The following is a 40,797-nucleotide window of genomic DNA, read 5'->3' on the forward strand; positions in this document are numbered from 1 at the left end:
TGCAATGTTTGTGCTGCTGTTGCGCTTAACTGTTCCATTCCTGCAAACCCCTTCCTTCTATATAAAATTCAATTGACTGCTGAACGATACAATCATTAGCTTGGGTCAGACAGTGCGAACATGATCTCGCCTTCAGCTACCACTTTGTCGCCTACTTTGGCTGTAGCTTTGCCTTTACCGATTGAACCTTTGAGGCGCGTAATCTCCACTTCCAGCATCAACGTATCTCCAGGCACAACTTGTCCACGGAATCGGAAATTGTCCAGTCCCGCCAAAAAGCCAATTTTGCCTTTGTTGCCTTCCAAATTCAGAATGGCTACTGCACCAACCTGTGCCAGTGCTTCTGTAATCAACACACCCGGCATTACCGGATACTCTGGAAAATGACCAATGAAGAAAGGTTCATTAATGGTTACATTTTTCAAACCAACGGCACGTTTGCCATCCTCAATCTCTAAAATCTTGTCCACCAGCAGAAATGGGGGACGGTGTGGGATAATCTCTTGAATCTGTTTGATATCGAGCACAGTATAATCTCCTCTCGGGATGTTTATATGAGAATCCTCCATCATAAAGTTCTCATGTGCGCACAGGTGGCCGTTACGGTTACGGATCGTTCTTTCGATCGCTGTTGTTTCCGAATGTTTCTGAACTATTTTCAAATGGATAACATTCGGAAACAAAGGCGAACGCTTCGCTTCTTTCAAACGATTCCGTTCCCTCCACTGACTTTAGTGCGGACATGGGAAATCTGATTATGATCAAGTCGGGCCTCATATAAAAGGTTTTTAATTTTAATGTTGTATGGAAAGCATATTTTCGGTTAACACTAGTTATATCCTTCATGACTGCAGTAGTGAAGGTTGAGATAAGGGGTCTCTCTTCGCGATGACGAATGTCTTTCGCAGGGGAGGCCTCTTTTGACGTCAAACGTCATCCATCATTATACTGTTTTCAACACCAAAAAGAAAACTCCTGCCTGCGCAGGAGTTTTGCATATATCGTTCATCTACGGAGCGAACACCAAATCATATACATGTTCCCATGTACTCCACTGCAATACGGAACCGATATCCTGTTTGCCCAGTACCACGTAGCCAGCTACCAATCCGCCAGCGAGGGCAAGAACAAGCAGGACCGGAACCAGAAACCATCTTGCGATGCGCCATCCACTCTTTTTCTTGACATTCGTCTTATCCGGCTTGCTGTTCTGCTGCTGTGTGTCTGTCATCACATTCACCTTTTATGCTCTCATATTGTTGGCAAGACCCGCCATGGAATCACTGGATGTGAGCGCACGTGCCGCCAGTTGGTAAGTACGCTGTCCTTGCATCAGCAAAGACATTTCTTGTGTCAAATCCACGTTGGATTGTTCAATGTAGCCTGCACGGATCATGGCTGTCGCTTCACGTGTAGCTGCATTGGCTCCAAATACATCATCCTCGGTCAGACCCGCATCCAGACCAAACAGGTTATCTGCATACTGCACAAGCCCTTCCGGGCGCTCGATATCAACGAGTTGCAATTGAGCTCCAATCGTTGCATTGGCTTCATTGCCACGACTGATCAACAGATTGCCTTTTTCATCAAATGCAACCTTGCTGTTATTCGGTGCCGTAATGCGATTACCTTGACGATCCAATGCAAAGTGGCCTTCGCCATTGACCAATACCATCATGTCTGGCGCATTGGGATTCGTTTTGGGTCTTGTATCAGGGACAAAATGGAATGCACCCTGACGCGTCCACATTTTCTCACCATTCGCTTCAACGGCAAACATCGCATTGCCTTCAATCGCCAGATCGGTAGGACTACCTGTCTCATTGAGCGTACCCTGACTCATATCCTTTGTCACATCAGCCAAACGTACACCAAACCCGAGGTTGTATCCCATCGGGGTCGAGCGTCCATCCAGCTTGTACTTGTCCGGTTGCTGCTGCACACGTGTCAGTACATCTTCGAAGGCTGCTTGCTTACTCTTATAGCCTGCCGTATTCACGTTGGCAATATTATCGGAAATGACATCCAGACGCTGCTGTATTCCGGTCATGGAGACCATTGCACTAATCATGGAATTATTCATTCGGTGGTTACCCTCCCTGGTTCTACCCTCCCAAACCCTCCCTGGTAGGGAGGGCCCCAGATGGCGCTGCCCTCTGGACTCCCGAAAACAGGCGGAGTGGGTGCGTGGGGTACGATCTTGCTAAGTGACGGTGGTGTGTGTGCGCCGCGACTGCCGGGCTATGATTCCCGCCATAGTTTCACATGGCTGAATCATAGCCCGGCACGCTCTTTATGCGGCGTGTAGCTCCGCGTGGTCTCTCCTTGCTTTGCTTCGCAAAGGACTGTCGAGACCATCGCTGCGCTTAGCTTACTGCTACGCATTCCTCGCATAGGCTCGGCTGCGGTTAGGCTTTTGCGCTCCGCGTGCTCTCTCCCTGCTTTGCTCCGCAAAGGACTGTCGAGACCGCCGCTGCGCTTAGCTTACTGCTGCGCAATCCTCGCATAGGCTCGGCTGCGTTTGGGCTTTTGCGCTCCGCGTGGTCTCTCCCTGCTTTGCTTCGCAAAGGACTATCGAGACCGTCGCTGCGCTCAGCTTAATGCTGCGCAATCCTCACATAGGCTCGGCTGCGGTTAGGCTTGCGCTTCGCGTGAGCCTCTCTGCTTTGCTGCGCAAAGGGCGTTTGGCTCTCCGCTACGCGGCTATATTATACGTTGGCGTTATACACGCCCAACTTCATTGACGGCTTTATCCAGACTGCGGTCGTAGAATTGTACGACCTTCTGGTTCGCTTCATATGCACGGAATGCTGCGTTCATATCTACAGTTGCCTGTGACGCATCCACATTCGAACCTTCCAGGTAGCCTTGACGGATCTGCACATTATCACCGACAGCCATCATCCGAGCCGTTGCTCCATTCTGATCATTCAGGCTGAAATTACCATCACCTTGACGTACCAGTTGGTTCGGTTGATCGATGACGCTGATTCCCAATGTAACACCTGTGGGTGCACCCGTCTCTGCATTAACAAGACGACCTTGCTCATCCACTTTAAATTGGTCTACCGAGCCTGTCAACACAACAGGTTGTCCATTATTATCCAGAACTTGTGAACCTGTTGAGCTGAGCAGCTGTCCAGTTCCGGTAACCTCGAAGTGACCATCACGTGTATATCTTGTGTTACCGTCTGCATCCCGTACTGTAAAATACGCCTGAGGTTGGTAAGTTACCGTGCCATCAGCTCGTACAAATTTGCCTGAACCGTCAAACGAGACAGGTTGTCCTGTCTGTGGATCATTCACGGCCAGATTGGACGAAATGGCAAAATCACTCTTTTGCCCACTTTCCATAATGGCTCCCTGCAAATTCATGGACAAACTTTCTTCCGCGAACACACCTGTGTTCAGCTTGCCCAGCCGCTTTGTCGGAAGATTGGCATCTCCGCCTACCAAAGTAATGAGCATTTCCGGGAAAGAACGGCTTACGCTGTTCACTTGTTTATATCCCGTTGTGTTCATATTTACGATGTTCTGCGTTGCGGTGTCATGGCGGCGTTGTTGCGTAATCATTCCCGCGGTAGCGGTGTACAGACCTCTTAACATGTATTAACCCCTCTCCTCAAGCGCTTGTCCTGCATCGTAGGATAGCTGCTTGTCCGTTCTGCTTCCCGAGCTTGGGCGAACCTTTGCTTTTTATATCGGCAGATTAGAACTTTTTCTTAACGACTTGATCCAAATTATTCAACATAATGCCAGTCCCCTTCACGACACAATGCATCGGATCCTCTGCAACCCATACCGGTACATGCAATTCATTGGACAACAGTTCGTCCAGTCCGTTCAGCAAAGCGCCTCCACCTGTCAACACGACACCTCGGTCAATAATGTCTGCCGCTAATTCTGGTGGCGTCCGCTCCAATACCGACTTGGCTGCCACGATGATGGATTGCACGGAATCCCATAGCGCCTCCTGCACTTCATTTCCCGACACCGTTACGGTAACAGGCAAACCGGATACCATATCCCGACCGCGAATGTCCATCTCCGTTTGACGACCACCCGGATGTACGGAACCAATCGCAATCTTGAGATCTTCGGCTGTACGTTCACCGATCATGAGTTTGTATTTGGCTTTGATAAACTTGGTAATCGCTTCGTCGAACTTGTCCCCTGCGACTTTAATAGAAGAGGCGGTGACTACGTCGCCCATAGACAGGACTGCAACGTCAGTCGTTCCGCCGCCGATATCCACGACCATATTGCCGCTCGGCTGAAAAATATCCATCCCCGCACCGATCGCTGCCGCTTTCGGCTCTTCTTCCAGAAATACTTCTTTGGCACCGCTGCGCTCAGCAGCTTCACGGATAGCCTTCTGCTCCACGGAAGTAATGTTGGTTGGTGCACAGATCAGAATGCGCGGGTGGCTGTACCAGCTTCTTGCTCCCACACGATTAATGAAATGTCTAAGCATTGCTTCCGTAATCTCGAAGTCCGCAATAACACCGTCACGCAGCGGTCTAATGGCAACAATGTTACCTGGAGTACGCCCCACCATACGACGCGCTTCTTCCCCAACAGCAAGGACCCGCTTCGTATCGCTTTCAATGGTCACGACGGAAGGTTCATCGAGGACAACCCCACTTCCTTTCACGTGAATAAGCACGTTCGCCGTGCCAAGATCAATACCGATATCCTTGCTAAACATAAAAGAGCCCCCAAAGTGATATTATTTGGTCAGCGTATCCTGTGAAAAAGAGTCCCTTATCACGTCACCGCTTGTTCGACAAAGTGCAACATATATATGTAAAAATCGGGCTGATAAGATGTCATAATTCGATCCTGTACCAGCTTTTAACATATCATACTTCAGGGGAGGGATTCAATGCATGTGTGAGCTTTTTGGCCTACGTCTTTCCGCAGGTCCCTAAGTTTTAGCGGAAGCCAGCACCTCGCGTTTTTTACCGCTTGTTTTTTTGTATTTAATTTTGGTCGCTTCACCGCCCCGCAAATGACGGATGGACTTGTGATACTCCAGAATGTGTTTCACCTGGTCAGCAAGATCAGGGTTAATTTCCGGCAGACGCTCCGTCAGATCCTTATGCACAGTACTCTTTGACACGCCGAATTCCTTGGCTATGGTACGGACCGTATTCCTCGTCTCAACAATGCAGCGACCAATTTTGATGGTCCGTTCCTTGATGTAATCGTGCACGCTCCCGCCTCCCTACTGTGTGGATAGTTTGGTACATTATATGAGGAGCATGCCTATATATTCGCGGTTTAAAGGTGTGACAAGCTTCGAAGGTCCCATTATTTTCTGAAAAGCACAAAAAGAGCAGAGGAGAATTCCCTCTGCCCGTCATGTTGCTGCGGTAAAAATCATTTTATTTTTCCGGAAGATATCCTTGCGGGTTAACCGGTTGTCCGTCTTCGTAAACTTCAAAGTGAAGGTGGTTGCCCAGCGTTTTTTCCAGTTCATTAACGCCAGCCGATGCAATTGCATCTCCTTGCTTCACTTCATCATCCTGTTTCACTTTGACGTCAGCCAGGCTTTGGTATACGGTTTTGAGGTTATCACTGTGTGTGATTTCCACAACTTGACCTGTCAGCGGGTTTTGTTCAACCCGGGTAACTTTTCCGCCGAGTGCTGCTTTGACTTCAAACGTTTTGTTATCCCCACGTGCCAGATCTACACCCGTGTTCGGAATAAATGTGTCATTGTACTGCACCATCGCTGCTTCATGTTCCTCACTTGAAGCTTCGTTGTCATAGAAAGGTTTGACTACCGAAATTTCGGACGGAACCGCTACTGGCCACACAAAATTCTCCGACTTTGCAACAACTTCCACACTTTCCTGTTCTCCGTTAACCGCTGTTCCTTCTGTACCCGCCGATGCGCCTGTTTCTACTACCCCACTTGCAGGGTCCGAGTTCAGCGTTTTGTCGCCTGTGCCCTGATAGACCCACACTAAGGTTAGTATAATGCCTGCTGCTGCGATGTAGGCTGCCGGGAAGACCCAACGTTTGGACATTGCTCTTTTCCATGAAGAGGGCTGGCTAGCCGGTACTCCTTGAGTTGTTTTAGGAGTTTCTTCTTGGACTGTTTTTTTGTTTTGTTCATTCATCTTGATCACCTCAGTAACAAGTGTTACCGGGTGCAACTCTTTTATACACGCGCGACTCTAATTATTTTCACAGAACTTTCAAAGAGTGCTATATAAGGCGAAAAAGGGGGCTACACTGGACCACTCCGCGCGCAGAAAAATCTTTCGGCCGCTGTTACTCCCAGATTTCTTTCTATCACCTTCTTCAAAGGTGAAATCCGGGAGTAAAGGCGGACGCTCCGCTCCTACAGCTTTTTTCTGCTCTCTCCGTTCCGGTGTAACTATTAATTGCAACTGATATAGCCAAGTTTTGAAAGCTCAGGAAGGGGTTGCTGGTAGAGAAGCCTGGATTGCTGTAATAGCCAATCCTTCTAAGAAGTGAGTTCATTAGCTGAAAGCAACATGATATAGGCTGTGATTCGTTAATACCGATTTAAGGAGCCATAGGTTCGTTAAAGTGAGATGAGAGATTAGCGAGGCCGCGGCACTAATGACTGTTCCATCTAACATCATGCTTAGTTAATGAAATATTTCTAACGAACTCAGGTGGCCTTATTGATGGAAAAGTCGCAACCTGGAGATTCTAGCGAACCTTAGGCACGCTAATTACTCTTTTTGGCGCTTTATCGGCTCCATTTCGTGATATGTCATGATATAGCGCTTCTGAGATTCGTTAGCTTCTCAAACGTACACCGAGAGTAGGAAAACTGCACAGTTCCACTTCACTGTTAAACTGTTGTTAATCTGTTCGTCGTTTTACATCTGTTAATAATCTATTGCTCTATCCTTATCCAACCGTATTCATCTTTCCTACTTTGAGGCCAGCATCTTGGATGCCTGTCCGAAGGAGATGCCTGTGTAGTAGTGTTTGAGAATCTGGGTCGCGGTGTGACCCTCTTGTGCCATGCCGTTGGCCCCCCACTGGCTCATGCCGACTCCATGACCGTATCCATACGTTGTAATCTGAACCTCGTCTCCATCGGTCTTCCAGCTGAACTGGCTGGATCGGAGCCCAAGCAGCTTTCGAACCTCCGGCCCACTAAACGTTTTACCTGCAATCTGCATCTCCTTGATCCGATGGCCTTCCGTTGTAGACAATACTTCCATCCAGCCACCGCTCTGCTGCGCGCTCACAGGGATGGTATTTGCACCCAGATTCAACTTTTGGAGAATCTCGCTGCGCTTCATCGTGATGGTTTCCTCAAAGCCTGGAGCCAGGTTTTTATCCCACGGACTCGCTACACTTTGCAAATAAGGTACAGGGTTGCCCCATACATCCTCAGCATTTTCTGTATACCCATTACTTGTAGAGAAAAAGGATGCGGTAATCGCCTTGCCTTGATATGTCATGACGGAATCCTTGCTTTCCCGGACAGCCTGCTGCAGCTTCTCCCATTCCTTCGCTTTCCCCAGACGTGTCCAGTCCGCTTTTACTTGTTCTGGTGGTATAAACACCTGATGACTCACAGTATCCGTTACATCAGCTTCTCCTGAGGGTACACCGCTTGTATCGTTGGCTGCCAGCCTTCTCACGATAAATGTCCTTGCAGCAATAGCCTGTGCCTTTAATGCCTCCAATCTGAACTCGGCTGGCATCTCGGCAGCGACGACTCCGGTAACATAATCTTCAAGCGGAAGATTCATCGTTGTACCGGTTGCGGACAGGTACACCCTTACTTGCGGTTCAGGGTAGGTAACGGGTACAGCTGGAGAAGGTGCTGGAGTCGTTACACTGCCTGTACCTGGTGGGACAGGGATCGGCTTAACCGGATCATCCGTCCGCGGCCAAACCAGAATAGCTGGGATCAACAGCGCAAGCGCCAGTACTGCCGATACAGCTGCTGCGGGCTGCCAGCGAGTATTGTTTTTGCCCCATCTGCGGCCTCGGCCGAACGTACGCATTCGGCGGCGCTTCACACGACGAAACTGTTCTAATTCAATGACAGGCATGTGTATACGTGCCGCAGGCTGTTGAGCTGGCTCCTGTTTGGAGCCAGGCGGTCTAGGAGCTGTTGTTGCGGTCTCATCTGGAACCGTTCTGATGTTCGTTGAAGCAAGCTTGTCTTTTTCCACACCGAAACCAGCAATCTCTTCTGGCTCCTTCACTAGTGGACGAGGGACAAGAGGTACCTTAACCTGCACACGGGCTTCTTTCATTTTGATATAACCCTCCGTTGTCCATGGCCGGTCAAGCGCCGGTCCTTTTGTTCAAATCCATAGTTTAGGGTATGAGCTGGCTGGATCTGATAGAACCTGATTTAAGAGAAACGAAGGCATTCCATATGTGGAGATTTCTGACTCATTCCTGCTATGTATTTTTAAAAAACGTTGATCTGTCGCGGAATCCCGTTCCGCAAAGTACCAACCATTCTTCAAAAAGCATGCTCTTTCATTCCGTTCAGAATTGGTACAGAATATGATGTTATGCTATATAAGTTAGGACCAGCTATTAATAGAATCAGGTACTAGGTACTGATCCATTTGAACGTTGAACACAAAAAAAGCCAAGCCAGATGGCTTAGCTTTTGATCTGAATTTTAATGACAGTACGCAGCTCTCGTGTCCGCAATTTCCAATGATGTGTGATTCATACTAGAGAGCAACGCCTATTGTCCAATTCGATGTTATGCCCAGGTCGGTTGTACTTTGAAAAGCGGTACTTCTTCCCCGACTTTTTCATTCGATGCTTTAACTGCATCCAGCTTAGGCTCTTCAACCGAAATACGATAAATATCGGCTCCAAGTCCATTAAGCTTCTCAGCGAGATGTACGTAGCCACGGTCGATGTGATGAACACCGCCCACTTCCGTTGTACCTTCAGCAACAAGACCCGCGATAATAAGTGCGGCACCCGCACGCAAATCGGTAGCTGTTACTTTGGCACCCTTCAGCTTGGCATTGCCCGTGATGATGGACGAACGTCCTTCAACTTTGATCTCCGCATTCATCAATTGGAATTCATCCACATGCATGAAGCGATTTTCAAAAACAGTCTCTGTTACAACAGAGGTTCCTTCAGATGCAAGCAAGAGTGCCATCATTTGGGATTGCATATCAGTAGGGAAGCCTGGGTATGGTAATGTTTTCACATCCACAGCCTTGAGCGGACGATCCGCAATAACGCGAACGCCATTCTCGTCAGGATGAATGGTTACACCCATCTCTTCCAGCTTCGCAATAACAGAACCCAAGTGGTCTGAAATCGCACCTTCGATATACACATCACCACCAGAAATTGCAGCAGCAGCCATATAGGTACCTGCTTCAACCCGGTCAGGAATGACGGTATGCTTCACACCAGACAGTTTCTCCACACCTTCGATGCGGATGACTCCTGTTCCAGCACCTCGTACTTTGGCACCCATTCCATTCAGGAAGTTGGCAAGATCCACGATTTCCGGTTCTTTTGCCGCGTTCTCCAGAACAGTTACACCTTCAGCCAATGTTGCAGCCATCATAATATTTTGAGTGGCACCTACGGAAGCCACATCTAGATAAATTTTCGCGCCACGCAACCTTCCTTGGCTGCGAGCTTCTATATAGCCTTGGCCCAAGCTGATCTCAGCGCCCATGGCTTCAAAACCTTTCAAATGCTGATCAATAGGTCGTGTACCGATGGCACATCCACCAGGAAGCGAAATTCTTGTATGACCCATACGCGTCAACAATGGTCCCATGACCAGAAAAGACGCCCGCATTTTACTTACCCATTCATACGGTGCCTCACAGGAAGTAAGTTTCTCCGCATTTACGGTAATCACTTCGTCCCGGTATGTAACACCCGCTCCCAGCGATTCCAACACCTTGTTAATCGTCATCACATCGTCTAGAGGAGGAGCGTCAATAATAACGCTTTGTCCTTCTTCCCCTAAGAGAGAGGCAGCGATGATCGGAAGAACAGAATTTTTAGCGCCGCTAACTTTGACACTTCCGGTCAACCTTTTGCCACCGCGGACGATAAATTTGCTCATCATGGTTCCCTCCGCGCTTTTATTCCCTTTTCTTCATTCCGGAATACGTGAGCCCTTCTGTAATAGAAAAGACTGTTGCTGTGTGTGGAATTTCGACATAACCTGGCAAATAATGCCCTTGATGTCTATTCAGAAAAGAATTGGTTTATAATCCATATCGATGATACCACGTGCGTTGCATGATGCCCTCCGACTTGTAAATGTAACGCCTTACAGGCCAGCAAACATCTGAACAGACAGATTGGGATGATTATTAGCCGGATTCAACCGGATATCCCGTTTATAACCACAAAATAAGTGAACAATTGTGAATTCCCTAACTTCCATCATAACATTGTTGAATTGTACGATACAAGCATTTTTACATAAAACATCTCAAATTCATCCATTTTGACGTCACACTTTTTTCTTAATTCCTTTGCCGACAACTCATACTCTAATTGTTAACACAATTAATCGATGTTATTCGACATTGTACTGCTTGAAGAACCTAACAGATGATTAACCAACCATCTCAACATTAAAACAAATGGCGCAACATTTGTGTCCATGACAAATAGTCAATGACAAAGCCTGAAACAGCATGCCCAAGTATAATGGCCAACAGTAAATGTAACAGTCTTCCTTGTGCTCCTCGTGGCTGCCTGATGATTAAATCCAGCTTGAGATTCTGCAAAGCCCACCACGACAACGCTATACATAAAAGAGAGACGATAATCGAAACTAAGCCATTCGTACTTAATGTCTGGTTCAACTGATTCGTCAGGTCAGTATCCATATATTCATTACCTCCACATTTGTTGCAGCGATCAGCATAATTATGCCTGGCATCCATAACTTGTTAGAACAATGGAATGACTTGAACACAACGTACTGAGCCTACTGTCAGACTTACTTACTCCTGCTATGCAGGAAATCTGGATGCCCAATCACGGAGCAGCAACAATCTGGCTGTGAATGACTATGGAATTCATCAACGCAGCTTCCTGCATCTGCTGACTCTATGGAATATAGGCTCTTTCATCATACATTGTCAATTACATTGATTTCCACTTAGATAATATTTTAAATTCAAAATGCCGGGATTTTGTGACTAAAACGACATAAAAGAGCGTTATTTCGATATCGATCCTGTCATTTCCTCGGAAATAATTTGGATTTCCGTCGTTAAAAATGGTTCCAACCGTGATCATTATCGCCACGACTTTAGTCCTACATTCTATTCACCTGCCCACAAACGGTGAATACATTTAACTTTATTTGCCGTAAAATCAACTACTTCAACCGAAGTAAATGTCCATATATTGGACTGTAACTGGAAAAGATAACGCTCCGAAAACTCAAAAAAGCCCGGCAGACTAAGCCGCCAGGCTCCAATGAACAGTTTATTTGCCGTATACGTTGATCCGGTTAACCGCTTTTTGCAGAGCAATCTCTGCCCGGCGGTGATCAAAATGGTCCTGATTGCTTTGGCTGCTGAGACGGCGTTCTGCCCGCTCTTTCGCCGCACGCGCACGGTCCACATCGATACTTTCCGGGAATTCGGCACTTTCTGCGAGGACAACAACCTTATCTTTACGGACTTCGATAAACCCGCCGCCAATAGCGACCTGCTTGTTCTGTTTTCCGTTTTTGATAATGATCGGTGCGATCTGCAATGGTGTAACCATAGGGATGTGACCTGGCATAATACCCAGTTCCCCTTCAACACCACGAACGATGATACTATCTACTTGCTCTGTAAATACCAAACGCTCGGGCGTTACAATTTCCAACAAAAAGGTGCTCAATTCCATCCCTCCTGAAACTATCCGATAGCTCGCTTCATAAGGACAATCTTGGATTCAGATTATACCAGTGTTTTGGCTTTCTCCACTGCCTCTTCAATTGTACCCACGAAGAGGAAAGCTGCTTCCGGAAGATCGTCATGCTTGCCTTCGAGAATTTCTTTAAAGCTGCGCACCGTTTCTTTAACCGGAACGTATTTACCCGGAATACCGTTAAATGCTTCAGCAACGTGGAATGGCTGGGACAAGAAACGTTGAATTTTACGAGCACGGTAAACGAGCGCTCTGTCTTCCTCACTCAGCTCGTCCATACCCAGAATCGCAATAATATCCTGCAATTCATTATAACGCGCCAAGATGCGTTTAACGCCTTGAGCTACGTTGTAATGCTCTTCGCCTACAACTTCAGGGGACAAGATCCGGGAGCTGGATGCCAACGGATCTACCGCAGGGTAGATACCCATCTCGGAAATTTTACGTTCCAGGTTCGTCGTTGCATCCAAGTGGGCAAACGTCGTTGCTGGAGCCGGGTCAGTATAGTCATCCGCAGGCACGTAGATGGCCTGGATGGATGTTACGGAACCTTTTTTAGTCGAAGTGATACGTTCTTGCAGTTGACCCATTTCCGTTGCCAGGGTTGGTTGATAACCTACCGCGGAAGGCATACGTCCGAGCAAGGCAGATACTTCTGAACCTGCTTGGGTGAAACGGAAGATGTTATCGATAAAGAGCAACACGTCACGGCCTTCTTCATCACGGAAGTATTCCGCCATAGTCAGACCAGTGAGGGCTACACGAAGACGTGCGCCTGGAGGCTCGTTCATTTGTCCGAAGACCATTGCTGTTTTGTTGATAACGCCGGAATCACTCATCTCGTGATACAAGTCATTACCTTCACGTGTACGCTCACCAACACCCGCGAATACGGAGATACCACCGTGTTCTTGTGCGATGTTGTTGATCAATTCCTGAATCGTTACGGTTTTACCTACACCGGCACCACCGAAGAGACCGATTTTACCACCTTTGGCGTAAGGAGCCAACAAGTCGATAACTTTGATTCCTGTCTCCAGCATTTCAGCCTGGGTAGTCAGTTCATCAAATGCAGGAGCCGAGCGGTGAATCGGATTTTTATGTGCAGCAGCTACCGTGCCGCCAGTATCAATGGCTTCGCCGAGTACGTTAAATACACGACCCAGTGTCGCTTCCCCAACAGGTACAGAGATTGGAGCTCCTGTATCTACGGCTTCCATACCACGAACGAGTCCGTCCGTGGAGGACATCGCGATACAACGTACCCGGTTGTCACCCAGATGTTTCGAAGCCTCGAGTGTCAGATTAACACTTACGCCAGCTTCGCTTACTGTAGTGATCGTAATGGCATTGAGGATTTCCGGCAGACCGCCGCGATCAAACTCGACGTCAACAACCGGACCCATGATGCTCACAACGCGTCCTTTGTTCATCTTAACGTTCCCCTCCTACAAGCCTGCTACTTTTGCAAAAATAATGTACCGTTCGTTTATCTTTGCTCTGCAAGCCTTCATTAATAAAAAACGGTTAGCCTTGTGCTGCGTTGGCACCTGCCACAATTTCCGTAATCTCCTGCGTAATCGCCGCTTGACGGGCACGGTTATAGGTCAATGACAAGTCATTGATGAGTTTGGATGCATTTTTGGTTGCATTACCCATGGCCGTCATTTTCGCGCCCAGCTCACTCGCTTTACCGTTCAGAAGTGCACCATAGATCAGCGTTTCCGCATAACGCGGAAGCAAAACCTCCAGTACAGCTTCAGGAGACGGCTCATACTCGTAGCTTGCAGTCGGTCCTTCTGCAGCAGTTACCTCAGGTGTTTCCATCGGAAGAAGACGTTCTACCGTAGGAATCTGGGTCAACGCATTTACAAAGCGGTTATAACAGATGTACAATTCATCAAATTTACCCAACTCAAACCCTTTAACAGCTTCGTGTGCGATGGATTTGATATCTGCAAATGATGGCGAATCGGAAAGATCCGTTGTAGTGGATGTCATCGCCATTTCACGCCGTTTGAAATAATCGCGTCCCTTACGTCCAATGACGAACAATTCGTAGTCATTCTGAGAGTTGTGCTTTTCTTTGAGTGTCAGGTTAACCTGACGCAAAATATTCGCATTGTAACCACCCGCAAGACCGCGGTCCGATGTAATAACCAGATAAGCTGTCTTTTTGACCGGACGGCTCTCTAGCATTGGATGCTGAACCCCTTGCGTGCTTTTTGCAATACTTGCCACAACTTCCTTCAGCTTCTCCGAATAAGGACGAGCTGCTTCCGCTTTCTCCTGCGCTTTACGCAGTTTTGCGGCAGCTACCATCTCCATTGCTTTGGTGATCTGCTTGGTGCTTTGTACGCTTTTAATTTGCCGCTTTATTTCGCGCATGCCTTTTGCCATGATTTCACCACCTTCAAGTTTTGACGTAGTCAAAACTACTTCGTAAGCCCAAACTTAAACTTTGGCGAGCCAAAGTTACTTCGTAAGCATTCACTAGTTTTGACAGAGTCAAAACTACTTCGTAAGCATATTGAAACTTTGATAGATCAAAGTTTTACATGCAGACATGCGGAATCGGTTGAACAACTCCGCACCTGCATATCATCTATTTAGACAGAGACAGCAAAGCTCTTTCTGAATTTCTCAATAGCATCTTTCAGAGCGGATTCATTGTCTGCAGTCAATTCTTTTGTATCACGGATGGACCCAAGAATTTCCGGATGGCTGCTCTCCATGAACGCGAGGAACTCACCCTCGAAACGAGTAACATCACCTGTAGGAATCTCATCCAGGAATCCTTTAACCGCTGTGTACAAGCTGACTACCTGTTGTTCTACAGGCAGAGGCTGGTTTACACCTTGCTTCAGGATTTCCATCATACGAGCACCACGATTCAGGCGGGCCTGAGTCGCTTTATCCAGATCGGAACCGAACTGGGAGAACGCTTGAAGCTCACGATATTGAGCGAGGTCGAGACGCAGGGAACCTGCAACCTTTTTCATCGCTTTGATCTGAGCAGAACCACCAACACGGGATACGGAGATACCTACGTTGATCGCCGGGCGTTGTCCAGCATTGAACAAGTCAGCTTCCAAGAAGATTTGTCCGTCCGTAATGGAGATTACGTTCGTCGGAATGTATGCAGATACGTCGGAAGCTTGTGTTTCAATGAACGGCAGTGCGGTTAAAGAACCACCACCAAGCTCATCATTCAGCTTCGCTGCACGCTCCAGCAAACGGGAGTGCAGGTAGAAGACGTCACCCGGATAAGCCTCACGGCCCGGTGGACGGCGAAGCAGCAAGGAAAGCTCACGGTATGCGGAAGCTTGTTTGGTCAAATCATCGTAGATGACCAAAACGTGCTCACCTTTGTACATAAAGTACTCACCCATCGAACAACCGGAATACGGTGCGATGTACAACAATGGTGATGGGTCAGATGCTGCTGCAGTTACAACAATCGTGTACTCCATTGCGCCTTTACGACGAAGAGTTTCTACGACTTGTGCAACTGTAGATTGTTTTTGACCGATAGCAACATAGATACATTTCATGCCGCTGCCTTTTTGGTTCAGGATGGCATCAATCGCGATTGATGTTTTACCTGTTTGACGGTCACCGATGATCAACTCACGTTGTCCGCGACCGATTGGAACCATTGCGTCAATGGCTTTAATCCCTGTTTGCATCGGCTCATGAACCGATTTACGATCCATTACGCCTGGTGCTTTACCTTCAACCGGACGGAATTCCGTTGTAGCGATTGGCCCTTTGCCATCCACTGGAATACCGAGCGGGTTAACAACGCGTCCAATCAATGCTTCGCCAACAGGTACTTGCATGATTTGACCGGTACGTTTTACTTGGTCGCCTTCACGAATATCATAGTAAGGTCCCAGGATAACGATACCGACGTTGCTCTCTTCCACGTTCATGGCGAGACCCATAACACCGCTTGGGAATTCAACCAACTCGTTGGACATGACATTCTCAAGTCCGTAGACACGAGCGATACCATCACCAACCTCAATAACCGTACCGACTTCGACTACATCGATATCGTTCTTGTATTGTTCGATCTGGCTCTTAATTAATGTACTGATTTCTTCTGGTTTGATACTCAAGTGTCCTCACCCCAATCTACTGTACTCGTCTGTTAAAAGACTGCTCAAGACGTTCGAGCTTGCCAGCCAAGCTGCCGTCATAGATCGTATCGCCAATGGCAACTTTCAATCCGCCCAGCAAAGTCGGATCGACAATGTTCTCGATACGGATCTTTTTATTCACACGGTTACCGAATTCACGGGCTACCGCTTCTTGTTCTTCATCATTCAAGGCATAAGTCGAGTACACGCGTGCATCGGCTATGCCGAGCGATTCGCCCTCGATCTTCACATAATCATTCAGCAGAGCTTCCAGCAGTTCAACGCGTCCACGCTCAATCAAAAGCAAGACGGTTTTCAGAACAGGTTCAGACACCTTGCCGTCAAGACTTGTGCGAAGTACATTCTGTTTTGCCTCTTCAGAGATGTTGGGTGACTCGATAAATTTACCGATTTCCGCATCGCCAGTGATGGCAATTACAACAGTACGCAGCTCTTGTTCGACTTCAAGCACCTTCTGCTGTTCGAGAGCAACTTCAAACAATGCTTTCGCATAACGCTTAGCAACAATCGTATCGCGGCTCATTGTCGGCCTCCTACCTCATTGAGGTATTGGTTCACAAGCTCCTCTTGTGCAGGACCGTTCTCAACTTCTTTTTTGATCAGCTTGGAAGCGATTTGAACGGAAGCTGTACCCAGTTCGCTGCGAAGCGCTGCAACCGCTTTGTTCTTCTCGCTCTCAATCTCACGCACAGCATCGTCTTTCAGGCGATTCGCTTCTGCTTTTGCATCCGCCAGAATCGTTTCAGCCTGTTTGCCGCCTGTTTGTTTGGATTGTTCAATGATGTCATAAGCATCTTTACGCGCTTTTTCAAGAGCCTGCTTCTGTTCCTCAACATAGGCAATAGCCTGATCCCGCGTTTGGGCAGCCTCATTCATTTGCGCCAATACGAGCTCACGACGTTTTTCCATAATGGAGAAAAGTGGACCAAATGCATAACGGCTAAGCAGCCAATATAAGATACCAAATGCTATAATCGCCAGAACTGTATTTTCCCATACGAAATTCAATCTGTTCACTCCTTCCTGAAGGTATCCTCAGGCCGCAACTCCGCGTTTACGGACGCTACCTAAAAAGAAGGCGCGGATGGCTGTGGCCTTCCCCGCCAAACCTGCACTGATTTTATTAAGCCGCTCCGTAGAACATGAACGCGAGTACTACACCGATGATCGGCAATACCTCGATCAAACCTACACCGATAAACATCGTTGTTTGAAGAGTGGATTTTGCTTCAGGTTGACGTGCAATACCTTCCACCGTTTTGCTGATTACCAAACCGTTACCGATACCTGCGCCAAGTGCGCCCAATCCTGCAACAATTCCTGCTGCCACTAATGCCATTGCTCCCATTTGTATATCCTCCTTAGAATGTTCGTTCAAATTTTATAGTTCAGCCCTACAGGTTTAACCGTATTGGACCTGAATCTTAATGTTCCTCGTGCGATTCGACGGTTTGTGATATGTATACCATCATCAAAACCGTAAATACGAATGCCTGTATGGCACCGATGAAAATACTGAACCCCTGCCACGCCGTCAACAGCGGAATTGCTGCAATTGCGCCAATCCATTTGAATGCTGTAAGCTTCATAATCGTGGAGATCAGAACCTCACCTGCAAAGATATTGGCGAACAAACGCATACCGTGTGTCAACAACTTGGATGCCGTCTCCACAATGTTGATTGGGAAGAACAGCCAGTGTGGTTGGAAATAATGCTTGAGATACGCTTTGGTGTTACGGAAAAGTCCCAATCCATGCGCGATAGCAAATGCGATCAACGCTAGACCCATGGTTACCGAAAGGTCAGCCGTAGGTGATTTCCACCAGGCAACTTCGATATGTGGATGAGCTTCAGGATTCTTCTCATGAGCTTCATGGAACGCTTCTTGGACCGAGACAATTGGCTTGCCAAAGATTTCAGCTTGGCTTGCATCCGTAGCCCCAGTTACAAAGCCCAAAGGGAGACCCAACATGTTTCCCACAAAGATAAACATAATCATTGTGGTTGCCAAGGTAAGGAAATGCTGCCCCTTCTTCATGTCCATCGTGCTCGAGATCAGGTTACGTACAAACTCAATCGCCCACTCCAGGAAGTTTTGCATTTTGCCCGGATTTTCCACTGACAAGTTCCGCGTAGCCAGTTTTGCAACAATAAATACAATGGCGGATGTTACGATCAGCATCAGCAGAACAGACAAATCCAGATGGAACCCACCCAGGTTAATTATCGGAGATTCATGCATATTTTTCTCACCCCTTTCTCATTCGAAAGCTTGCAGCACCTCTATGAGTCTGCTTTGCGGGACAACAATATCCCTATAAATAGTAAGGAAAATTGCGCTATGACCAAGCCAACTACAACCGCATATAAATTGAAGTATTGCGGATACTGCATCGCCACGAAAACAGCGAGTACTGCGAGAGCTGCTCTAGTCAAAAATCCCAGGTTCACACGCTTAAGGTTTCCTTCCGCTGCACCATCCAACATTCTCCTGACTTTGCGACCCAGATAAGACGCGTTGATCCAACTGATCACCGTTCCTAGGGCCAGTCCCAAAGCTATTGTTTCCACACGGGGCAGAAAGGCCGCTGCTAGAAAACAAATCATAAGAAAGTACATGATGAAAACAGTCATCCATCTGCGGTATCTGGTTAGTTCACTCATCACTTTCCCCCATGAATTTTTTCGCGATAAAGTAGATGCTTACGCCGCCTGCTGCCAAAAAAAAGAGAACGCTTACGGCGATCCATATTCCGCTACCCCCGATGGTCTTGTCCAACCAGGAGCCAACGTAATATCCGGCAATAGCGAGAATGGCAATCTCGATTCCAAAAGCTGTCACGAGCCCCATCGCTTTCCATACATTATCGTCATGGTTACGGGATGAATTTGGTTTGTTCGAATCGGCCATTTTCCACGCCACCCTTGCAATCCCAGTTAATTTTACTGAATGATGAGAGCCTTTGTCAATTGAATGATTTTAGCGTTTTAAAGGGGAAAACGACGGGATTACAGGCCCTCAGAGCCCATAAACCCGCGTAAACCGTACAGTTTAACTGTATGCTGTACCCTTTAATAATCCGTCAGAAAAAATGAATTATTTTTTGAATTTTCTGTGAAATGATTCCGGACGTTCACTATTCACACCAAAATGATGCAAAATCGCATTGACAATTCTTTCCGAAGCATGTCCATCACCATAAGGATTGGCAGCCTGACTCATGCTTGCATACAGTGTTTCGTCTGTAAGCAGAGCTTTGGTCCGCTCATATACACGTTCCTCTTCGGTACCCACCAGCTCCAGTGTTCCAGCCTCGATTCCCTCCGGACGCTCCGTAGTATCCCGAAGGACGAGAACAGGCACACCGAACGAAGGCGCTTCTTCCTGCAAACCACCTGAATCTGTCAAAATCAAGTGAGTATGCGGGTAAAAGTTATGCAAATCCACCACGTCTAGTGGATCAATAAGTTGAATACGGGGGTGATTCCCCAAAATCGCGTGAGCCGGCTCCTTCACAGCAGGACTTAGATGTACCGGATACACGATGGCAATATCCTCAAACTCGTCGGCAATCCGTTTGACGGCCTGGAAAATGTTACGGTGAGGCTCGCCTTGGGATTCACGGCGGTGAGCTGTCATCAACACAAGACGCTTGCCCTGTGCCCAATCTAGTACTGGATGTGTGTAATCCTGCCGTACTGTATATTGAAACACATCTGTTACCGTGTTGCCTGTGACATACGTACTAGACTCCGATTTATTTTCTTTGGCAAGATTGGAAGACGACCAGTCCGTAGGCGCAAAATGCAAGTCAGCAAGCACTCCGGTTAACTGACGGTTCATTTCTTCCGGGTATGGAGAGAGCTTGTTCCACGTACGAAGACCTGCTTCCACATGACCCACCTGAATCTGCTGCAGGAACGCAGCATAGCTGGCTACAAACGTTGTCAGCGTATCACCGTGAACCAGCACAATATCCGGCTTTGCTTCACGCAAAACCGGCTCCAGGCCTCCCAGCACACGAATCGTAATCTCATTCAGCGTCTGGCGATCTTTCATCACATCCAGATCGTAGTCTGGATGAATATCGAATACTTCAAGAACCTGATCCAGCATCTGACGATGCTGTGCAGTAACGCAAACGATCGATTCAATAGAGTCGGGATGTTTCTGCAGTTCCAAAATAAGCGGAGCCATCTTGATGGCTTCCGGGCGCACCCCGAATATCGTCATGACTTTAATTTTCTTGGACATTGAAGCAAAGCCCCTTTTCTATAAGTTCATGTTCAAAAAGTCCGGTTTTCAGTACCAAGAATATGGAATGAAGGTAGAAATGGAGTAGCGGAGCGTAGGGAAAACTACGTGAGCAACGGACATTTCGGCTGAATTTCATATTCGATGTCGATGATGCCCTTGGGCATCCTTCGTAATCAAAATTGGACTTTTTGAACAACCTCTTACAAAGCATGCGATATGCTTATTTAGTGCCGTATAGACGGTCTCCTGCATCTCCCAGTCCGGGAACGATATAGCCGTGATCATCCAGACGATCGTCCAGTGCAGCAACGTAGATGTCTACATCCGGATGCGCATCCTGAACAGCTTTTACTCCTTCAGGAGCTGCAACAAGGTTCATCATTTTAATTTGCGTGCAGCCGCGTTTTTTGAGCACGTCAATAGCAGCAATGGCAGAACCGCCAGTTGCCAGCATCGGGTCGATGACAATCAACTGACGCTCTGTCACGTCCGTAGGCAGCTTGGTGTAGTATTCAACAGGTTGCAGGGTTTCCGGGTCACGGAACAAACCTACATGTCCAACTTTTGCCGCCGGCAGCAATTTGACAACACCATCCAGCATCCCAAGGCCCGCACGCAAAATCGGCACCAGCCCAAGCATACGTCCGGAAATGACTTTACCTTGTGTTTCAGCTACGGGTGTCTGTACATCAATAGTTTCCAGCTCAACATCTCTTGTAATCTCATAAGCCATCAGTGTAGCCACTTCATCCACCAATTCACGAAAATCTTTCGTATTCGTACGCATGTCGCGTATAAACGTCAGTTTGTGTTGAATCAAAGGGTGATCACATATTACTAATTTTCCCATCTAATTTGTCCCTCCGGTATGTTCTTCATGTTCAGCATTACCAAATATGCCTAATCATCATTCATAGGCCCGATAAATCCTGTATATTATATCATCACCTACACCGAATTACACCATCAAAGGGCACTTAATCATTACAGAAAACCGAATCCTATAAAAATAGGACCGGAAAAATGAGTCTTCCGGTCCTTTTTGCTCTCGCTGTTATGTCAGTTGAATGTTAAAAAATGTGTTAATACTTATGAAGCTCCGCAAACCGAATGACCTTCTGATCGCTGTTATCCCCAGAATTCTTTTGATCCATTAATAAATGGTGGAATTCCGGTGATAGCATATGCTTCCGAAGCAGCTTTCTTTCAGAAAGCTTTCAGGCGAGCGCTACGCTTCTTCAGGTTCTTTCGGTTTGCTCCGTCTGCATGTTTACATGAAGAACATCTCAAACACAAACACCATGAGCAAGTTTTTTAGTATTTAAGATCTGTGTACAGTGGGAATTGGTCCGTAAGTGCCGTTACTTCAGCACGGGCTTCGTCCAATTTAGCTGTATCTTTAGGGTTTTTCAATGTTTTGGCAATGATCTTACCAATAGCTACCATCGCTTCTTCGTTCATACCACGGGAAGTAGCTGCAGGTGTACCGATACGGATACCGCTCGTTACAAACGGGCTAGTTGGGTCAAACGGAATTGCATTTTTGTTCACGGTAATACCGATGGAATCAAGTACATGCTCGGCTTCTTTACCTGTGATATTCACGCTGCGTGTGTCGATCAGCATCAAGTGGTTGTCTGTACCGCCGGATACGATGTTCAATCCTTCAGCAATCAGCGTTTCAGCCAATACTTGTGCATTTTTTACCACGTTTTGTGCATACGTTTTGAACGAAGGTTGCAGTGCTTCACCGAATGCTACCGCTTTGGAAGCAATCACGTGCATCAGAGGTCCACCTTGGGAACCAGGGAATACCGCTTTATCAATCGCTGCTGCCCAAGCTTTGCGGCACAAAATCATACCACCACGAGGTCCACGCAGCGTTTTGTGAGTTGTTGTCGTTACGAAATGCGCATGTGGAACCGGGCTTGGATGCAAGCCTGCAGCTACCAGTCCTGCAATGTGAGCCATATCCACCATGAACAAAGCACCTACATCATTAGCGATGGAAGCAAGCTTTTCAAAATCAATGATACGCGGATATGCACTTGCACCTGCAACGATCATACGAGGGCGATGTTTAAATGCCGCTTTGCGCACTTCATCATAATCAATCAGGAATGTATCTTCTTGTACACCGTAAGCCACGAAATTGTACAACAATCCGGAAGCGTTAACCGGGCTACCATGTGTGAGGTGTCCGCCATGCGCCAGGTTCATACCCAGAACGGTATCACCTGGTTTCAGAGCCGCAAGGTATACTGCCATGTTCGCTTGTGCACCGGAGTGAGGTTGCACATTCACATGTTCTGCTCCAAACAATTCTTTGGCACGATCACGCGCGATATCTTCAACGATATCCACATGCTCACAACCACCGTAGTAACGTTTGCCTGGATATCCTTCAGCGTACTTGTTGGTAAGTACAGATCCCAATGCCTCGATAACCGCTTCGCTTACGATGTTCTCAGACGCGATCAGCTCAATGTTGTTTTGTTGACGTTTCAGTTCAAGATTCATCGCTTCCAGTACTGCCGGGTCATTCTTACGCAATTGTTCCATGATTAAATTCCTCCCAGTTATAAGTGAAGTTATAAAGCGAAACTACAGTGGTTACACTCCTGACTTCGATTGCATCACCATCTTCCGATCGCTGTTATCCCCAGATTTTTCTGAACTCCCTTATAATAAGGGGGAAATCCGGGGATAAAGGCGAACGCTTTGCTTCTTCAGATTGGTGTTGCACTCTCCGTTTTCGTGTAAAGTCTAATTTGGCTTTAAATAGGTTGAAGATATCAGTCACAAAATGTCGAATCTGGTTGCTCTTCCATACGATACACTGCGCGCTCGCCGCCTATCAACTTCGGACGGGTCAATGCTGTCGTTACACGGGCATCACCGATGTAGCGGAGTGCTGTTCTGAAAGGTACTGCCACATGCCGCAAATGCATGCCAATCATCGTCTCCCCAATATCCAGTCCCGCATGGGCCTGCACATGTTCAGCCAGGCATGGATCGGTCAGCGAGCGATACGCTGCGGCTGCCATGGAACCGCCTGCTTTGGGCACAGGTACTGCACCCACTTCAGTCAATCCAAGACGTGTAAGCAGTGAACGCTCCATAACCAGTGCACGGTTCAGGTGCTCACAGCATTGGAATACAACATCAAAACCGAACTCCTGCTGCACCTCGCGTATACCCGCAAGAAGCTGCTGCGCTACTTCAACCGCACCGCTTGTACCAATCCGTTTGCCTGCAACTTCACTTGTACTTGTACCGATTACAACGATCTGTCCAGGTCCAAGCTGTCCGGCAAGCGCCAGTTCACGCAGAATGGATGCAGTCTGTTCATGCAATCCGGGTTGTTCCGAATCTAACTCAATAGTCATCCTATCGCCTCCCGATAAAATCATGCCCGGCTTCCTCTTGGCTGCCCTTAGTATTCTTGCATGGCATTTCAGGTACTATTATAGCGAATAATCAGATGAAAGACGAAAAAAAGAGCAGTCTGCGGGTAACGCAGAATTGCTCTTTTGCCCAGGCGACCGGCCGTTTGTTCCGGTGCTCCATCGTGGTTATGCCCACTTCGTCGCCAGTTACACCGGATCCCTGTTTTCCCATTCATCATAAAACAACCTGCGTTTAAAATCAACGGGTAATTTACATCCCGTGTACGTTTTTTATATGGAAATCCATCGGTACCTGGGAATGATTAAACGAATCCAATTAATCCAGCTTGTCCAAAAGTCTGTCGAGCGCGGTCCGAATCTCTGCCGCAGCGATATTGTAATCGTCGCGACTGCCGCCAAACGGGTCCGAAATATCAAAGCTCGGAATGCGTTGTCTGATCTCAATCGCCCGCTCACGTTCAGATGCCAAAATCTCCTGACCTAGCGCACGTTTCATTTCCAATGTCGCAAACAGGCTGTCCAGTTCCTGAAGATCGTTCAGAACTTGCTCCTCATTTTCCACATACTCTTTCAAGGTATACGTCTTGTGTACCGAGTCAGGAAAAACCTGCATGACATGCTGTTTATGACTGCGTGTCAACGTGAGAATCAGGTCGGCCCAGCCGACTAGGTTGGAGCTAAGAAGCGTCGAATGAGGGGGTCCCTCCACGTTGTGATCCCTTAATACGGCCTCCGCATGACGGGAAATCGGCATGCCCGTCGTTGCGGCTACACCTGCGGAACGAACGTCCACTTGAATGCCCCGCTCAGACGCCAGTTTACGTAAAAGTCCCTCCGCCATGGGGCTGCGACATGTATTCCCTGTACATACAAACAAAATATGTTTCATTGTGGTTAGCCTCCCCATTTTGCAAATGTTGTCGAATCATGTTTGAAACTGAATCTGAACCAATGAAACTCATAACTATATATTGAAGACTGCACTAGGCTGTAATCATGATTAACGGTGTATTTTAAAATATAAACAAAAGTCCAAAAGCGAGCAAGATCGCTCCGCCGACCGCTTCCCCGTAATCCCCCATGTTTTGACTCACACGCCGTCCCAACAGCAGACCCATAACAGACATTGCTCCACCGCAGACACCGAAAGCGAGCACCGTTAACACCAAATCACTGCTGAACATGCCGAGCGAGACCCCAACGGAAAACGAATCCACGCTGACACTCAGTGAGAACAGAATCACACCGAGCAGAGATCGATGATCTACCAGTTTGGTATCTCCCTCCCTGAAAGCGTTCAAGATCATATGGGCGCCGAGCAGAACCAGCAGGCCACCAGCGGCATACGTCGTAATATCACCGAGCAGCGAGCTGACGTATTTGCCCGTATACATGCCGATGAGCGGCATGATGATGTGAAACAGGGCCGTTACGGTACTGATCCGCAATATGTCTCTTAGACGAATGCCCTTCATGCCAATCCCGATGCCAAGTGAGAACGCGTCGAGTCCGAGAGCGACGGCCATAATCAAAATGGTTACCAACTGCCCTACATGGGCAGACACATCCCACATCCCCATACCCCCAAGTCACGTAAAGGTTCTTGTACACCATATGCGGACAAGGACATAAACATGACCTGAGGATTGTCATTAGAGCACGATAAAATATATCCCTAATAGTCGATTCAAAAACTGAATTATTAATTGCTAAGATACCTGCTTACTCAACCCACTTAATGGCCAGTTCTTCCCTAGGTTCTTCAAAATCTTCAAAACCCTTAATCTTCTTAATAGGGTTTTGTAGTGTCGACTTCGAAGCTAGATCATTAAAGTTCTCAAAAGCAGCATGATAAGCGTTAATATTTTCAAATGAATCTTCCAAATTGTCGCTCATCCAATAAAAATCATTTAAACTTATAGCATTGGTCTTCTTCGCAATTTCCCAAGCATCATACTTGGACAAACCCAGCGATTCAAGTATTTGATTAGCTCCTTGACGTTCTTTCGGGAAAACACGATCACTTAACCAGAGTTTAATATCTTCATGGCTTGGCTGTTTATCCCTGTCAATATAGAGTTCACCCGAACGGGTGTGAATGAGTTTATATAGTCCAAAGGGATACCCGGCATCCCCTAATTTTCCTGCCTCAACGGTTGGCGTGTATTTTTTCCCATCCAATGAAAATTCTCCAATAACAACATTTTTATATCTAAGAAAATAAACCTTGGACATGTTTATACCTCCTATCGATAAACCGCTTAATAAATTCTGCTCTGTCCATTGACATCAATGGAGCATATTTGTCAATCACAGCAATAACCTCTTCAATCGAAATATGAAGATTAATACCCTGAAGGCTATCTTTATCCACTAAATCCAAAGCTCCACTCAAATTGGTAAAGGGCTTACCTATTGAAAATCCCAAAATTTCTTGACCATCGTTAACAATATCAGAGCTACTAAACTCCGAACAGAAAGCAAGACCATGATCAAACAACGGGGCAAAAGGAAATTTACCTGCTTTCCTATCCACTATGAATCCAAAATTTTTCTTATGCCGATCTGTGTTATGAATAATGTAATCAAATACAATCATCTGATCTATATTTTTCTTACCACCATCCAACCCTTCTGCCGTTAGTTCTCTATATAACTCTTTTCCCTTTTTGTCCGTAATCACATCACAGCTAGCAAATTCCTGGTGAGGGAGCTTGAAGGACTGACTAACACTTACCAGAACTTTGTGATGATCCGCCAGAAGTCTTTCAAAAGAATTCCCCTGATATTGTCCTTTTTGTCTTTCAGATAACTGCTCGACCTCTTCTTCAGAGAGAAACAAATGTATATCTACAATCCAAAGTTTATAATGAACCACATTAAAACCTAATAATTCACCTATTTCACACGCTATCTTTTCTGATATAGGTTGATCTATAGAGAAGAAAGCGCCTCTGCTGTATCCCGATTTTACGTACAGAAGCCCTGATTTATCATGATGTATATTAAATTTTCTTAGTACGCCTAATGAAGACGGTGTTGAGGCTTGTATTTGTGTCGTCCTGGACTGCGGTATAGTAACATCAGCAATATGAAAATCGTCTAGCATGTATTCCCCATATTCTTTTATCCCCGAGCTCACTATAGAATCCACACAAATCCCCCTTCACCTTTGGATTACGAATGCGTAGAACAGTCCTTTCCAAACCTTCATAAGGGAAAAGAGTGACTACGTTTTATAAATGAGAAGCAATCCCTAGGTTAGGAATCAGTGTTATTGGTTTAGTCAACCGACCTGAATGAGTCGGTGACCTGCCGCCTTGAGCAGCCGGTTCATGACGGCTGCTCCCAGCCCTTCGCGCGAGCAGGCTTCAGCCACAATATATGTGGCGCCCTGCTCATCGCAGCTGCGCAGCGCGGCGTACAGCCGGCGCGCTGCTTCCTCCAGCTCGCTGGCTTCGCCCAGTGAGAACACGGCATCGGCGCGGTACTGCTCCGCGTGCTCGGCGAACGCCAGCACTGCGGTGCACTCCCCGCGCTGCGCCGCCTCTGCGAGGGCGGCGCTGATCCAGGCCGCCACCGCTGCGGGCGGCCCCTCCACCACGCACAGCGCACCTGCGGGCGCGTAGTGCGTGTACTTCATGCCCGGCGAGCGCGGCGCCGGGCTGTCATCGCCACCGGGCCCCTCGGCGAGCAGCGCCGGGTCCGTGGCGACACGGGCGGCAACGGCGGACAGCTGTTCCGCCGTAATGCCGCCAGGGCGCAGGATGGTGACGGTACCGTCGTCACCGACCTGCACCACCGTGGACTCGACGCCCACCCCGGTGGGGCCGCCGTCCACGATGCCGCCGATGCGGCCTGCCAGATCCTCGCGCACATGTGCTGCGAGGGTCGGGCTTGGCCGCCCGGAGCGGTTGGCGCTCGGCGCGGCGACCGGGCATTCCGCCGCCGCGATCAACTGCAAGGCCACCGGATGATCCGGCATCCGCACGGCCACCGTGTCCAAGCCGGCGGTTACCCGCGGGGATACCGCCCCTGGCCTAACCGGCAGCACAAGCGTAAGCGGCCCCGGCCAGAAGGCCGTCATCAGCGCCTCCGCTGTGACATTCACTTCCGTCACCAGCGAATCCAACTGGTCACGCTGTGCAATATGGACAATCAACGGATTGTCCGAAGGCCTACCTTTGGCTGCAAATACAGCTTCCACCGCAGCTGTACTGCGAGCGTCTGCGCCCAAACCGTAAACCGTCTCGGTTGGGAATGCCACGGTCTGTCCTTGACGAAGACAGGCTGCGGCATCCTGTAAGTCAGAAAGAGCCTGTTTATACGCACTCCCTTTCGCCACGTCATTCTTGTTCTCATTGGTTACCAGTACATTGACATCCCACATGCTTGTATCCATTTTCTCTGTACGTTCATCGTTCTCCATGCCTCTCATGGAAGACTGATGCAATTGCTCGTTCTCTCTTGTCATATATCCATCATTCCTAAACTTCAGTAGGGTAGTTAATGCAAGACATCCCGCTTCCGCGATGCCTTCTTCGCTTATGTTTTCTGATTCCTATAATTATAACATATCTGCTCTGTCCAAGGATGCGGTCTGAATCTTCCCAGCGATTAACATCACGAGGTCTTTGACACAGCCCCGTAATAAAACAAAAGGGCACTCCCTTGAATCGAAGTCCCCTTGATAAAGCTTATATCCAGCAGCGTGTTAATTCAGCTATGCAAACAATCCCGTCACCCAATCCCACAATTTGACCGCCATATCCCACAGGAAGAAACGCGCCTCCGGTGTAGCCGCCTGCACAGATGCTTGAGCATCCCCAGGCTCTGCGGCAAATGCAGATGCTGTTGCTGTTGAAGGTTTCGCCAATGCATCCCCTGTGCCTGCATCTATGAAGCACAATGGTGGAAACAACACACACCACCAGTTCTGACCTTCACCTTTTCCCAATGTTATCCGCACTGCTTCGTAATCTCCAGCAGGATATACGGTACCGCCATACAATTTGGTTGGAAACGGAACCACTCCAAGTTCCACCTGATACGAATAGGTTAAGCCACGATTGGCAAGCTCTTTCCCCACACGATCCTCAATTTCAGATAAATGCTGACGGATGACCCCACGCGCTTCTTCCAGACTTTGCGGATTCTCCAGTTCGGTTACCCACCCATTCATTTGGGCAACGACGGCGTCACGAATCTCTCGTTTGACGAGCTGATCTCCCGCTGCATCCGAGTTTGCGAGAATACGCAAGCGAATGGATTGTTCCGGAATCGCTGTGGCCGCCACAGCTGCATCCGTTTTCTGACCTTCCCACATCATAATAATCATCATAAGACATACAATGATAAGTCCAATTTGTTTCACGATTCTTCTGCTCATTCCGTTCTCCCCCTCGGCTCCCGTGATCATGATCCCTGTAACTCTCTCATGTCTATCAGTATGCCCGGAAGAGACGGAAGTAAACCTGCTAGATTACAAATCTACTAAAACTTTAATAGGCGGGTTAGACTTGAAACGAAAGGAGGGTTAGCTCGCTTTATATCTGACGAAAATCAAAGAAGCACCTGCCCATGAAACACTTGTCGGCTGGCACTTCCTTGAACAATCTAAAATTCTAATCTACCTCTGAATGGGAAGATGCATGTCCATGGCAGAGATGAATCATAGCAAATTTCAGAATTACGCTGTTGTCTTTTCCTTTTTGACCATACTCCATAAACGTTCCAATAAGGTAGGTCGTTGTTCACCCATAAGAAGCTCGTCCTCGTCTTCCTGGCCATACAATTTAATGCTCATCACCAGCCCGATACATGCCATATTAATGAGCAACGAGGTGCCTCCATAGCTGATAAATGGCAGCGTAATGCCCGTAAGCGGCATCAGCCCAAGGAAAGCGCCAATATTTTCAAATACCTGATATAACAACATGCCGATAATCCCTACAATCACGACAGGTCCCGCCCGGTCTCTACAGTGTAAAGCGATTAACACCATACGATGAATGAGGATAAAATACAGTAAGAGCAGAACAGATCCGCCTACAAAACCAAACTCCTCGGCAATGACCACAAAAATGGAATCCGAGTATGTATACGGTACACGCCCCGATTGAACGGAAGTCCCCTGCATGTAACCTTTGCCTGTTATGCCTCCCGAGCCTATGGCCAGACCCGCATTTTTCGTATGCCAGGAAGCTTTCGACGTTGCTTTATCCGGTACAAGCCATGGATCAATTCGCTCGGCCCAGTGCTCCCGGTTCGCCTTTTCCAGAAAGGTAAAAATCTCATCGTGATATGACGTATATGCTTTGACGAATCCAAAAAAGGTGATCCCCACAATAGCAAGCGCAATTAATGCATGCGACCACTTGATATTCCCGATCCATAACACAGCAACCAGAATCACGATGTATCCGAGCGCGTTTCCCAGATCATTCTGAATCATTACGAGTGCAAAGGGAACGAACGTCCATAAACCAATGGGCACGATATCTTTCCAGAAATAAAGCGTAGAATTTTTTCTTTTGACCAATACATGTGCCAGAAACAGAATTAAGATCATTTTGAACAATTCTGCTGGTTGAAAAGTAAGACTCTCGCTAATCTTTATCCAGCCATTCGCATTATTAATAGGCCCGCCAATAAAGTTGACAAGAACCAGTAGAATGATCCCAACTGCGTAAATATAAAATGCATATTGGATATACAGCTTATAATTGACTAATCCGATACCAATGATGGCAACGAATCCAATCCCGTAAAACTGCAAGGTTTTGATATGATGATTGCCCAATTTCGGATCGGACTGAATCGCACTGTACACCGTAAATACACTCATGACCATAAGCAGCAGCAACACAAACAGAATAACCCCGTCCATCTTCTTCAGCATTCTCAGCATGTTCCCACGTATCCCCCTGAGGCTCAATACCCATTAATTATTTCCATTAGTCTTTAATATTACCATTGTATAGAATTGGAAGAGAAAATGGAAATCCGTCAAACAAAACAACGAAAAACCCTGAAACCCACAGATCTGTCTTGCTCCGATCTGTTGATTTCAGGGTTAACTTATATCGTATTCATTTGCAAAGAGTCTGTCCTAGGATAAAGACTATTGCTCCTGCTGTGTTGATTTGCGTCTAACTAGCTTCATGACCAGTTCTGTAATGCCTGGTTGTTCTGCGGAACCAAGGATATCCTCGTTCTCTTCCGTGTGAACCTTGATACTCATCACAATCCCCATACTGATCATGTTGATCATAATTGAGGTACCACCCGAACTAATAAACGGCAAGGTAATCCCAGTCAGCGGCATCAGACCAATGAACGGACCGATATTCACAAAAATCTGGTAGAGCAGCATCGCTATAATACCGACAATCAGATATGGCCCTGCCCTGTCCTTACATTCCAACGCAATCAGCACAAGCCTGTGAATAAGAATAAAGTACAGTAGCAGCAACACGGATGCACCTATAAAACCGAATTCCTCCCCAATCTGTACAAAGATCGAATCGGCATATGCCAGTGGCACCCGATTGGACTGAATCGTTGTTCCTTCCAAATACCCTTTTCCCGTAATGCCGCCAGAACCAATTGCAAGCTTCGCGTTATACGTCTGCCAGAGAACATCTCTTGAGGTCAAATCCGGCACAAGCCATGGATCGAAACGATCTGCCCAGTGCGAACGTCCAACATCCTTCAGAAATTTAACAATCTCATCGTGATAATGAATATAAGCCTGTATACCACCGATAAAAGCAGCTACAGCGATAATAAAACCAATAAGGGCATGAGTAAATTTAATATTTCCAATCCATAATAGCCCCACAAGAATGACCACATAACTTAACGCATTCCCCAAGTCATTTTGAAGTAATACGAGTAGTAATGGCGGCAGCACACAGAGTGAGATCGGAATGACATCACGTCCAAAATAAAGCGGACGATTCTTTTTTCTGGCTAAAAAGGCCGATAAAAAAACAATCAGGCATAGCTTGAACAATTCAGCAGGCTGCAAACTGACTCCGAATATGGATAGCCACCCTTTGGCGCCATAATATTCTTTACCAAAGAACATGACGAAAATGAGCAGCAGCATGCCCACGCCATAGATATACAAATAATTTTTGATAATGAATTTGTAGTTGATCATCGACATCCCAAAAAAGACCACAAAGCCTAAAATATAATACATTACTGCACTTTTCGTGAGTCCCTCCAGCTTTGGTCGGCCGAAGGTGGTACTATAAATCGACAAAATACTAATAGCCATCAGAATGAGCAATATAAAAACAATCGAATAGTCTATTTTTTTGAATTTATGCAGCATGTAGTTATGTTCCTCCAAGCATTCAGCAATCTTCGGTATATCTCATTGTAGAGGATTTCACGGCAAAAAGAAAACCTGTGGAACCTTACATTTTCGTCACCTGTTCCGAAGCGCGAACACCCAGTACATGCCGTTCAATGCCTGCAAGGTCCGGCACGACGATAATTTCCGGCCAATATCCGGCCGATTCAAGCAGCGCTGCGATGTCCCCCGCCTGTCCCTGACCCAGCTCAAAACCGATGATCTGCGGCGGTGCAGGCAGCAGCGCCAGCTGCTCCAGCATGATGCGGTACGGCCCCAGTCCATCGGGGCCGCCGTCCAGTGCCGTGCGCGGCTCATGGTCGCGCACCTCGGGCTGCAACCCGGCGATATCTGCCGCCGGGATGTAAGGCGGGTTGGACACCAGGATGTCCACCCGTGCCCCGGCGAACGGGGCCAGCAGATCGCCTTCACGGAAGTCGATCTGTACCCCGTTCGCGGCCGCGTTGCGCGCGGCCACTTGCAGGGCAGCCGCCGAGATATCTCCGGCGCCTACCTGCCAGCGCGGGCGCTGCGAAGCCATCGTCACTGCGATGGCCCCGCTGCCCGTGCCAATGTCGACGGCGAGCGGAGCGCCGTCAGGAAACACGCGGTCGGCTTCACGTAGCACAGCCTCGACCAGCAGCTCGGTCTCCGGCCGCGGGATCAGCACGGCCGGCGTGACCTCGAACGGCAGCCCGTAAAATTCCTGGCTGCCCATAATGTACTGCGCCGGCTCACCCGCAGCCTTGCGCGTGACGGCGTCTTCCCAGCGGCTGCGAAGCTCGCTGGGAAAGGGCTCTGGCTGCATCATATAGTACGCGGCCCCTTCGCGGCCGAGTACATGTTCCAGCAGCAGCCGGGCATTGTTGTGCGGCTCGTACACGCCGCACTTCTCCAAAAAAGAGGAAGCCTCAACGAAGGCTTCCCGACAACTCTGCTCCGGCGTCATGACAAACTGCGCGCGGGTCACAGCATTATTCTCCTCTATCCATCATATCCGTCTGCTCGGCAATCGTCAGGGCAGACACGATATCAGCAATCTCACCATTCATGATTTGATCCAGCTTGTGCATCGTCAATCCGATCCGGTGATCGGTAACACGGCTTTGTGGGAAATTATAGGTACGAATCCGCTCACTGCGGTCGCCTGTACCCACTTTGCTCTTCCGTTCACTCGAAATTTTCGCTTCTTCTTCCTGACGCATCATATCAAAGATACGCGTACGCAGAACCTGCAATGCTTTTTCCTTATTCGAGTTCTGGGATTTACCATCCTGACAAGTCGCCACAATTCCCGTTGGAACGTGAGTTACCCGTACAGCCGATTTCGTGGTATTAACCGATTGTCCACCGGCACCACTGGAACAGAACGTATCTACACGGATATCTTTATCATGAATTTCGATATCGAAATCTTCGGCTTCAGGCATAACGGCTACTGTCGAAGTAGACGTATGAATCCGGCCGCCCGATTCCGTTGTAGGAATACGTTGCACACGGTGTGCGCCACTTTCGTATTTCATTTTGCTGTACGCGCCGCGTCCATTAATGAGGAATACGACCTCTTTGAAGCCGCCCAAATCATTTGTGTTAACGTCCATCAGTTCCACGCGCCAGCCTTGTGTATCGGCATAACGTGTGTACATCCGATAGAGATCCGCTGCAAACAGCGCCGCTTCATCCCCACCAGCAGCTCCACGAATTTCAACGATGACGTTTTTATCATCATTCGGGTCTTTGGGCAGCATGAGAACACGAATCAGATCGTCCAGTTCTTTCTGGCGAGTGCTCAGTTCATCAATTTCCATTTTGACCATTTCACGCATCTCGTCGTCCAGTTTCTCGCCCTGCATTTCTTTCGCAGCTTCGAGATCCTGGCTCACTTGTTTGTACTCATTGTATGCTTCATAAGTAGGCTGCAGATCCGATTGTTCTTTGGAATATTCCCGCAGCTTCTTGTTGTCACTTGCTACATCCGGGTCACACAGCAGCTCGCTGAGTTTCTCGTAACGGTCGGCTAACGCCTGTAATTTATCAAACATGTATAGTCACCTCACGCGTTATTTTTCGTTCCAGCATTTCAACATTCATTTGATTCCGATAGGCATGCATTTCATGCATCATCAGACCATTTATATTTCACAAGGCACGGAGTTCTCAGAAATCCCTGACCGTAACATTCATCATTTTATGATCGACGTATAACATCGCTACAACGTCATCAAATCCTTTACGTTTAAGTTATATAAAAGAAATCGCGTACCCGGTATCAGACCCGCTTCAACTCATTCAGCCGAGCGTGAAATTTAACATAGGTATACGACTCTTAATTATAGCATATTCTTATGCTCCTGAATAGCAACTGTTTGCAGGACCTGCATCCAAATTTTGATTTACTTTATTTTATGCAACCAGATTGATTTGCAATCGCTACAAGAGCTCATCTCCCATGAGCCTTCTTGCTTTTATTATATCCAGAGCGAGTAAACAATCCAGTAAATGTACAGGATATACAAACGAATTTTATTGTTGAATGTCTCAGGCTTATTTGAAGAATATTTTGCGATATGTAAAAAGCCCTGCCATCTTCAAAAGAAGACGACAGAGCTGTTATACTCGTATATTCATGTATGTTTTCTTAATCTAGATTGTCGAAATTAGACGTTGAAACGGAAGTGCATAACGTCGCCGTCGTTGACAACATACTCTTTACCTTCAAGACGAAGTTGCCCACGTTCTTTCGCACCGTTCATGGAACCCGCAGCAACCAGATCGTCGTAGGAAACCACCTCTGCCCGGATGAATCCGCGCTCGAAGTCGGTGTGAATGACACCCGCTGCGCCAGGTGCTTTTGTACCCTTACGGATCGTCCAAGCACGAACTTCCTGTACGCCAGCTGTGAAGTATGTGTACAGACCCAGCAATTTGTAAGCAGCTTTGATCAACAGGTTCAGACCGGAATCCTCGATACCGAGCTCTTCCAGGAACATTTGTTTATCTTCGCCTTCAAGCTCCGAGATTTCTTCTTCCACTTTCGCACTGATCGGCACCACTTCTGCATTTTCAGCGGCTGCGAATTCTCTTACTTTTTGCACATAAGCATTGTTCGCCACATCACCGATTTCGTCCTCAGCCACATTGGCTGCGTACAGAACAGGCTTCAGGGTAAGCAAATGCAGATCGCGCACGATCAGACGTTCTTCGTCCGTCAGCTCCATGCTGCGTGCTGGCTTGTCTTCGTACAGAACAGCCTTCACTTTCTCCAGTACTTCCACTTCCTGAGCAGCTGATTTGTTGCCGCCCTTCATGTTTTTCTTGGAACGGTCGATTTTTTTCTCGACACTCTCGATATCGGCCAGAATCAGCTCCAGATTGATCGTCTGGATGTCGCTTACCGGATCAATTTTGCCATCGACGTGTGTAATGTTCTCGTCTACAAAGCAGCGTACCACGTGTACAATCGCGTCTACTTCACGAATGTGGGCAAGGAACTTGTTACCAAGACCTTCGCCTTTGCTCGCACCGCGAACAAGACCTGCAATATCTACAAATTCAAACGCTGTTGGCACCGTTTTTTTCGGTACAACGAGTTCTGTCAATTTGTCCAAACGCTCGTCCGGTACTTCAACAATTCCCACGTTAGGGTCAATCGTACAGAACGGATAGTTTGCCGATTCGGCACCAGCTTGTGTAATTGCGTTAAACAGTGTGGATTTACCAACGTTAGGCAAGCCCACGATTCCAGCTTTCAAAGCCATGTATATGACAACTCCTCATTGATTACTTGTTCGGTATGGATAATCCTATACATTATATATGACAAACCCCAAGGCATCAAGGAACTTCGCCAATTCGACCAGAGCACCCTCCGCTTCCCGAAATCTCCGGTTACTGCGGATGATTCGTTTTGCGTAGATCATACGTTTGGCTTAGATTATCCGTTTTCAGGTTTCCCCTTTTATTTCCTTGTACATTGTCAGATCCGTTACCTCATATCCCATCTTGCGATACAGGCTGCTCGCCCGCACATTATGTCCAAACACATGTAGACCAATGCGATCCACGCCAAGGCGCAAGGCTTCCTTTTCAAGTGCCTCCATCGTCTCTGTACCATAACCCTTGCCCCGATAGGCTTCTTCAACCACAATATCCAGCAAAAAAGCATCTTTGCCACGGCGGTTATCCGTAACGTTAAACCAGATATAACCCACATTCCCGTTCACGGCATGGACCAGATTATATAGGTAAGCACCCGGTGTATTCAGCCCTTCAGGTAAATATTTGTCGTAGGATGCCTCCGCAAGTCCCTGCGCCTCTTCTGCAGCCCAAGTACCCGCCTCCACTTTCTCTTCTGCAAAATCTTTAATCGAGCGAATTCGGAAATTATCATATTCTTCTTGATTCATGGGGATCAGTTCCATTGGTTTCCCTCCACATTCATAAATATGTATACAGTTCTGATGATGTATTTACCAGCCAACAGAGCCCTATCTAAATTTGTTATCCTATTCAACAAAATGAAGATTATGGTATAATCACTGAAGCAACAGAAAGGCTAATATGGGCGGTCTCGGCTAACCTCTCGGAAGGGAGGTGATGCCCCGTGGAAGTATACCAAGCGATGACGCTAATGATTTCATTTGCGACTCTAATTGTCTTGATACTTACAAACAAACGGAAATAGACCGCCCTCGGCAAAAGGAAGCGGTCTATTTTTAGGCTTTCATTCTAAATCCGGAGCCGAACCGCCCTTAAAAGCGGCTGTTGCAACGGGGAGTCGTGTTGGTATCACGGCTCTCTTTGCATTTTATACATTTTCTGACCTTATTATAACACGCACTTTAAAGCGCAGTCCACAATTCAAGCCCCTGTTCCCACGTTCATCTGCAAATTCCTATACAACTTTTAGTTACCTCACTCTGTTTATATCTATATGAGAGAAAGGAGCAGAATACTTATGAATACGCGTCGTCCCTTTTCAAAAAGGAAAATAATCATCCTATCTACCGTGATTCTCTTCATTGGATTAGTTATTTCTATGGGTTACCAGGCGCTGGACCCCTTCAGACATTTAAGGATCACGATTCATAATCAGTCCGACTATGATCTTTTAAATATTACAGCACGCGTGAGCAGTGGCATTGACTCGTTCAATACAAACAAAGAGGGTACAGTGTATACCTTAAAGAAAGGTGTACCCAGCGGGGAACAAGTGAAGTTCGCTCCACAGCTGCGACTCTCCGGTGAAGGATCCATCCATCTGGAGTTTACAGACAGCCGCGGTGAAACCTATAACAAGACGGTATGCGGTTATACCGAATACTTGTCTGGCAACTCCTATGTGACTGTAACCAACGAAACGATAACCGTGAAAGAGGAATGTATGTAATATACGATACTTCGCACCATGAACTTATGTTAAAATATAGGGGCGAGCGACCCGCCAAAGTTCTCGCCCAAAGTCGATTGAATTATTCCATCGGCTTTTTTATTTTAACCTGATTGTATTGATTAATTAGATTATCCAGGACCATAGATTGCTGTATAACATGAGGATGAAGCAGATCTCCATTATAGTCCATCTTGAGTTGATAAAGTTTTTGTCTCGCTGCTTCGATCTGCAACTTGAGCTCACCACAATCCATATTCACCCCTCCCTATTGTAACATTCTAGTCCATTCTGCTAATTAGTAGGAAAGTAAGTGAACTCCAACACATTTTGGTCATCATCGTCTGTAACCATGTTGCCGAGCCTCACGGCTTCCTAATCTCCCTTCAAAAAAACACAGCAAAAAAAGACATTCCTAATACGAAAAAAAGCCCCCTATAAGGTAGACGGATTAAACCAGTCTGCTTAAGGAAGCATCTCAAATTAAAAAACGCTTTTTTTGTTATGTTTGTTAACTTCCAAGTCCGTGACTGTTTGTTGTCATTTGGATAGCCGGTGGTTGTCCAGTATCTGCCTGAGTTGTTACTGGAACAGACATTACTACGACAATACTACAAACCACTATAAGCGAAACTAATTTTTTTCTCATTGAAATTTTGCACCTCACAGATCAGATTTTGGTACTGCTGAGTCACTGTATCAGAAGCATAACTTCGATATTTTTCAAATATCCCAACACATTTAAGCATAGATAAGCCACTGTTAATTTCAAGAGAAAAGAATAAACCGTCTAATAACGCTTTGAAACCTTTTTCATAGTCTTTTTTCCTTAAATAATACTCACTTAACCCCATTAATAGACGAACGTAGCGGTCACCTGTAAGCTGAGTGCTAATCTTTCCAATTCGGCTACCCTGTTCCTGATACAGCACAAATGATTCATATTCGTAAAGAACATAGTCAATATCCAAGTCATATTGATTAGCTGCAACGACAATCTCACATAAAGCTGGAAACACTTCATTTTCTTTATTTGAAATATACTCCAGGTATTCGGGTAGTACATGTAGTTGTCCATCTCTCAGCATATACATAAAACGATTCGCTTCAGCCCATTCCTGGAATTGTCCCATCACAATTTGTTCAGCTTGACTAGGGGATTTCACCCAACTATGGTCAATATACTGTGTGATATAATCGAGGGCGGTCTTGTAATCCTCAAGATAAAAACAGGCACTTCCCATGACTAAATAGGAATACAAAATATAAAATATAATCTCTTTTTTGACTTCTTTCGGCTTGGTGTTGCCCTGGAACTCATAATGAATGGTTGCTTTTACTTTCAGTTTCTCGCCCAATTCCAACAACTTATCCCATCGGCGCAAAGAAGCATACACATTAATCAGATCGTTCAACCCATCGAGCTGATAAGGCTCGTCAAGCCGATCTACAAAAAACTCAAACTGGGTAGCAAACGCAAGATTGCTCGTCTGATCCTTGGAAAGTCCGATTGTGAATAAACGATACTGACTGAGGGCCAATCGTTCGGAGTGTTGCATTTTCTCGCTTTCAGCTACACTACGATATAGGGGCTTGGCCGCTTCAAGCTTCCCTTCACGATATAACTGCTCGGCCAACTCGAATAAAAGGGGTGCATAGGAAAGATTATCCATAATTAGATTAACGGCTTCTTCCATACAATCGAACTTCCCGAGTTCGGCACAACGGTATAGAAAAGGCCCAAGTCTTCTCCAATCTGGGCTTGTATGTACAAAACACTCATTTATGTATAATTCATAGAAGTAACCCTCAGTTAAACCCATCCCGGCAGTAAGTCGATCCAACTGCTGCATGCCTATGGGACGCAGCCCGTTCAGCGTACCACTCAACGTTCCTGAGTTAATTCCCGATATCTCAGAGAATTGATTGAGTGTCATATGGTTAGTTTTTAAATAATCTGCTAAATGATCACGTATTGTGCTTACTGAGTTCAAAGGTACACCACCTTCCAAGCAAAATTAAGCAATGGTCAATAAAATAATACTATATTTTTGAATTTAATATCAATATTTTACTTGTAAATAATTTACTTTTGATATAAAAATACTTATCTGCATTGCCCATTTGCTGTAATGTGGTTCCAAAGGGAGCTAGAGAGCCTTTATCATTGAAAGCGATCAAGCTTCAAGTTCATATCTACACGGTCTGGAGTCCACAATAAGACATCCGTAAGAAATGTCAAAGCATCCATCCCACTCAATCTATCCACAATTAACTCCAACATCTCTTTTGCATTTCCTGTGATATGCTCAGCCAGAATTAGCCCTCCGGTATCTCCATCAATATAAAAATGATCTATATGTGCGACCTTCTGTACATGCCGAAGCCATAAAGTACCTTCATCCACAAAAAAGATATAGCGCTCATTCATGACATATCCTTGGTAAACATACAACTCTTGATTTTGGTCAAAGGAGCCGAGAACTATTGAAGCAAGTTCAAAATAGTTTGAGATTTTCATTACACCATTTCTCTCCCTTAAAAAGAATGAAATTCAATATTCATAACAGATATGAAGAAATAGCCATTAGATAAATTCAAAATACTATTGATTTTGATTTAAAACATGAATGATGTAGTTAATTTAACGTCAAAAGTTTAACGTCTATTGATTATATACTCAGAATTTTATAACGCTTAATGATAAACGTCAAGTGATTATTTCAAAACAATTAACGTTAGGTTATGATTAAAGCGAAAGGTGGAATTGGCTATGTCTATAAAAATACGGTTGGGCTACACTTTAGATGCAGCCAGCGTCACGAAAAACGCACTGGCTAGAGAAGCAAAAGTCAGACCCAATCTTATATATGATTTGTGCGAAGGAAAAACGAAAAGGCTTGATTTAGATACCTTAAATAATATTGTTAACACTCTGCGGGCAATGACAGGAAATGACTACACTCTAACCGATGTGTTAGAGTACATACCTGATGATGACAAGGGATAAAAAACAGACCTGGTTTAACATTGTTGATGGAACAAAATTTCACATTTAAAGAAAAACACAAAAAAATCCGTCGATTTGGTATTATCCCCTTTAAGTAGACACTTGAAAAAACCTTCATGTTATCATGAGGGTTCAAGTGATACTTGGAGGGGATATTTTTATGGCCAAAAAAGGACAAACATTTCAGACGTATACCGAAGAGTTTAAATTGAATGCAGTTAGATCCTATGTCGAAGGTTCTTCAAGTTACAAAGTAGTCGCTGAACGCGAAGGAATTCGCAACTGTTCACAACTGAAGGT

The 40,797-nt window shown here is 46.7% G+C and carries 45 protein-coding genes and 1 riboswitch (1 of these 46 cut by a window edge); of the genes, 5 read left to right on the plus strand and 40 right to left on the minus strand.

Translation table 11 applies throughout. From position 1 onward, the window contains the following. The 4 genes from BMW94_RS23625 to BMW94_RS23640 form a co-directional block, all read right to left on the minus strand. On the minus strand, positions 1 to 38 hold the beginning of the coding sequence (locus BMW94_RS23625; RefSeq protein ID WP_091001297.1) for a phospho-sugar mutase. It extends 1,684 nt beyond the left edge of the window; the window shows 38 of its 1,722 coding nt (coding positions 1–38); the start codon lies at positions 36 to 38; the stop codon falls past the left edge of the window. Positions 39 to 95: 57 nt separating this feature from the next. Continuing rightward, positions 96 to 527 carry a 3-hydroxyacyl-ACP dehydratase FabZ gene (gene fabZ, locus BMW94_RS23630; protein ID WP_064641900.1) on the minus strand — a complete coding sequence of 144 codons (432 nt, stop codon included), beginning with the start codon at positions 525 to 527 and terminating at the stop codon, positions 96 to 98. Positions 528 to 1,009: 482 nt separating this feature from the next. Next, positions 1,010 to 1,231, minus strand: coding sequence for a DNA-directed RNA polymerase subunit beta (locus BMW94_RS23635; RefSeq protein WP_091001298.1), 222 nt, complete (start codon positions 1,229 to 1,231; stop codon positions 1,010 to 1,012). A gap of 12 nt (positions 1,232 to 1,243) precedes the next feature. Beyond that, positions 1,244 to 2,083 carry a flagellar hook-basal body protein gene (locus BMW94_RS23640; RefSeq protein ID WP_091001299.1) on the minus strand — a complete coding sequence of 280 codons (840 nt, stop codon included), beginning with the start codon at positions 2,081 to 2,083 and terminating at the stop codon, positions 1,244 to 1,246. Positions 2,084 to 2,143: 60 nt separating this feature from the next. Here BMW94_RS23640 and BMW94_RS30645 point away from each other — a divergent pair, with 60 nt between their 5' ends. Next, complete coding sequence (locus BMW94_RS30645) at positions 2,144 to 2,308, plus strand: hypothetical protein (protein WP_157258581.1); 165 nt, start codon at positions 2,144 to 2,146, stop codon at positions 2,306 to 2,308. A gap of 413 nt (positions 2,309 to 2,721) precedes the next feature. On the opposite strand, the gene BMW94_RS23645 is transcribed toward BMW94_RS30645, so the two are convergent. The 33 genes from BMW94_RS23645 to BMW94_RS23805 all read right to left on the minus strand — a co-directional run bounded on the left by BMW94_RS23645 (position 2,722) and on the right by BMW94_RS23805 (position 36,519). Beyond that, positions 2,722 to 3,606, minus strand: coding sequence for a flagellar hook-basal body protein (locus BMW94_RS23645; protein ID WP_091001300.1), 885 nt, complete (start codon positions 3,604 to 3,606; stop codon positions 2,722 to 2,724). A 103-nt stretch (positions 3,607 to 3,709) separates the two neighbouring features. Further along, a complete protein-coding gene (locus BMW94_RS23650) occupies positions 3,710 to 4,708 on the minus strand; it encodes a rod shape-determining protein (protein WP_063567732.1) in 999 nt (332 codons plus the stop codon). A 219-nt stretch (positions 4,709 to 4,927) separates the two neighbouring features. Continuing rightward, entirely contained in the window at positions 4,928 to 5,215 is a 288-nt protein-coding gene (gene spoIIID, locus BMW94_RS23655; protein WP_091001301.1) for a sporulation transcriptional regulator SpoIIID, read from the minus strand. A 172-nt stretch (positions 5,216 to 5,387) separates the two neighbouring features. Then, entirely contained in the window at positions 5,388 to 6,128 is a 741-nt protein-coding gene (locus BMW94_RS23660; RefSeq protein ID WP_091001302.1) for a M23 family metallopeptidase, read from the minus strand. Between the two features lie 789 nt (positions 6,129 to 6,917). Then, positions 6,918 to 8,264 carry a stage II sporulation protein D gene (spoIID, locus tag BMW94_RS23665; protein ID WP_091001303.1) on the minus strand — a complete coding sequence of 449 codons (1,347 nt, stop codon included), beginning with the start codon at positions 8,262 to 8,264 and terminating at the stop codon, positions 6,918 to 6,920. A gap of 467 nt (positions 8,265 to 8,731) precedes the next feature. After that, a complete protein-coding gene (gene murA, locus BMW94_RS23670) occupies positions 8,732 to 10,078 on the minus strand; it encodes a UDP-N-acetylglucosamine 1-carboxyvinyltransferase (protein ID WP_083678749.1) in 1,347 nt (448 codons plus the stop codon). 520 nt (positions 10,079 to 10,598) lie between these two features. Further along, entirely contained in the window at positions 10,599 to 10,856 is a 258-nt protein-coding gene (locus BMW94_RS23675; RefSeq protein ID WP_062321714.1) for a DUF1146 family protein, read from the minus strand. 607 nt (positions 10,857 to 11,463) lie between these two features. Then, the gene (locus BMW94_RS23680) at positions 11,464 to 11,868 is read right to left on the minus strand and encodes a F0F1 ATP synthase subunit epsilon (RefSeq protein WP_062321712.1); all 405 of its coding nucleotides are present in this window, start codon (positions 11,866 to 11,868) and stop codon (positions 11,464 to 11,466) included. Between the two features lie 59 nt (positions 11,869 to 11,927). Next, positions 11,928 to 13,331 (minus strand): F0F1 ATP synthase subunit beta, encoded by a 1,404-nt coding sequence (gene atpD / locus BMW94_RS23685; RefSeq protein WP_063567728.1) that lies wholly within the window; start codon positions 13,329 to 13,331, stop codon positions 11,928 to 11,930. 94 nt (positions 13,332 to 13,425) lie between these two features. Continuing rightward, complete coding sequence (atpG, locus tag BMW94_RS23690) at positions 13,426 to 14,298, minus strand: ATP synthase F1 subunit gamma (protein ID WP_063567727.1); 873 nt, start codon at positions 14,296 to 14,298, stop codon at positions 13,426 to 13,428. A 209-nt stretch (positions 14,299 to 14,507) separates the two neighbouring features. Then, positions 14,508 to 16,022: a F0F1 ATP synthase subunit alpha gene (atpA, locus tag BMW94_RS23695; RefSeq protein WP_063568357.1), complete on the minus strand. Its 1,515-nt coding sequence runs from the start codon at positions 16,020 to 16,022 to the stop codon at positions 14,508 to 14,510. A gap of 16 nt (positions 16,023 to 16,038) precedes the next feature. Beyond that, positions 16,039 to 16,587 carry a F0F1 ATP synthase subunit delta gene (locus tag BMW94_RS23700; protein ID WP_091001304.1) on the minus strand — a complete coding sequence of 183 codons (549 nt, stop codon included), beginning with the start codon at positions 16,585 to 16,587 and terminating at the stop codon, positions 16,039 to 16,041. Further along, a complete protein-coding gene (gene atpF, locus BMW94_RS23705) occupies positions 16,584 to 17,072 on the minus strand; it encodes a F0F1 ATP synthase subunit B (RefSeq protein ID WP_063568355.1) in 489 nt (162 codons plus the stop codon). The genes BMW94_RS23700 and atpF overlap by 4 nt, the downstream gene beginning before the upstream one ends. A gap of 115 nt (positions 17,073 to 17,187) precedes the next feature. After that, a complete protein-coding gene (atpE, locus tag BMW94_RS23710; RefSeq protein ID WP_062321699.1) occupies positions 17,188 to 17,412 on the minus strand; it encodes a F0F1 ATP synthase subunit C in 225 nt (74 codons plus the stop codon). A 76-nt stretch (positions 17,413 to 17,488) separates the two neighbouring features. Continuing rightward, positions 17,489 to 18,307, minus strand: a complete 819-nt coding sequence (gene atpB, locus BMW94_RS23715; protein ID WP_063568354.1) for a F0F1 ATP synthase subunit A — start codon at positions 18,305 to 18,307, stop codon at positions 17,489 to 17,491. A 41-nt stretch (positions 18,308 to 18,348) separates the two neighbouring features. Then, the gene (locus BMW94_RS23720; protein ID WP_063568353.1) at positions 18,349 to 18,729 is read right to left on the minus strand and encodes an ATP synthase subunit I; all 381 of its coding nucleotides are present in this window, start codon (positions 18,727 to 18,729) and stop codon (positions 18,349 to 18,351) included. Then, complete coding sequence (locus BMW94_RS23725) at positions 18,722 to 18,976, minus strand: AtpZ/AtpI family protein (protein ID WP_091001305.1); 255 nt, start codon at positions 18,974 to 18,976, stop codon at positions 18,722 to 18,724. Before BMW94_RS23725 ends, BMW94_RS23720 begins: the two co-directional genes overlap by 8 nt. Positions 18,977 to 19,162: 186 nt before the next feature. Next, positions 19,163 to 20,320 (minus strand): non-hydrolyzing UDP-N-acetylglucosamine 2-epimerase, encoded by a 1,158-nt coding sequence (gene wecB / locus BMW94_RS23730; RefSeq protein ID WP_091001306.1) that lies wholly within the window; start codon positions 20,318 to 20,320, stop codon positions 19,163 to 19,165. A gap of 223 nt (positions 20,321 to 20,543) precedes the next feature. Beyond that, positions 20,544 to 21,173: a uracil phosphoribosyltransferase gene (upp, locus tag BMW94_RS23735; protein ID WP_053782842.1), complete on the minus strand. Its 630-nt coding sequence runs from the start codon at positions 21,171 to 21,173 to the stop codon at positions 20,544 to 20,546. A gap of 464 nt (positions 21,174 to 21,637) precedes the next feature. After that, positions 21,638 to 22,885, minus strand: a complete 1,248-nt coding sequence (gene glyA / locus BMW94_RS23740; RefSeq protein WP_175480831.1) for a serine hydroxymethyltransferase — start codon at positions 22,883 to 22,885, stop codon at positions 21,638 to 21,640. A gap of 233 nt (positions 22,886 to 23,118) precedes the next feature. After that, positions 23,119 to 23,712, minus strand: coding sequence for a TIGR01440 family protein (locus BMW94_RS23745; protein ID WP_091001308.1), 594 nt, complete (start codon positions 23,710 to 23,712; stop codon positions 23,119 to 23,121). A 139-nt stretch (positions 23,713 to 23,851) separates the two neighbouring features. Continuing rightward, positions 23,852 to 23,933, minus strand: a riboswitch (ZMP/ZTP riboswitch). Between the two features lie 116 nt (positions 23,934 to 24,049). Beyond that, entirely contained in the window at positions 24,050 to 24,622 is a 573-nt protein-coding gene (locus tag BMW94_RS23750) for a low molecular weight protein arginine phosphatase (protein WP_091001309.1), read from the minus strand. Between the two features lie 124 nt (positions 24,623 to 24,746). Beyond that, on the minus strand, positions 24,747 to 25,307 hold the full coding sequence (locus tag BMW94_RS23755; RefSeq protein WP_091001310.1) for a manganese efflux pump MntP: 561 nt from the start codon (positions 25,305 to 25,307) through the stop codon (positions 24,747 to 24,749). Between the two features lie 148 nt (positions 25,308 to 25,455). After that, complete coding sequence (locus BMW94_RS23760; protein WP_091001311.1) at positions 25,456 to 25,968, minus strand: hypothetical protein; 513 nt, start codon at positions 25,966 to 25,968, stop codon at positions 25,456 to 25,458. Continuing rightward, positions 25,946 to 26,887 (minus strand): HipA domain-containing protein, encoded by a 942-nt coding sequence (locus BMW94_RS23765; protein WP_091001312.1) that lies wholly within the window; start codon positions 26,885 to 26,887, stop codon positions 25,946 to 25,948. The genes BMW94_RS23760 and BMW94_RS23765 overlap by 23 nt, the downstream gene beginning before the upstream one ends. 132 nt (positions 26,888 to 27,019) lie before the next feature. After that, on the minus strand, positions 27,020 to 28,207 hold the full coding sequence (locus BMW94_RS23770; protein WP_091001313.1) for an L-threonylcarbamoyladenylate synthase: 1,188 nt from the start codon (positions 28,205 to 28,207) through the stop codon (positions 27,020 to 27,022). Positions 28,208 to 28,456: 249 nt separating this feature from the next. Continuing rightward, positions 28,457 to 29,122, minus strand: a complete 666-nt coding sequence (spoIIR, locus tag BMW94_RS23775) for a stage II sporulation protein R (protein WP_091001314.1) — start codon at positions 29,120 to 29,122, stop codon at positions 28,457 to 28,459. Between the two features lie 300 nt (positions 29,123 to 29,422). Continuing rightward, positions 29,423 to 30,643 carry an FtsW/RodA/SpoVE family cell cycle protein gene (locus tag BMW94_RS23780; RefSeq protein ID WP_091001315.1) on the minus strand — a complete coding sequence of 407 codons (1,221 nt, stop codon included), beginning with the start codon at positions 30,641 to 30,643 and terminating at the stop codon, positions 29,423 to 29,425. A 213-nt stretch (positions 30,644 to 30,856) separates the two neighbouring features. Further along, positions 30,857 to 32,077, minus strand: a complete 1,221-nt coding sequence (locus BMW94_RS23785; RefSeq protein ID WP_072733630.1) for an FtsW/RodA/SpoVE family cell cycle protein — start codon at positions 32,075 to 32,077, stop codon at positions 30,857 to 30,859. An 85-nt stretch (positions 32,078 to 32,162) separates the two neighbouring features. After that, the gene (gene prmC / locus BMW94_RS23790; RefSeq protein WP_091001324.1) at positions 32,163 to 33,047 is read right to left on the minus strand and encodes a peptide chain release factor N(5)-glutamine methyltransferase; all 885 of its coding nucleotides are present in this window, start codon (positions 33,045 to 33,047) and stop codon (positions 32,163 to 32,165) included. A gap of 25 nt (positions 33,048 to 33,072) precedes the next feature. Beyond that, on the minus strand, positions 33,073 to 34,140 hold the full coding sequence (gene prfA / locus BMW94_RS23795; protein ID WP_063566965.1) for a peptide chain release factor 1: 1,068 nt from the start codon (positions 34,138 to 34,140) through the stop codon (positions 33,073 to 33,075). Positions 34,141 to 34,755: 615 nt separating this feature from the next. Beyond that, positions 34,756 to 35,856, minus strand: a complete 1,101-nt coding sequence (ychF, locus tag BMW94_RS23800; protein WP_062321666.1) for a redox-regulated ATPase YchF — start codon at positions 35,854 to 35,856, stop codon at positions 34,756 to 34,758. Positions 35,857 to 36,042: 186 nt separating this feature from the next. After that, entirely contained in the window at positions 36,043 to 36,519 is a 477-nt protein-coding gene (locus BMW94_RS23805) for a GNAT family N-acetyltransferase (RefSeq protein WP_091001316.1), read from the minus strand. 182 nt (positions 36,520 to 36,701) lie between these two features. On the opposite strand from BMW94_RS23805, the gene BMW94_RS31375 reads away from it, so the two are divergent. Together BMW94_RS31375 and BMW94_RS23810 are read left to right on the plus strand one after the other, a co-directional pair. Next, positions 36,702 to 36,782, plus strand: a complete 81-nt coding sequence (locus BMW94_RS31375; protein ID WP_368086937.1) for a putative holin-like toxin — start codon at positions 36,702 to 36,704, stop codon at positions 36,780 to 36,782. A 273-nt stretch (positions 36,783 to 37,055) separates the two neighbouring features. Next, positions 37,056 to 37,487, plus strand: a complete 432-nt coding sequence (locus tag BMW94_RS23810; RefSeq protein ID WP_091001317.1) for a hypothetical protein — start codon at positions 37,056 to 37,058, stop codon at positions 37,485 to 37,487. Between the two features lie 82 nt (positions 37,488 to 37,569). Here BMW94_RS23810 and BMW94_RS23815 read toward each other — a convergent pair whose 3' ends face one another. From BMW94_RS23815 to BMW94_RS23825, 3 genes are all read right to left on the minus strand, one after another. Continuing rightward, the gene (locus BMW94_RS23815; RefSeq protein WP_091001318.1) at positions 37,570 to 37,743 is read right to left on the minus strand and encodes an aspartyl-phosphate phosphatase Spo0E family protein; all 174 of its coding nucleotides are present in this window, start codon (positions 37,741 to 37,743) and stop codon (positions 37,570 to 37,572) included. Between the two features lie 355 nt (positions 37,744 to 38,098). Beyond that, positions 38,099 to 39,481, minus strand: a complete 1,383-nt coding sequence (locus BMW94_RS23820; RefSeq protein WP_091001319.1) for a transcriptional regulator — start codon at positions 39,479 to 39,481, stop codon at positions 38,099 to 38,101. Between the two features lie 170 nt (positions 39,482 to 39,651). Next, positions 39,652 to 40,008, minus strand: a complete 357-nt coding sequence (locus tag BMW94_RS23825) for a hypothetical protein (RefSeq protein WP_091001320.1) — start codon at positions 40,006 to 40,008, stop codon at positions 39,652 to 39,654. 252 nt (positions 40,009 to 40,260) lie between these two features. On the opposite strand from BMW94_RS23825, the gene BMW94_RS23830 reads away from it, so the two are divergent. Both BMW94_RS23830 and BMW94_RS31380 read left to right on the plus strand, forming a co-directional pair. Then, a complete protein-coding gene (locus BMW94_RS23830) occupies positions 40,261 to 40,497 on the plus strand; it encodes a helix-turn-helix domain-containing protein (protein ID WP_091001321.1) in 237 nt (78 codons plus the stop codon). A 160-nt stretch (positions 40,498 to 40,657) separates the two neighbouring features. Then, on the plus strand, positions 40,658 to 40,797 hold a 140-nt coding region (locus BMW94_RS31380), incomplete at its 3' end, for a transposase (protein WP_139209301.1).

The sequence above is a fragment of the Paenibacillus sp. OK003 genome, assembly GCF_900109515.1.
Lineage (GTDB): Bacteria > Bacillota > Bacilli > Paenibacillales > Paenibacillaceae > Paenibacillus > Paenibacillus marchantiae.

What these genes read in the sequence shown, in the direction of transcription:
- BMW94_RS30645 (WP_157258581.1), top strand. Translation starts at nt 2,144, where the DNA reads ATGGCGCTGCCCTCTGGACTCCCGAAAACAGGCGGAGTGGGTGCGTGG.
- murA (WP_083678749.1), bottom strand. Translation starts at nt 10,078, where the DNA reads ATGAGCAAATTTATCGTCCGCGGTGGCAAAAGGTTGACCGGAAGTGTC.
- BMW94_RS23760 (WP_091001311.1), bottom strand. Translation starts at nt 25,968, where the DNA reads ATGTCCAAGGTTTATTTTCTTAGATATAAAAATGTTGTTATTGGAGAA.
- atpG (WP_063567727.1), bottom strand. Translation starts at nt 14,298, where the DNA reads ATGGCAAAAGGCATGCGCGAAATAAAGCGGCAAATTAAAAGCGTACAA.
- BMW94_RS23660 (WP_091001302.1), bottom strand. Translation starts at nt 6,128, where the DNA reads ATGAATGAACAAAACAAAAAAACAGTCCAAGAAGAAACTCCTAAAACA.
- BMW94_RS23810 (WP_091001317.1), top strand. Translation starts at nt 37,056, where the DNA reads ATGAATACGCGTCGTCCCTTTTCAAAAAGGAAAATAATCATCCTATCT.
- prmC (WP_091001324.1), bottom strand. Translation starts at nt 33,047, where the DNA reads ATGACGCCGGAGCAGAGTTGTCGGGAAGCCTTCGTTGAGGCTTCCTCT.
- BMW94_RS23825 (WP_091001320.1), bottom strand. Translation starts at nt 40,008, where the DNA reads ATGAAAATCTCAAACTATTTTGAACTTGCTTCAATAGTTCTCGGCTCC.
- BMW94_RS23675 (WP_062321714.1), bottom strand. Translation starts at nt 10,856, where the DNA reads ATGGATACTGACCTGACGAATCAGTTGAACCAGACATTAAGTACGAAT.
- atpE (WP_062321699.1), bottom strand. Translation starts at nt 17,412, where the DNA reads ATGGGAGCAATGGCATTAGTGGCAGCAGGAATTGTTGCAGGATTGGGC.
- BMW94_RS23745 (WP_091001308.1), bottom strand. Translation starts at nt 23,712, where the DNA reads ATGACTATTGAGTTAGATTCGGAACAACCCGGATTGCATGAACAGACT.
- prfA (WP_063566965.1), bottom strand. Translation starts at nt 34,140, where the DNA reads ATGTTTGATAAATTACAGGCGTTAGCCGACCGTTACGAGAAACTCAGC.
- wecB (WP_091001306.1), bottom strand. Translation starts at nt 20,320, where the DNA reads ATGTCCAAGAAAATTAAAGTCATGACGATATTCGGGGTGCGCCCGGAA.
- BMW94_RS23805 (WP_091001316.1), bottom strand. Translation starts at nt 36,519, where the DNA reads ATGGAACTGATCCCCATGAATCAAGAAGAATATGATAATTTCCGAATT.
- BMW94_RS23640 (WP_091001299.1), bottom strand. Translation starts at nt 2,083, where the DNA reads ATGAATAATTCCATGATTAGTGCAATGGTCTCCATGACCGGAATACAG.
- BMW94_RS23635 (WP_091001298.1), bottom strand. Translation starts at nt 1,231, where the DNA reads ATGACAGACACACAGCAGCAGAACAGCAAGCCGGATAAGACGAATGTC.
- BMW94_RS23700 (WP_091001304.1), bottom strand. Translation starts at nt 16,587, where the DNA reads ATGAGCCGCGATACGATTGTTGCTAAGCGTTATGCGAAAGCATTGTTT.
- upp (WP_053782842.1), bottom strand. Translation starts at nt 21,173, where the DNA reads ATGGGAAAATTAGTAATATGTGATCACCCTTTGATTCAACACAAACTG.
- BMW94_RS23815 (WP_091001318.1), bottom strand. Translation starts at nt 37,743, where the DNA reads ATGGATTGTGGTGAGCTCAAGTTGCAGATCGAAGCAGCGAGACAAAAA.
- spoIIR (WP_091001314.1), bottom strand. Translation starts at nt 29,122, where the DNA reads ATGAGCAGAAGAATCGTGAAACAAATTGGACTTATCATTGTATGTCTT.
- BMW94_RS23720 (WP_063568353.1), bottom strand. Translation starts at nt 18,729, where the DNA reads ATGAGTGAACTAACCAGATACCGCAGATGGATGACTGTTTTCATCATG.
- glyA (WP_175480831.1), bottom strand. Translation starts at nt 22,885, where the DNA reads ATGGAACAATTGCGTAAGAATGACCCGGCAGTACTGGAAGCGATGAAT.
- atpD (WP_063567728.1), bottom strand. Translation starts at nt 13,331, where the DNA reads ATGAACAAAGGACGCGTTGTGAGCATCATGGGTCCGGTTGTTGACGTC.
- ychF (WP_062321666.1), bottom strand. Translation starts at nt 35,856, where the DNA reads ATGGCTTTGAAAGCTGGAATCGTGGGCTTGCCTAACGTTGGTAAATCC.
- BMW94_RS23650 (WP_063567732.1), bottom strand. Translation starts at nt 4,708, where the DNA reads ATGTTTAGCAAGGATATCGGTATTGATCTTGGCACGGCGAACGTGCTT.
- BMW94_RS23770 (WP_091001313.1), bottom strand. Translation starts at nt 28,207, where the DNA reads ATGACAAGAGAGAACGAGCAATTGCATCAGTCTTCCATGAGAGGCATG.
- BMW94_RS23755 (WP_091001310.1), bottom strand. Translation starts at nt 25,307, where the DNA reads ATGTGGGATGTGTCTGCCCATGTAGGGCAGTTGGTAACCATTTTGATT.
- BMW94_RS23725 (WP_091001305.1), bottom strand. Translation starts at nt 18,976, where the DNA reads ATGGCCGATTCGAACAAACCAAATTCATCCCGTAACCATGACGATAAT.
- BMW94_RS23785 (WP_072733630.1), bottom strand. Translation starts at nt 32,077, where the DNA reads ATGCTGCATAAATTCAAAAAAATAGACTATTCGATTGTTTTTATATTG.
- BMW94_RS23780 (WP_091001315.1), bottom strand. Translation starts at nt 30,643, where the DNA reads ATGCTGAGAATGCTGAAGAAGATGGACGGGGTTATTCTGTTTGTGTTG.
- atpB (WP_063568354.1), bottom strand. Translation starts at nt 18,307, where the DNA reads ATGCATGAATCTCCGATAATTAACCTGGGTGGGTTCCATCTGGATTTG.
- BMW94_RS23645 (WP_091001300.1), bottom strand. Translation starts at nt 3,606, where the DNA reads ATGTTAAGAGGTCTGTACACCGCTACCGCGGGAATGATTACGCAACAA.
- BMW94_RS23830 (WP_091001321.1), top strand. Translation starts at nt 40,261, where the DNA reads ATGTCTATAAAAATACGGTTGGGCTACACTTTAGATGCAGCCAGCGTC.
- BMW94_RS23750 (WP_091001309.1), bottom strand. Translation starts at nt 24,622, where the DNA reads ATGAAACATATTTTGTTTGTATGTACAGGGAATACATGTCGCAGCCCC.
- spoIID (WP_091001303.1), bottom strand. Translation starts at nt 8,264, where the DNA reads ATGAAAGAAGCCCGTGTGCAGGTTAAGGTACCTCTTGTCCCTCGTCCA.